Here is a 57,671-nt window from a genome sequence, read left to right as displayed (position 1 = left end):
CTGATCAAAGACACGCTCTACCTTGGCCTACAGGCTAAAGCCTCTCATAGTTTTGGCGACACCCCCTTCTACCGCCAGCCCTTCATCGGTTTACGTGGAGCTCCAGCCATGCGTTATTAAGGCGAAGCTGTGATCGAAGCCGAGACCGAACTTCGTTGGCAAGTCCACCCACGCTGGGGCATCCTAGGATTCGCTGGCATCGGCGCAGTTTCGAACGATTTTGGCAAGTGGAGCAGCTCTGAAACCATCGCCACCGGTGGTGTTGGGCTACGCTACCTAATCTCACGCCGTCACGGCATGCACGCTGGAATCGACCTAGCCTTCTCGGAAGAAAGTGAAGCGATTTACATCCAGTTCGGCAGCGCCTGGATGCGCCCTTAACCAACCGCTTTGAAGATGCTCTAAGTCCACCCAAAACGAGCATGCTAAAAAAGATTGAATAGATCTGGAGATGAGTGCGTCCAATCGGCTGAAATCAATAACTATCAGCATGAACAAACTCCAAATATTCAGTCTCGTCGCCGCCACCAGCCTTGTACTTCCTAGCTGCATGACCACCTATGATCGTAATGGTCAACCAGTCCAGTCTGTCGATCCAGGGCTCGCAGCCGTTGGCATTGTCGGCGCAGGCCTTTTAGGTGCAGCCATAGCTAGCAACAATACCAACGACAGAGGCTACCACGGCTCACGCCACGACTACTACCAACCTGCACCATGCCACTCTGGCCGTGGCCATGGCCATGGGGGACATAGACGCCACTAGTCGCTGCGCTCCAATGATGAATTAGCAATGAAGAATTAATAATTCCAGTGCTTTGGTACGGTCAGGACATAGGTGATACTTCACCGTGCTGGCTGACTTCCAATTTCTAGAAAATTCTGTTCATTCTGTGAATTCTGTCAAAAAAAGGTGCTCGCCTCGAATTCGGAGATCCGTTGCGTTGCTCCTAGATTGCTCGGCTATCTAGGTGGAATACTTGGCCAGAGGTCTGGTGCATTGTTTCATCCAGAAAGCGGATAAATTTTGCGACATTTTCAGCGGTGTTGAATGTGCCTAGGGTGTGCTTATCTAACGCGCTCTGGCGGGCCTCAGCGGACACTCCCTCGGTCATTTTAGTTTCTAAAAACCCAGGGGTGATGGCATTGACGCGCACCGAGCGGCTGCCCCATTCTTTTGCCAAGGACTTTCCCATCGCCACCAAACCGGCTTTTGCCGCGGCGTAGTTCGCCTGTCCCACTGGTGGATTGAACGCTGAGTGGCTAGAGAAGAAAATGACATGACCAGCCCGGCGACGCAGCATCTGCCGACTCACTGCCCGCGCGCAGCGGAAGGCTCCTGTGAGGTTCACATCGAGCACTTTATCCCAGCTCGTTTCGCTCATCCGACCTAACAGGCAATCCTCTGTCACTCCAGCGGCGCAGAGCAATAAATCAATCGGCCCGCAGTTGCTGATGAAAGTCTCGACGGACTCTGGATCACTCACGTCTAACTCCTGCCTAGACGGCGCAAGAACCTCCCAGCCATGCGACTGAAATTCCTCACGGCATGCCATAGCTAAGCCGCCTTCTCCACCAGTGATAAGCAATCGTTTCTGCATTCTTCACCGAATCTCTATCAGAGATCTCGGAATCATGCAAATTGGATGACTCGCCATCGCTGGCTTGGATGGTATTTTAGAAGCGCCAATCTAGCGGAATGAGAGATATCTAGCTTTGCACAATGGATGACTGCGGCTAATATCCGCCAACATGGCTCACCCATTTTCCATTCTACCCTATGGTCCAGACCACTGGCTTCTCCAGTTAGAGTCGAGCGATGACTATGCTGTGCTACTCACAATCCACCACCAGCACTCTGAGGTCATTTTGGAATCGATCATGGGCTACGATAGCCTACTGCTGCGCACCCGCCCAAACACCTCCGCTGAAGAGGTCCTCGCTGAGATTCAAAGCGCCAAGTCGTCTTCTGAGAGTTCGAAGCCCGAGCCGACTCTCCACAGCATTCCAGTGCACTACGATGGCCCTGATCTAGCGGAAGTCGCAGCACTGATAGGTCTGAGCGAAGAGCAAGTCATCCAACTGCACAGCGATGCGCTCTACACTGTTCGTTTCCTAGGATTCAGCCCAGGCTTCGCCTACCTTGATGGGCTAGCTCCCCAGCTTCATCTGCCACGGAGGAAAGTTCCTCGCACTAAGATGGCGACGGGAGCTGTGGCCATCGGCGGCTCTCACGCGGGCATTTACACCATCCCTAGCCCAGGCGGTTGGAATTGGTTAGGCCACACAGACCATCCACTTTTTGACCCCTCATGTAACGGAACAACCGCCTTCGCCCTCCAGCCAGGGGATCATCTAAAATTTATCCCAACAGCATGACAGCAAGTAGCGCAAAAGTGACGCAGTTGGGCGCGGGGATCAGCTACCAAGACCTAGGACGAACCGGCTGGCTCAACTACGGCGTTGCCCCCGCTGGAGTAATCGATCCCTTTGCCGCCTCTGCCGCAAACGCACTGGTCCACAACCTCGCCAGCGACACGGTTCTAGAACTGATGTTAGGTGGTGCTGAAATAGAAATCCTCCGTGGTTGCTGGCTCGCCCATGTGGGTGGACATCAATGCAAACAACTGCCTAGTTGGTCCGGCCGCTATGTGTATGCAGGCGAGACTCTACGCTTCACTCCCAGCGCCAAGGGCGTCTGGAGCTACCTCGCCATTGCTGGCGGCTGGGATGCTGGCAAAGTTTTTGGCTCCACCTCGCGCCATGATAGATCCGATCTAGGCGATCTTATCCAACAAGACAGCCCGCTCCACGCGCATTTGGCGCAGCCATCACCCCAGCACTTGATTGTTCGCCGCACACCTGCAGCAGCTCAACGCGACTACACCCAGCCACCCAATCTTCGTCTCTACCCTGGCCCTCACACCCAGTTGTTCACTGACGCGCAAATGCAGCGTATCACTCAGCAGACTTGGACGGTCTCCTCACGCTCGGATCGCACCGGGTACCGATTGCTCAGCGATGTTTCGTCACAGCTAGCGCACCAACACAGCATCCACAGCACTCCCACTCTCGTTGGCAGCCTCCAGCTTCCACCCTCTGGCGAACCAATCATCACACTCAACGACGGCCCAACCGTTGGCGGCTACCCGATCATTGGTCGAGTCGCAGCAGAAGGTTTGAGCTGGCTAGTCCAACAACACGCCCAGCGTCCCCTCTCATTTATTTGGGTATAAAGGTCGATGCTAGGAAAAGAAATCCGCATCGATTAGACTCGCCTGGGCAGTGGCTTGCACATAATCCCGCTATGCCAGAAATTTTTCTCAACTGCGACCTCGGTGAGTGGGAGTCTCCCGCTCAGACCGCCGCGCTTATGACCCACCTTCACATGGCAAACATCGCCTGCGGTGGCCACGCCGGCGACCGCCAGTCTATCCTAGACTGCGCCACTCTCGCAGAAAATCGAAAACCTATCGCAGTGAGCACTGGCGCCCACCCAGGTGTCCCATCAGCCGACCGTGGACGCAGCCTGCCCTATGACTTTTCTCCAGAGGATTTTAGAGCGCTGCTAGAGATTCAAATCCAGCGCTTCATCGGCGCTGCTGACCTCAACCACATCAAGCTCCACGGAGCTCTCTACCACCTAGTAGAAACCGACGAAATATACCGTAAGACCTACTTAGATTTCGTCCGTAGCCGATGCCTCATTTCCATCGTCTGTCTTGCCGGTGGAAAAATAGCTGAGGAGGCTGATGACCGCGGCATGCCAATTATCCCAGAAGTCTTTCTCGACCGCCACTACGCAGCCGACGGCAACCTACTCCCGCGCACTCACCCACACGCGACGATTAGCTCGGTCAGCGAGGTTCTTGAACGCTTAGAACTACTCACCGATAAGCATTCTCTCATCGCATTCGACGGCACAACGATAGAGCTACCTGCGCACTACGAATACATCACCGCGTGCGTGCACTCGGATTCACCTAACAGCCTAGAAATACTAAAGGCTGCAAAGGCTTATCTTGATAAGTTAAGTAACTAACAGGCAGACCGCCTGTTGGAATGACTACCCTCAGCAAGGAGGCTTGCTCACCGGCACTTTATAAAAGGCCAAGTAGAACAACCAACCCAGCACTGGAATAAAAAGAGTCAGCGACCAAAAGGCCTTTTTGCCAGTAGTCCCCTCGCGTTTCCATAGCCTAGTCATCAAAGCGAAACTCACACAAAGGTAGATCCCACTGAAACAGACCAGCGCAAGGATCGAGGCGATATCACCAGCGGCCGCCTCGCTTATCAGTTTTTGAATTTCCTGAGCGATCATAGATTCCCCTCGAAGTTTACTTCACGACCAAACGGATACCTTCGCCTTCAAAGACGATTTTCTTCTCTTTGTAGAGCTGGCTCAACGCGCGTTTGTAAGTTTTCTTACTCACGTTGAACATCGCTAGAATCTGGCTAGGGTCTGACTTGTCACCCACATCGATATAGCCATCGCTTTGCTGGAGACGATCAAGAATCTGCTTACTCAGAGTCATTGCCTTTTCTGGACCTGGCTTTTCTAAAATGAGATCTAACTTCCCGTCTGTACGGGTACTGAATACATACGCTTTCAAGCCCTGCCCCACGTGGAGAGCTTGGAAAATCTGATTATGATAGAGTAGACCCCAGTCCTCTTTTTCTACCACCACCCGGTAGCCTAGATCAGTGCGGTCCACGATCATCACGTTGACTTCTTCGTTCTCTAGATACTTTCGATCAGTTTTCCCGAGGTATCGGCCAAGTCTTGCAGTGGCTGCAATCCGGCGAGTTTCTTCGTCGACATAGACTCTGACCACGACATGCATGCCCTGGCTCACCTTACGTTTTTGCTCACCAAATGGCAGCATCAAATCCTTCATCAAGCCCCAGTCAAGGAAGGCTCCGTGCGGAGTCACCTGCATCACTTCTAACACTGCATAATCTCCGACCATTGCCATAGGCGTTTTAGTCGTAGCGATCAAGCGGTCCTCTGAATCGCGATAGATGAACACCTCTAGCATGTCCCCGATACGCGTCCCCTCGGCCACTTCTCTAACCGGGACCAATATTTCGCCATCAATCCCTGCTTCAAGGTAGATGCCATGGTCCTCTTCACGCACTACCTCTAGCGTGTTCATTTTACCGAGTTCGATCATGACCGATCAGTAAACGACTTTACTCGAAAAAACGATACTTTAAAAACGCCCGCTAGCCAAGGCCTAGCGACTAGGCTTCGTAATCTGGCCTTATAGCCTGAGCATCCATTCGGATCGGCTGAGGTAAAGTAGGCTGAGTCGTTGCCGCCTCGTAGGGAGGCAAATGCTTGATAGCATCCATCATCGATTTTGGTCGTTTGGCTGGATCTGGCTGGATCAGCCAATAGATCCACTGGCGGAATGGCTCGGGGAAGTCAGCCCTATACGATTTAAGATAAGGAATCTCACCGGCTTTATGTTTCGCATGTGCTAGCTCGAGAGAATAGCCAGCTAGCGGATGCCCGCCAGCAACCATCCAATAGAGCAACTGACCTAACATATATAATGTACTACGAATGCCTTGAGGCTTTCCTTCATATATTTCAGGAGCCATCAAAGCTGGGTCGAGGGTCTTGGATAGACCAAATTCTCCCTCAGTTGACACCAAGGGGATCAACTTACTGTGCCCTAGGTCCATCATAGTATAGTGGTAGCCTCCAGACGGTTTGGGAGTTGCTATCACCGAAGAAGGACAAAGAGCGTGGTGGAAATAACCAAATTCCTCTGCAGCCTGCAGCGCGTCTAAACACTGACAAGTCAATGAATAGAGTTCTTTAATTTCCATCTGACCGGAATGCTTAATCAGCTGACTCAAACTGAGTCCTTCCACGTGAGCTGTCACCAGATAGGGGCCATCGTCATCAATGCCAGCATCCAGCACACTCAGGATATTAGAATGATTGATCCGGGAAAGGTCACTCACCACATCAAAGAACTGCTTACGCCATTCCTCGTCATGAAAATTTTCTTCCGCTGTATCGAAACGCCGAAATGCCACCTGTCGGTTGAGATCAGTGTCGAATGCAGCATACACAACTCCCGCCCTCCCTGTGCCTAGTTCTTGTTCAATACGATATCGTTCTGCCATACATTTAACAACTTAGACAGATTGCCTAAAATTAGACAAGGAATTATCTCTCTATTGTAAATAAGTTGTGAACAATACGTGTAAACTATCACTGATCCGCGCTTGACGCTCTCTCATCCGCACAGTTACCTTGTAAGCCTTCACACTGACTCGGGCGTCGGTGATTTATTTAATTTAGCTAACATACTATCGTGGACCACAACGAAATCCGTAAAATCGTAGAGCTCATGGACGAGCACGATCTTTCCTACTTCCATATTGAGAAGGAAGACTTCAATCTCAAGCTTAAGAAAGGTCTCGATACCGAATCTATTCAGGCAGCTTTTGCCTCCATGCCAGCACCTCAGTATGCAACAGCACCTGCTCCAGTAGCACAAGCGGCTCCAGTAGCCGCCAGTGCACCTGCAGAAGCCGCAGCTGCTCCAGCAGGTAAGACAATTGACTCACCAATGGTGGGAACGTTCTACTGCAAGCCGTCACCAGATTCTCCAAACTTCGTAGAAGTCGGCGACACTATCAGTGAAGGTCAGACCATCTGCATCATCGAAGCAATGAAGGTGATGAACGAAATCAAAGCCGAGACATCTGGTACAGTCACATCCATCAACGTGGACGAGGCAACACCAGTCCAGTTCGGCGACGCGCTCTTCACTCTCAGCTAATCCCGGCAGCTGCCGAACCACCTCTTTTACCTGAGCTACCTAGGTAGATTTTTGTATCATGTTCAAAAAAGTCTTAGTCGCTAACCGTGGCGAAATCGCCCTCCGAGTCATCCGAGCCTGTCGTGAAATCGGCGTCCCATCTGTCGCTGTGTATTCAGAAGCCGATGTCGACTCCATGCACGTCCAGCTCGCTGACGAAGCAGTCTGTATTGGATCCGGCCCTTCCAAAGATTCCTATCTTATGCCCGACCGCATCATCGCGGCCGCCGAGATTACCGAAGCAGATGCTATTCACCCAGGATATGGCTTCCTCTCTGAGAATGCCCGCTTCGTAGAAATCTGCGAAAGCTGCGACATCAAATTCATCGGACCTCGCGCCGACACAATTCGTCAGATGGGCGACAAGAACACCGCTCGTGCCACAGCGCTAGAGAATGGCGTTCCAGTCACACCAGGTTCTGACGGCATTCTAGAATCTGCCGAGCACGGTCTTGAACTTGCGAAGGAAATTGGTTTCCCAGTGATGATCAAAGCCACTGCTGGTGGTGGTGGTCGCGGCATGCGCCCATCCTTCAGCGAAGACGACTTCATCGACCTTTACAACCAAGCGTCGCAAGAAGCGATTGCCTGCTTTGGCAACGGCGAATGCTACCTTGAGAAGTTAGTAATCAACCCGCACCATGTGGAGTTCCAAATCTTTGGTGACACCCACGGCAATGCGATCCAGCTCGGTGAGCGCGACTGCTCCATGCAGCGCCGCAACCAGAAGATCATCGAGGAATGTCCATCGCCCCTCATCACCCCAGAACTCCGTAAGCGCATGGCTGATGCCTCCGTTTCGCTGGTAAAGAACATCGGTTACGAGAATGCTGGAACTATCGAGTACTTGGTCAATGCCGAAGCCACTGATTTCTACTTCATGGAGATGAACACACGTATCCAGGTAGAGCACCCGGTTACCGAAGAGGTCATGGGCTGCGAGCTCATTAAGGAACAAATTCGTGTTGCTGCTGGCGAAGCACTTTCCCATCACGTGCTCGAAGCCACACCTCGCGGCTGGGCCATCGAGTGCCGCATCAATGCGGAAGACCCGTACAACAACTTCGCTCCTAGCCCAGGCAAGATCGATCTCTGGTATGCACCAGGCGGCAAAGGCGTCCGTGTAGACACCCACGTCTACTCAGGCTACTCGGTCCCACCGTACTACGACTCAATGATTGCTAAGCTCATTTGTACTGGAGCCACCCGTGAAATCACTATTGCCCGCATGAATCGCGCACTGCGTGAGTTCATGGTCACCGGCATCAAGACAACGATCCCATTCCAGATCGAAATCATCAACCACCCAGACTTCATTGCTGGCAAGTACGATATTGCTTGGGTTGGTAGATTCCTCGAAGAGAAAATCGCGGAAAAATCATAAGCTTTCCAAACTAGCATTTCATTTAAAAAAAGCGAGATCGTCACGGTCTCGCTTTTTTGTGCCTGTGAAGAAAGCGCCCGGCTCTCCTCTACAATCACGATCACGTGATGTATCCGGACTTGCGAGATTGAGACCTTCGGTTGCCCAATGGAAGCTTTTGACTGCAAGCAACCAGCGAGGATGTCTTGAGCCGATGTTGGTGAAATAATAAGGCGAGGAACCGAAGTCCTCGCCATATTGTGTGTGTCGTTTTGCTTTTATTACCTCAAGGTGGCGGAACCAATTTGGGTGGAATACCTTACCTTGTCTAGAGGTTTCTATGGACGTTGTGACATAATCGCAAATCAATCAGCCCTTTAAAACAGTTAGGAATCCTCTACTTCATTTGAAGAGTCTTGCTTTTTAGCGTCTTTCTCCGCTTTTTTCTTCGCTCTAGCCTCTCTAAAAAAACTTTGCAAAATAGCCAAACATTCATCCTTTAAAACCTCGGAAGTAACCTCACACTTGTGATTTAAAGGCGGATTCGAGTCTAATAAATTGATCCATCCACCAGCCGCCCCCCCTTTTGGGTCGGGAATTCCGAAGACTACTCTATCAGGTCTACAGTGCACCAAGGCACCCGCACACATCGGACATGGTTCTTTGGTCACGAAGACTGTGCAGCCCTCTAACCTCCAGTCACCTACAGAACTCATCGCTGAAGTTAGGGCCAGCATTTCAGCGTGAGCTGTAGCGTCCTTCAGAGTTTCCACCTGATTCCACGACCGAGCTATCACCCTATCGTCCTTCACGATCACCGCGCCAATAGGCACTTCTCCAGCATTGGCAGCCTTCACCGCCTCGCGCAGTGCCAGCTCCATGTAAAATTCATCACTCTTGCCTTCGATCAAGAAATTCTCGCTCATGCAGCTAGATGTAATCAGTCTATGGCTAACTGCCAACTTGAAACCTCTGAAATTTTTACTTAGCATTCATCACATGAAGAAATGGCACCACACAGATCGCATCCTCGCCCCCTCACTCCTCGCTGCAGATTGGGGCAGGGTCACTGAAGAAGTCACTAGAGCCATCAACTCGGGAGCTGACTGGCTGCACCTCGATGTGATGGACGGCCACTTTGTAGACAACATTTCATTTGGACCACAAATGATCCAGGCCATTCACGAGAGCACCGACATCTTTCTCGACGTCCACCTGATGATCTCACGCCCAGACCATTACCTGCCACGCTTCCTCGCCTGTGGGGCCAACATGATCACCGTCCATGTCGAGGCTGACCACAACGTAGCTCACACGCTTGCTGAGATCCGCAAAGCCGGTGTCCTCGCAGGCCTAGCACTCAACCCAGCGACGCCTTTTGAAGAAGTCGTCCCCCACCTTGCCCACATCGACCTCCTGCTACCGATGACCGTAATTCCAGGATTTGGTGGCCAAGCATTTATGGAAGACATGATGCGTAAAGTAGAAGCAGCAGCAGCCTACCGTGAAGCACATGGACTTGAGTTCCACATCGAAGTCGACGGCGGAGTCAACCCCACCACCGCAGCGATCGCAGCAAAAGCAGGAGCCAATGTCCTAGTCGCAGGCTCATCCGCCTTCGGAGCAACGGACATGAAGGCTGCCATCACCGCCATGCGCGAGGCGTAATAACGTCATGGAGATTTTAGGATATTTATTCCTCATGCTAGGCTTAACTTTGACCACTATTGGAGCACTATGGTTTCTCATCACTTGCTTCATGAAGAGCTTATGGTGGGTGCTCGCGTGCATATTCATTCCACTAGCCGAAATTTTATTCCTCTTCATTCACTGGAAAGAAGCCTCCAAACCGGCAGCCACAGTAGTTATTGGCGGCCTGCTCATTGGCGCAGCAATGCTCACCCTCCCGACTCCCATTTCTTGATTAGATAGTATTCTCATTTCTCTCATGAATATCACTTCTCGCTTTAGGGTTGAAATGTAGTCTTTTCACCCTACCTTGGCCGCGTTCGGGGCGTGTATTCAATGCCGCTCGGGAAATTTTCAACCTAAATAAAAATTATGTCATACGACCTCATTGTTATTGGCGGCGGCCCTGCCGGTTATGTTGGCGCTATCCGCGCAGCTCAACTCGGTAAAAAGGTAGCTTGTGTAGAAGTAGACCGCGCTGGCGGCACATGTCTCAACTGGGGTTGTATCCCAACAAAAGCACTTCTCAAGAATGCTGAACTCTACCAGACACTCACCAAGAAGGCTGGCGAGTTTGGTATTTCCTTCGACAACCTTGCGTTCGATTGGACCAAAGTAGTTGGACGATCACGTAAAGTTTCCTCACGTCTCGCTGGCGGCATCGAGTTCCTCTTCAAGAAGAACAAGGTCGACTACGTCAAAGGCTACGGCGCTGTGACTGGTGAGAACACTGTAGAAGTCACAGCAAAGGACGGCACTAAGCAAACTATCACTGGTGCTAACATCCTCATCACTACTGGTTGCAAGAGCCGCGAGCTCCCACCACTTCCATTCAACGGCACCTCCGTCATTTCTTCTAAAGAAGCAATGAACCTTGCTGAGCAACCTAAGTCCCTCGCCATCATCGGCGCTGGCGCTATCGGTGTTGAGTTTGCCTACATCTACAATGCATTTGGCACCAAGGTGACTCTCATCGAGATGCTTCCTAACATCCTTCCTGTCGAAGACGACGAGATAGGTGCTGAAATCGGCAAGTCCTTCAAGAAGCAAGGCATCAACTGCCTCACTGGCACTAAGGTGACTGGCACTAAGGACAACGGCGACTCCGTGACTCTCACAGTTGAAAATGCTAAGGGTTCACAGGAAATCACCGCTGATGTCTGCCTCGTGGCTATCGGTGTGGCTCCAGTACTTCCTGGTGGCCTCGAGCCCGAGCTCGACCGCGGCTTCATCAAAGTCGGTGATCGTTACGAGACATCAATCCCTAACGTTTACGCATGCGGTGATATCTCTGGCCCACCATGGCTCGCACACACCGCTTCATTCGAGGCTGTTCAGTGTGTTGAAGGTCTCTTCGTCGAAGGCAAGATTCCACGCAAGGTTGGCAACTTCCCAGGTTGTACTTACGCTCACCCACAGGTGGCATCAGTCGGTAAGACTGAGCGCGCACTCAAGGAAGAAGGCGTAGAATACAAAGTGGGTAAATTCCCATTCGCTGCGATCGGCAAAGCACAAGCTGCAGCTGACACTGAAGGCTTCGTTAAGCTCCTCTTCGGAAAAGAGCACGGCGAACTCCTCGGCGCTCACATCATCGGCGATAACGCCACTGAGCTTATCGCTGAAATGGGTCTCGCGCTCGAAATGGAATGTACTGCGGATGAAATCCACAGCACCATCCACGCCCACCCAACACTCGCAGAAGCAATCCACGAGGCCACTCTCGACGCAGACGGCCACGCAATCCACTTCTAAACCCTGGGAGCGCCGGGCCCCAGCTCGGCAGCAACATATTTCCCCAAAGGCGACTCGGCAACGAGTCGCCTTTTTCTTTGAGCTAGTCCTCTGGAGCTTCAAAGTCTCACGAAGTGACACCACATACTACCCCAAGCCCGAACCTAGTGAGGCCTCGGGTAATCCAGGCGCAGACGGCGGCTGCGAAAAAGCCGTCTGCTCAATTCGAACTTTACCCAGGCGAGCCATTGCTCTAAAATTCGCCAATTATAATGAAATTCATCGCGCTGGCACTATTCTTTTTCATATCACTAGGTCATGCTGATGAAGTTCGTGATTCTCCTGATGGTAAGTATGAGGTCATATATACGTCTAAGATACTATATGAAGATAACCTGACCATTAGGATGAAGTCAGGGGGGAAGGTTATATGTCGAACCATTGCCTCTACGTATGAACCGAATAGATTTATCGAGCTGATTTGGAGTCCCGATTCAACATTGTTGGCTGTAATTAGTGGTGGGACTAAAACCACATCCGAAGTCAGGATTATCCGATTTCATAATGATACCGCTGAAGAACTCAAATTACCTGATTATCACCAGAATATTTATGGGCGTCACAAGCGGTTGAAGGGAGGGAGGGATTCATTTGCCAAGCACCTAAGGTGGGAAAATAATGTCCTATCTTTCGATAGTGAAGGAAGTTGGACAGAGTGGGTAAGTAACCCATCAGATTTACCAGAGGATTGGTATGCGTATTCAATCAAGCTGACTATTGTTGACGCACGCGTGAGCTTAGCGGAAGTTAACTTAAAAAATAGGGTTAACAAGAGAAGGTGATGATAGCATCCTTGCTAAAGACTGCATATTCAGCTTGAAAATCAGCCCAACCAGAGCCAGCTTTCTTTCATGAGCAACCGCATCGATACCACTTTTCAAAAGTTGGCCGAAACTCACACTCCAGCCTTCATCGCGTACGTCGCTGCGGGTGATCCAAACTTGGAAAAGTCTCTCGAAATCATCCGTGGTCTTGCAGACGCGGGTGCCGACGTGATCGAGCTAGGCGTTCCTTTTTCCGATCCACTGGCCGACGGCGTAGTCAACCAACTGGCTGCTGAGCGCGCGCTCAAGGCCGGCACTACTTTCGTGAAAATTCTTCAATTGGTTCGCGACTTCCGCGAGACCCACGAGACTCCGATCGTGCTCTTCACTTACCTCAACCCGATTTACACATACGGTTTCGAGAAATTCCACAGCGACGCAGCAGCGGCTGGTGCGGATGGCGTGCTCTTGCTCGACCTTCCACCGGACGAAGTGAAGCACAACAAAGAGCTCGCGGCTCACGAAGGACTCAAGCACATCACTCTGATTGCTCCGACTTCTCCAGAAGAGCGTATCGCAGCACTGGCTCAGCAATCCGAAGGCTTTATTTACGCGCTTTCTCGCTCCGGCGTGACTGGTGCGCAGGCGGCACCATCTGCCGCGATCGGCGACACAGTGGCCCGCATTAAGAAGTACACTGACACGCCTGTTTGCATTGGCTTTGGAATCAACACACCTGAGCAAGCTGCTATGGTTGGATCCGTTTGTGATGGAGTTGTCGTAGGCTCATGCATCGTCAATCAGGTAGCAGAAAATGCTGACTGTGCTGACGTCGCGGCCAAAGTCGCAGCCTTCACCACCCCGCTCATCCAGGCGTCTAAAGGGCTCCTAACCACCTAGTTTTCAAATAATCTATAACACCTCACTGTTATGCTAAATTTCACTAAAATGAATGGCGCGGGCAACGACTTCGTTGTCATTGACAACCGCGATCTAAAAACAAATCTCACCACCGCACAAATCGAGCTGCTTTGCGACCGCCACCGCGGTGTTGGAGCCGATGGCCTGCTCGCAGTAGAGCCTGCCGAAAAGGGTGCTGACTACAAGTTCCGCTACTACAACGCGGACGGTGGAGAAGCTGAAATGTGTGGCAATGGTGCCCGCTGTTTTGGCGCCTACACCGCTCAACTTTCTTCGTCTCCAACAAAAGAGCTCGTTACTTTTGAAACCATTGCTGGAACACTCAGCGCCGAGCTTATCGGCAGCAATGTTCGAATCGCGATGTCTGATCCATTCGACCTCGAAATGAATACGGCAGTTGAACTCGAAGACCTCAATCAAGTGCATTTCGTCAACACTGGCGTGCCGCACGCTGTAGGCTTTGTCGATGACCTCCCGGCTCTCGATGTTCTGGAAAATGGTGCGGCTATCCGCTATCACAATCGCTTTGCGCCTAATGGCACGAACGCGAATTTTGCGGCAATCATCGCAGACGACCACATTGCTATCCGCACTTACGAGCGCGGGGTGGAAGGTGAAACCCTCGCTTGTGGCACAGGCATGTGTGCTTGCGCGTTGTTCCACCACATCCTCACCGGTGCTCAGTCGCCAGTGAAGGTCGACGTCGCTGGCGGCGACACGCTGGAGATCGGCTTCGAGCCAGTTGGCGATAACAAGTTCACCAATGTCACACTCACTGGCCCAGCAGACTTTGTCTTCAGCGGCAAGACTGACCTCGTTTAAAGTCTCACTAGATTTAAACCCTTTCAATGCCCAGTCTGTATTTCACAGCTGGGCATTCTTTTTTAGCTGAACTTGATTTTCACCCCACGCTTGCGCCAGCCCTTGGTGATATCAGCCTCTAGCTCCTCGAAACTACGTCCAGCGCGCAGCACCTCGATAGCTTCTTCGCCGGTCTTTCCAGCCTTCAAGGCACGCAGGAAGTTTTTGATGTTTTCTCCGTCCCCCTCGCCATCGTAGTGGTTGAAATAGGTCACTAACAGAGCACCAAGACCGTAGTTGAAATTGCCATTTGCTCCCGCAAACTGGCTGTAGCTCATCATCATAAATTGCTTCAAATCTGGAGCATTGATTTCTGTTCCTAAGTTTCTGCCACGGCCATCTTTCTTTGAAAAATTGGTCACGTATTGCTCGATTGCTGACTCCGCTTTATTCGCACTAAACTTGCCACTGCGATAGGGTGTCGCGGCGATGTATTCCGCCATCCCTTCGCTAAACCAGCCACGTGCTCCCTGCGCGTAGTATTCACGGTCCGTCACTTGGTGGGTGATTTCGTGTGGCAGTGTTTTATTTGTTTTATCGTAATCGAGTGCCCAGCTGCTCCTACGCTTGATCAAGCCCAAGCTAGCGCAAGGAACCATGATCACATCCTTCGAAGACACGTACACACCAGCGGAGCCCTCTGGCCCACCAGCACGATGATACGAGCTCATCGTGTCAAACAGCATGACCTTATAATTTGCACTCTTTTTATGGGATTTCAAGCTCGCGTAGGGCATTTGCTGCACATAGAGACGTGTGGCTTCAAACAACATGGCGAAACGCTTCACCACCACTTTACTCAGCTTGGTATTACTTACAAATTCATAGTTCTCACTACGATAAATAAACGTATTCTCTGGGCCCGCTTCCACCTCAATCTCCATTCCCACATCGGCAGAAACCAGTTCTGGCCACGGGATGTTAAAATAAGATTCGACCTCAGCATTGCTTGGCTTACCAGGATTTACCGTCTGCTTCTTATCCGTAGCAGCAGCCTTTGGCTCCCAGCCAGTCACGAAGTTGCGGTCCGCCTGAGAAAGCTTTTTTAGCGGTATCTCTACAGACTTCCCCTTCACATCCACCTTCACTTTCGTGATGTTTTTAGAGATAATCTCCCCATCGATCTTGCGGCCCTTCACATCTGTCCATGTCCGAGCTCCCACATAGAGAGCTGAGGATAAAAACAGGCTCGAGCCGATACAAATTGACGCAATTGGGAATTTCATAAAAAGGGTAAACTACTTAAAAAATAACTCATCTAGACATTTTGTAAACTGATAATGGTAAATACGACCAAAGAACGGAAGGCTGCTGGTTGACAGCAAAATCACCTCATGCCACTTGCACAAAAATTAAAGAAGTGTAGTCTAGAATGATCTATGAAAAAGCTACTTATCCTCGCTAGTGCAGCGCCGTTACTTTTCGCCTCCTGTGCTCAACAATCACTCACTGGCGACACCTATTCGCGCGGTGAAGCTGGACGCGCTCAATCTGTAAGCACTGGAAAAATCACTTCTATCCGCAATGTCGCGATCCAAGGTAACAGCGCAGCCGGAGCGATCATCGGTGGTATTGCTGGTGGTGTGCTCGGTAATGAAATCGGCAGCGGCAGCACAGCTAACACGCTCGGTGCTGTAGGTGGTGCAGCCGCAGGTGCCGCTCTAGGCTCACGACTCGAGCAGTCCATGGGCACCAAGCAGGGTCTCGAAATTACTGTGAAACTCGACAGCGGCCGCAGCATCTCTGCTGTTCAAGAAGTCAATAAGCGCGAATCCTTCAACGTCGGTGACCGCGTCCGCGTTCTCAGTAACGGCTCCACCACGCGCATCACCCGCTAAAAAAATCCTTCTCAAATTCATGCCCTGCACCAATCACTTGGTCAGGGCATTTTTTATGTCTACGCAGCAGTCTTGCGGAGTAAAAGTAGCAGTAGCGCAGCGGCAAAGAGAATGACTAACAGGCCGATCACATGGCCGGCTCCGTAATTGCTAGGGTGCTCTATTTCTAACTCCAGCACGAGTGGCATGTCTGGGTTGAGTTGGCTGGCACGGCTGAAGTGGAGTAACGCACCGGCTTGTGGCAAGGTGACTTCGATGGTTTGAGCAGCTGGTTGGGCGGCCAATTGTTGGCTCACCATACGGTCAGCAATACGCTGCATGGCATCTCGCTCTTCAGCGGAGTTACCCATCAGCAACTGCTCCACCTGCTCAGGCTGGTAGTTGTCTTTGCCTTGAAACAAGGGGTTATTATTCGCGGCTTCTTCAAAAGCGTCATTGAAGTCCACCATGTTGCCCACCGACTTATTTTCAAGATAGAGCTTCTGGCGGCGGGTATTGAGGCCCATCATTGCCTGCTGGTTGCGCAGGTTGCGGAGCTGCACTCGCGCATCTTCGTTAGAGGCAGCATCCACCGCACGGTTCTTAGATACTTGGCTGAGCACTTTCTCAGCCTTCTTATAGTCACCACTAGAAATCCAGCTATTCGCTTGATCAATCTGCACTTCTGCGAGTTCAGCGAGCTGTTGCTTCTGGCTAGTCATCGAAGTCTGATATTCCTTCATGCCGTATGCTACGCCATCACCTTGGCCGCCCATAAAGTCGAAGGCATCCCCTCTCCCCGTGAGACGATAGCCCTCGGGAAGGCTGACAAACCAATCAATCTTCTCCAGCGGCGCGCTAAAGCGTGGCCCTATCAGAGAAATCTGCTTACTTGCTTTGCCAGTGCCAAGCGTGCGGTACATCAGCTTCACTTCAGCACGCTCATCATCTTCCGCTCCAGCGGTGACGTAAAAGAGCTGCTCGCTCCCTTGGCTCACCACTTCCACGCTCTCGCCATTGACTGTCACGCTGAATAGCTGGGCTCCTTCGGGGAGAGTCGCACGCATCGTGTCCTTCTCGACCACTCGCACACTGAGCTCTGCCAGAGTTAGGGCGGATTGATCCGCGCTAAACAGGCTGGTGAGCTTGCTCTCTAACACACGGAGCTTTAGGGTTTTCGCAATTTCGTGACGTTTGACAGCGACAGCCAAAGGTGCTTCGGGTTCTGAGAGTAGGTAACAAAGTGCTGGCACGCTGCTGTCCGCCTTGTTGCGCAATTTTTTAGGAACTGCTGACCAATCACTGGCGCGCCATCCGAGCACATCGGTCGCACGGATGTCGAGTCGGCCACTCGAGCGAACAGTCACATAATGTTGGACCTGACGTACACCATCTAACAGCACTGGACGAAGAAGCTCTTTGCCGTCGCGTTGATCCACAGAGCGTTGGAATTCGACTTCTAAAGCAGTTTTACCGATAATTCCACGGCGCAAGCGCAGCTCCCATTTGTCGTCCTCTACTTGGACCATTTCCTTCACCGATCCACCGCTGGCACGCACGGTCTTAGCTTCATCCACAGTCAAACCAGGTAACCGAAGGTGCAGCACTTTGACAGCGGCATTTTCAATCACGTAGTCGAGGCTGAGTCGAGTGCGGGTTTGGCCTTCGCGCAGGCTCATTTCTTGCAAACAAGTAGCACGCACCCAAGGGTCGAGCTTCTCAATACCTAACTTTAAGCTCCAATCTGACTGGAGCAAACGGAAGGCCAAATCTCCCTTGCGGTGAGTGCCGCTCTGGCGGGCATCTTGCTGAGTCACATGCTGCCGTTTGACAACTCGCACCCGGATTCCTTGTTCCGGTACAACCAGAAGTTCGCCAGTCTGGCGCATGGCGTGGAGTAGCTCCACATGCGGCACCACCCAGTCGGTCACGCTGCCCTTCATCACTGGAGAAACCCCGGTAAAGCTGAGGTGAAATTGCTGCTTTCCTAAGGTCCGACCAGTCAATTGGAGCAGAGCATAGCGCTTTCCATCGGTTTCAATCTCAGTCCAATCGCGCAATGCTGAGCCGCTGATAGATTCTACTTCCATCCCGTCTGGGATCACGCAGCGAAGCTCAAATACACCCGCACGCACGATCTCTACATCTGTGGTCACAGCCAGCAACATACGCTCTTCACCGAGTGAGAGTCGTTGTTTAGAAATGACTCTAAGTTCGGCGGCAACTGGGTCAATTTGTAGATTGAGCTGAGCTTTGTCCTTACCGTATCGGTACACTTTTTGCAGAACTGCGTCACCATGCTGGCCCCTCGCTTGCTGCCACAGTCGAGCGTTAAAGTCAGACAAGTTTGCTGTCGCCAGAGCCTGTGGCTTGAGCGCGTCTGGCTGCGCATCATTTCCGAAGGCTAGAGCTAACACGCCTACTACAGAATCGGCCTCACGCACACGCAGTGGACTCAGGGCCAAAACCTGTGGCAATGTCTCCATACCGCGCTGAGTCTGCACTAACAACGAGAAGCGTTTCGATTGTGCTTCGGTCAATTGCACGCTGAGCACACGCGTCTTTGGATCAAATCGCCAATCTTCCAAGCGCTGCCCAAGTACGTCGCCCACCATCATACCCTCAGGTACCTCGATCGACAAATGATCTAACTCACCACTGACTGGCCGGATCGAAAGACTATGCCAGCCATCCACGACTCCTGGTGAAGGAATGTAGAGGTCGGCACTCTCGACGAAGAAGCGGGTTTCCTCAGTCTTCGGGTCGCGTCCCATCGGCTGGAACTTGAGCTGGATCGATTTGATCGGAGCAAAACGCATTTTAGCGGTGCTACTCTGGGCGTTTTCTACCACCTCGTGGAGAATCGCCTGATCTGAGGTGATTTCCCAGTTTGCACGGTCTACAGTCACCTGCATTTGGCGAAGCGCACTGCCACCAGTCGGCACGGTCCAGAGTCTATCAGCGAGTCCTTTGACTGGCATTTCATAGCGCATTTTAGCACTGATCAAGCCAGTACGCTCGGCCACTAAAACCCATTGTACTTTTCCTTTAGTTGTCAGCTTATTCACCCGAGTTCCCTCTGAAATAATCGAGGTGAGACTAGCAGGGGCCTCTACTAGTAGAATGCTCTCACCGGCATTCGCCTGCCACAGGACATCGGCCTCGGCGTAGACTCGCTCGCCGCGGACATCCCAGCGTTGCTCAATAGAGTCAGCCACCTCGGCGGCATCGGCTGAGCCTGGCATCATCGCCATTCCTAACACGATTAGTGCAGTCACAGCCATCTCACGCACCACCCGCGCGGCGCGGCGAATTTTGGCACCATTCATCCATTTCCAGCCAAGCTGAAGCATCAATAGTCCAGCGACTAGGGCTAGCACTAAGAAGAATGGAATGGCTCCTCCACGTTGACCTAATAAGCCTAAGCCAATAGCGGTCATCGCTATGCCACGGACCAAAGGAGGCTGTAGCGCACTCAGGAAAACGCTCGCTACCAAGGCGAGAGTTCCTGCTGCTGCCACGAGCGTCCATGTTGTGGAACGCATTGCTGATGACTTCGGTTGATTAGAAAGCTCTAACACCACTGCTTGGTCAGGTGAAACGACTGGAGCCACTACTTCAAATGTCTGGGAGTTGACTCGACGATGTTTTTTAGCATCCATCGAAGTATTCAGAGAGATCACCGCCGCAAGCACCAGCCAGAGCGCGCCGATCCATGGTTTCCAGCCGCCAGATCCAGCACGGCCACAGGCCCACGATCCAGCTAACAGCAGCAACAATGAGCCAACTAAAATGATCATTCTAGATTGAATCCACTCGAAGCCAGTTTCCGTGAGATTCGGTTCCACAGGCAAGACATTGCCGCCCACAACATCAAGAAGGTAACCGCGATCTGAGCGCACTTTCCATTCGCTGATGACCACTGGAGCCGAGAGCACAGGGACAGCAATCACTGGCCTGCTCGGGTTCTCAGAAGCACCACCGTAGCGGAGTTCCACTTGCACAGGAGCATTTGGATCCACTTTTGCTGGCAGTGGTAGTAGGTAGATTTCTCCATCCTTCCTCGCATTCAGCGCGTGGCCATCTGCACGCACTTCTAGTAATTTGGCATTCGCAGGGAGACGCATTTCTAGCGCTTTACGGCCACGAGTTTTCACAAAGAATTTGGCTTCCGTCACCACTTCACCATCGCGAGAGACCTGGGTGCTCAAGCTGGCAAAATCCACCACCTGCGCGACGGTATTGCTCGGAGCATACCACTCGATTTGCAATTGGAGATCGAAGCCACGTGTTGCGTACTGCCAAGAGGCCAGCGAAGGGGCCGAGCTCATCAATCGGTATTCGGCGGGTAATTCCGTGGCTCCGAGCTTGAGTAATCCACTAGAGACTTTGACGCTTTGTTTCACCTGGGTAGGGCTCACCACTTGGATGAAGCCGCTTTCGCTCTTCGCATCCAATGGTTGGACTTTTCCAAGATCTATCACGCCACCACGTGCGCTCATCGGCTTTTCAAAGGAAACTAACAATGTAGATCCGCCAAGGGTTGGCTGGTGCAGAGTCACCACCAAGACATCTCCCTCTTGTCTCCAACTCCGGACATTTTGCCCTTCCACCATCACATTGCCAATTTCCCCTTGCTCACCGAGCTTGGGAACTTTGATTTTCCATTCATGCATCGGTGCTCCCACTACGAAGTAATTCACTAACACACTGCCATAGGCCATTCCTTCCTTCAGCGAGTAGAGGTGGAAAACGTCAGCCTGGACACTTTGCTCCAGCGCCTCGATCTGCATCGTCGCACTCCAGTCCGCTTCGCGCAGGCGGAATGCTTGCTGTAAATTCGGGCTCTTGTTTGGGAAATACGCGAGTGGCATTTCCACCAATTTATCGACAGCGGAAGAAACAACCCTCCAGCCGAGCGCAGCTTCCACGCCGAGGTTGCCTCGGACAGTCTTCGCCTGAGGGTAGGACAACTTCACCAAACTCCATTCTCCCTCAGCTGTCGCCACGTTGCGCGCTAGGCGCACCTTGATCAACTGGCGGCCCATCACCGCTTTTTTAAAAGTCACTTTGAGCGAGCGTTGCCCATCGGTCACGGTACGACCCACCACCATTTGTCCCATGTCGGCACTGGTCACACTGGCGACCGCGTAGTCTGCCGGAATGCGCATTTCCCACTCGCGGAGAGGAGCCTCGCGGATGTCTAATTCCACATCGGCATGCAGTTCGCGGTCGGTTTCTGAAAGCTTGTAAATGAGGACTTCATTGACTGAAACTTCAGGTAAAATCTGGTCAGCCATCACCTCCCAGCTGCGCTCAGCTGCGGGAAATCTATAGACAAAAACTTGCTTACCTGCTGGAGCAGAAAAGCCAACTTCGGGAAATTGGGTCGGCGCTAGCTGCATCATCCATTGTGAGAAGACACCCCCAGTTTCACAGCCCCACGGTTACTCAGCCGCACATAGCCAGCATGGCGCATCGCTCCCACGGGAGTGATCTGTAGCGGCTTCACCTTCGCTGGGAAGTTACCGATCGGGTGTTGGGTGAGGATGGTGATTGAGCCCACATCGGTGCGCTCACCATTGAGGACGATTTCTAACAACCTCTTGTCCCCTTCCTTTTTCACCATCCAGCTTCCCACGTGTGGGCCTTGGAGATCGAGCACATCGCCCGCTCCATCTAGCTCCATTTGTAGTTTAAGCATTTTCCCTTGGAGCACTTTGGTGTCGATCTGAGTGCGCTCACGCAGCATTCCCGCGCCGACCTGCACATCGACTAATGCCTGAGTGGTGAAGAATAATTCTCCTGAGCTATCTTTACGCTGTGGTTTCCAACGCAGCAGACACTGACCACTTGCGGGCAGATAAGTCTGCCATTGAGTCACACCTGCAGCACCATCCACCTCAGTTTCACCGAGTAAGAATCTGCTTTTCTCCGGCACGCCCGAGAGGCTCACTGGCACCACTGGTGCATGGGGAATACGGAAACGAAGACCGGTCCAGCCACTAACTTGCTCAAGGCTCACTGCAAATTCTAGGTCGAGATCGTAGTTCCCGTTTTTTTCAAACTCTATTGTGTAGCGGGTGCTATTTTTTTCTTTCCCACCACTGGTTAGAGCAAAGCTATATCCATTCCCTAGTGGGGATTTTTGCAAAGCCATTGGTCCAGTGACGAGTTCGATCGAGCCACCATCTTCATCACGCACGACGGCATCTCCGGTGAGGTGAACGATGGCGCTCAGCCCGTCCTCAGATGCTTTTGCTTCCACGTTCAGATTGCGCAGTTCGACTTCAGAAAAGGCTGAACCCGCTTGATTGAACCTGGCTTCTACCCTGCTGGCTCCTGAAGAAACTAGAGATTTGCGAACACGCTGCTCGATTCTTGAGAGTGCTACTGGTTGGCAACCATCAGCCTTACTGAGCTCCACATGCGCTCCAGCATCCCATTTGATATCTAACTGGTGTTGGAACCCGCTAGCCTTCGCTGGCCCGAGTGTTAGTACTTTTACCAATGCGTCTTCACGCTTAAACACGCGCGCAATAACTACCTCCAACGATTTCGCTTTAGGGTTCTTTGGGATAAGGTCGAGGAAGACTTTATTGCCAGAAGGATTTTTCCGCACCGACCATGACTCTAACTGAGCACCTACGACTTGGAGATCTGAAATATTTCCGACTAACTCGAGGCTAAGGAGCTTTGGCTCACCCTGCACCACATTGAGGGTCACATTGATCGATTGCTCAATCTTGGAGTTGCCTAAGTGCACATTATTCTGAGCTTTAGCTGTGTAGAAGACTGGGGCTGCGGGAGGAATGCCTGTCACGGAAATCACCGTTTTCTTAGCATCTTCTGTACCGACTGAGACATTGTCCTGAGACAGCGCCGTCATAGAACTGAGTCCTATGACAGCGCCCACACAGTAACGACTCACACGAGCCACCTTGTTACTAACACACACGAAATTATTCATACTTCTTTTCATACCAAAAAATGGGGGTTCATATTGTAAAGGGTTTGTAATTTGTCAGCCGGAGACACACAACTTGGAGGATTATTGTTGGGCCTTGCGGACCATTTGAAGGAGTTCTTTGACTTTCTTGTTTCCTGAATACTGAGAGTTCAGGTCGCCTAACACATTACTTATCTGGCTAAAATCTACAGTGCCACCATCGCTCTGGTGCAGTTTCTCACCGAGTAGTCCTGCGACTGCGGCGAGCTGGATAGAAGGCTTCGATTCAGCGAGTGATTTGGCATTTCCCTGATAAGGGATCGTCCAGCTTCGTTCGACCATTTCGCCAGTTGCCATGTCCTGGAAGCGGACAAAGACGGTGCCTAGGGCGCCAGAACCATCTGCCAGCGTCTCGATCTGGTAGAGCGCGCTGCCGCTTTCCTCAGCAGCCATTTCAGCAGCATCCACCGCGTCATTGCGGAAGTCTTCTTTTTTAAGTCGATGTTTCTCAAACCCTAGCAACTTATATTTACCCACTCTGTCGGGGTTAAAGACCAACTGGACTTTTACATTTTTTGCAGCAGGTCGCAGTGCGCCGGCGATCTGTTTACCAAAGCTTTCGTCGGCGTCTTCTGGTTTATCGAGCACGTAGTAGCGCCCGTCACCTTTGCGTGTGAGCGCTTCCAGGATTCCGTCATCCAGCCCGTCAAAGCCGATTCCACAAGCATCAAAGGCAATTCCAGCATCACGCATTTTCTCGACCATCGCGGTCATATTCTCTGGATTCGCATCGCCGAGGTTTGCCGCACCATCAGTGAGTACCACGATTCGGCTCTGCACGCCCCTCTTCTGTCGTGCTAGCAAATGCTGCTGTGCGACCTGCACCGCTTGCTCAAGATTGGTTCCTCCCTCGCTGGGGCGGTTCTTCATTACTTTGACTAACTCGCCAGCACGATCGCCGCTGAGGCCATCGACTAACAGCCGAGTATCGCGGGCAAAGCTCATCAGGCTCACACGGTCATTTGGACCGAGCTGTTTGCCGAGCTCCTCCATCGCACGCAAAGCCGTGGCTGCGCGGTCAGGACGCTCCATCGATCCTGACTGATCGAGCAATACCAAGAGGTTGAGCGGAGTCGAGCGCCCTTGGGCTGCAGTGCTCATTGAGACTCGAAGTAAATTCCGTTGTTGTACGAATGGGTGCACCGCTTGCTCCTGCACACAGGCCACTTTCTGAGCCATGCTCGGCTTTGGATCGCCGTAGTCAAAGGCATTGATGAATTCTTCCGTTCTTACTGATTCGGCAACAGGCCACTCGCCACGCTCTAACAAAGCTGCCTTAGCGAGCTTGTACGAAGCATCACTGACATTCAGCGAGAAAGTTGAGTGGGTCTGATCAGTCGCCGATATTTCGTCGACTACAGGGATTTCTTCCTGCTCTTCTAATTCCTTAAGCCTTCCATTGAGATTGGCATTTTTCTCATCCTTCTCTAGGGCCCACTTGAGGACAACCTTAGCGTCCGCCAGCTTGCCTGCACTCTTCAAATCATCTGCTAACGCGATCGAACCATCAACAAGGTGGCCTGTGTAGCCGCGTCGACGGTCTACCACTGCTGGACCAGAAGGGAGCATGTTTAGAGCTTTTTCATAGGACTTTACAGCAGACTTGTAGTTGCCTTCGGCGTAGAGCTTGCGACCTCTGAGTAAAACCGCATCGCTCTCTTGCACACCGGCAGCACGACGCGCCATTTCTTTCTGAACAAGGCTCCGTGATCCAGTTGAGTTTGCTAGTGATTCATCCTCTTCATTGAGCTCCACCTCAGAAAGCATTTGCTGTCGAGCTGCTTCGAGTCGCTTATTCTTGGCTAGCGGGGCATCCGTAGAACCTTTTTGCTTTGAATCGAAATCCACGGTTGGAGGCACAGCAATCTCCCACGCCCTATCTACTTCCATCAGCAACTCGGCGCGTGTTTGGTCGTAGGCGGCGCGGTAGTAGTCAGACTTGGAATTAGGAATTTTTTCCAAACCACGACGAGCCGCTTTGTTATAGCGGTCTTTTCTTAAGACCTCTTTGAATTCCTCTTGAGCTTCGTCGTATTTTCCGAGGTTTATATAGCCCTCACCTCGGTAGAGGTTCTTCCTGACTGCTTCTGACTTTGATTTTTTAAACTCTGACCCATCACTGGGAGCATCTTTCAAACTCTGAATCCTCACTGCGTCAGTGTCAGATGTACTACCGAGAGACAGCAATATCGGCCTATTTAACTTTGGGCTTTCAAGCCTCTCTGAAGCTTTCAAGGCGTCAAAGGTTAGTTCGTCGACCGCAGCTTCTTGGCATAGACAGATCCTTCTATCACAATCTGGCGACTTTCTTGATCTGCACTTTTCAAGCCGCTGTCACCTGCGATGGCATAATCGCCTGAGCGCTTGCCGACAGAGATAATATTAGCCACATTCGGAGAGGTATCTCCATGAGTGGTTCCAAATCCTCCGCCACCAGAACCATCACCGTCGCCCCAGCCACCTCCGAAATCGTCTCCATTGCCAAAATCTAGAGAAGGTTCTGCCACTGCAAAATCTGGGACTGGGACCGCTGTTGAGCTACTGAACCGAGAACCAACGGCCTTCGCCATGCTTGAGCTAGGAGCCGACGGCTTGCGCTCTATTCCTTGAGCCATTTCTGGCCTATCAACAGATTTTTCATCAGCGAAGAATCCATTACTTGCCTCAGCCTTCTTACTAGGCATCTTGGCCTTTTTCCCTACTACGCGTCTCCTCTCCTCCGTGACGACGGGGCCACTCTCCTCAGCAAACGCATCATACTCCGTAGGGTTGATGAAACCTTTTTTATCCTCTAACTTGTCGATCAGTGTCGCTGGATTTTTTGGAAAAACCGCGCCATCAGAAGCAAATGGGTCATCTTTGTATTTTATTTTAGGGAGAACCCTTTTTACCATCTCTATCTCGCCTTCTAATTCACTCTGCTCATCGGATTTATAAGCAGCACTGTACGTAATGATCTCGAGTGGAGATTTAACATTCTTCATCATTCTCACAGGGAACATCACAGCCATGATGAACAAAGTAATCAGTAAGCAGGCGGCGATGCTCATGATGCTGCGCCATTGGTAACGGCTTGTGTTAGATTCCTTCTGGGCTGCTGCAGGAACCACGAGCTCCGTCGGCTGGCCGAGCTTTCCGAGCACGCTATTGCGGCGCTCGGTAGAGAGTTTCCAGCCGGCGTCATCATCTTTCTGTACCGCCGAGTGAATACCACCATGGAGTTCACTCATCTCTAGGTAAAATTGTTTCAAGCCCGAGTCCTCGGCGATCATCCGCTCGAGCTCGGCTTTTTCGAAGTCACTGGCTTCGCCTAACACCATGGCCACAATGCGCACTTCTACCTCTGGGTCGCGCCACACACCTATTGTTTCATCTTTCATGGTCGTTGTTTCCTTTCTAAAATTATTCTGCGCTATCTACTCCCACACGCTTGAGCCCGTCGCCGAGCGATTTGAGCAGGTGGTGGAGCCGGTAGCCGACATTCCCTACGCCGATGCCCAGCTTCTCGGCGATGTTTGCGTAGGATTGATCTTCTTCATACTTCAGCCGGATCAATTCACGATCCGGCTCCGACATTTCGGCCATCAAGGCCCGCAACTGAGCGGCCACTTCTAACCGGCGGGTTTGTTGGTCTGGTAGAACTTGCGATTCCTGATGGGGTTCCTCCTCGCTCAGCGACTCGCGTTTGTGTTTACGCAGGTGGTTGAGTGCTAGATTCCGCACCGCTCGGTAGAGCCACGCTTTCGGTTGTTCGACATCGTTCCAATGTTGGTGGGCCCGCATGAAGGCCTCTTGCACCAGCTCCTCGGCGACCTCGCGTCGGCGTACAAAAGAATACGCATAGCGGAGTAGCGGCGACTCTTCATCGCGAAAGCAGCCTTCTATAGACTCTTTCGGGGCGCAGGCTTCGGCTTGTTCGGGAGTTCCCATCAACTAACTGTATTGGCACGGGGGTCATTGTTTTGTGACATCGCGTTCTATTAAGTACGACACACCAACGAGGATATCCTTAGAACATTTTTGTTCTTTTTTCAGCAATAGAATATTTCGCCACCAAAAATGGTAGACACCTTAACCAAACCACTCTTTGCTTTATCCATTCCCACCATGCGCAAAGAACTCACAGCCTACCACGAAGCCGGCCACGCCGTCATGGCTCTGCTGATGGGGCGTTCAGTGCAGAAGGTTAGCATCATTCCCTCGCAGAATAGGCTCGGGGCTGTGACGATCCAGAAAGGGCGCAGCAAGCAGGTGCAAGACAAGCTCGAGGCTGAGATGCTGATCCTGCTCGCGGGCATGGCGGCGGAGGGCCGGATCTCTGGTCAATACAACCTGCAAGGGGCAGCGCAAGACCTACGGATGACCGAAAAGCTCGCGATGTCGCGCGCTGGCAATGCTAGACAGGCGACTAAGTTGATTCACAAAATGCTCGATAAAACCCAGCACCTGCTTTCCAGCAAAGGCACATGGGCGGCAGTCAAAGCGATTGCCAAAGAGTTACTAGAACACGAATCCATCAGCGGCCGCGCCGCCAAGCATCACCTAGAATTAGCGCAGTCTAAGTCTTAGTGCTGACCTCACACAGTTTTAAGCGCTCGGCTTGAGTGCTTTTTCGAGGTCCTCTTTCGACCACTCAGGAAGCTTGGGCGAGTCTTCTTCACGTTCAGGTGCAGATCTGACAAAGCTGGTGAAACTATCCTTCATGGTGACGTAGACAAACATCGTAAGCAGGAGCGCGACGAAGGTTGATTGGACTACTTCGAGCACCTTGGTGTTGAGTGGCTTTTTGCGGATCCATTCCATTGTCGCCATGGTGATGTGACCACCATCAAGCACTGGGAAAGGTAGCAAATTGAAGATCGCTAAGTTTACATTGAACAGCACCCAAAAGTAGAGCATGTGGCGGAATGGGTACTCACCATGAAAGATGTGGTATTTTACTTTACCAATGCCTACTGGACCTGAGAGATGCTGTACGCCGATGCTAGAGTCGCTCGAGGTCAAAGCCCCAATCGTCACCGCCATCATCCGGCTGGTCGCTGTGATTTGCTCCCATGGGCCAGGGTAAATCAATTCAGTCTTCTTCATTGATCCCTTGAAGCCCATGCCAATCATTGGTAATGCGTCTTTTTCAGGATCAAGTTTATAGTCATTGGACGGCAGCAAAGCCATCGTTTGAAGAGTGAGTTCTTTGCCGTCTCTTAGCACTGATACATTGAGGAGCTTGTTTGGGTTCTCCTGCAGGATGCTGGAAAACTGACTGCTACTCCAAATCTTCTGACCTTCAATACTGAGCACCTTATCTTCGACCTCAAAGCCGCTGAACTCCGCTGGCCCGCCTTTAAATAGACTTCCTACGATGACATCTGAAATGGGCCCAATACCGATCTGACGCACACCATCACGCTTGGTGAAGTTGCTCGCCTGTTCCACATAATATCCAGTCACAATCTCCATCTCGCCGACTCCTGGTCGTTCGATCGTGAGAGTAATTTGTTCTCCGGTACTAAAAACGATTCGCTCAGCAATCGAGTCAAGGCTCCCGCCGAAGCCTTTCACTTCCTCGCCATTGATCTTGATAATTTTATCACCCTCTTTGAGACCGGCCTTGGCAGCAGGCATCTCTGCTGCGACGTAGCCGACTGTCTGGGTTTCTAGCATGTCCTTTGGCTTGCCCACTTGCCAGATGACCACAGCAGCAGCGATAGCGAGTAAGAAGCTGAACAGTGGCCCGGCAAAGGCGACGATGATTTTATCCAATGGTGAGATCGGTGGCAGCGGATTCTTTCGGTCGCTGTTGCCACCTTCGATCGACTCCATCGGTGCCATTTGTGGTAGAGCAACGAATCCACCAGCGGGGATTGACCCCAATCCGTATTGAACGCCATTGATGGTTTTTTTCCAGATTGGCTTACCGAACCAGATCTGGAAACGCTCGACTTCAAGCCCACGCCAGCGTGCGGCCATGAAGTGCCCGAGTTCGTGGACGAAGATGATAACATTGAAGCTGAAAACAACAGCGAGAATGATTCCGATGTTCTTAAGGATTGTCAGAAAGGTTTCCATAAATATTGATGGAGAATCTACGCCTAAAAGTGCCAATGACAAGAGGATACCTCAATTTCCTTCATCGACCTATTGACTCACCAGATATTTAAGCCATCATGTAAGTATGGCATTCCGTATTGATAAGGCGATAGTGAAGGGCTGGATTGACAATACCACACCCGGTATTACTCGAGGCGGCCTTGAAATCAAGGGGATGGAGCGACCTGTGAAGATCCTGCTCCGAGGAAATTGTTGGCGAGATTTGGCCGGCACGCGGATCGATTTCACCAATCCGCACCCAGAACTACAAGAGGAACTCATCGATCAACTTCACAACCTCCAACGCGGAGTGATCGGTGATATGACAGCTTCCAAAAAAATCAAAATTCCACTCATCACCCCAGAAGAAATTGAGGAATTTGGTCTCGAAGAAAAAGACATCTCATTCGGCTGGAAAAATGCCCTCAGTCTCGAGTGGTTCAGCTTAGTCAATGGTCGAGTCATGCTCGAAACCACTGGATACGACGTGCGTATTTCGACCCACCAATGGGAGCTCGATCAGGCCGGTGAAAAAAAGCAGCGGCGCGACAATGCCATGGCCATGGAGCACTTTATGGAACTCATGCTCACCGCCTCGGAAGCCCAGTCAGAGGTCAAAGAAATCGAAGGCGAAGTCGACGAATTTGAATGGGAAAAGCGCCTCAGAGTGCGCGACACCCTTGAAGAGGCAGCCTGGTTCCTCGGTGAAGGGCCTCGCCCAGAAATTGATGCGGACGACTATGAGATCGAAGAGGTCAGTCTCAATGGACGTGAACCCGTCGTCCAACATGCCATTCTAGTTCAGTCCCAAGCGCTCGATCTACTAGGCGACGCTATGCTTGATCAAGGCCCAAGGAGCGAACTAGCACTCTCGACCGCCTATATTTTCGATACCCTCGATGAAACCTGGCCCGAGAAACCACTAGAACTTGAAGATGGCTACATCGTCGCGGTACTCAAACGCGCGCTCGAGGCGTGTAATAGCGCCGTCGCAGCCTGTAACACCTTGACCATGGAAGACGATAAATTCGAAGACCTCCGCGTCCACGTGTTCCACCTCAGGAACCTCATCATCGACAAATCTCATGAACTGCGCGGCCCAGAAGACGAGTAAACCAAAGTAGGTGGTTTTTGACCGTAAATTAGACAGATTACTTTACTCGTCTGATTCCGGAGCAAAGAATCAGAACTACTCCAATGGCTAGTGCAAAAAAGCCAACGCATGGACTGCGTTGGCTTTAGAATTTTTAAGCCCGCAGCTTACTTGCTGAGGTGCTCACAAAGCTGCAGGATATCTTTATTGAGTTCCACCTTGGTGCTATTCACTGTCTCAATATCCACAGAGCCCATGGTTCCATCCTTGTAGATCATGATCTTGTTGGTGTTACCTGCTATGAGTGAGTCCACAGCACTCACGGCAAACTTGTAAGCCATGATACGGTCACGCACTGTTGGCGAACCACCACGCTGGACGTGTCCGAGGACGGTAAGTCGAGCGTCCATGTTGAGGTTCACTTTGATCCAACGTGTCAGGTACTCAGCCATGTTGGTGCCTTCAGCTACGATAGCTAAGATGTAGCCACGGCCATCTTTCACATCCTTGCGGAGGCGCTCGCCCATGGCGTCGAGGTCGTACTCTAGCTCTGGAACGATACAGATCTCGGCTCCGCTAGAAAGCGCACTGACCATAGCGAGATAACCACAATGGCGACCCATGGTTTCGATCACGAACGCTCGGCTAAAGGAAGTAGCCGTGTCACGGATAGAGTCGATACTATCGCGGATCATGTTCAGGGCTGTATCGACACCGAGACAATAATCAGTGCCCGGAATGTCGTTGTCGATGGTTGCTGGGATACCTGCAAATGGCACGCCGAAGTCAGCATAAAATTGGTTGAGAGCGGCAAATGAGCCGTCGCCACCGATGACGATCAGCTTGTTGATGCCGTGTTTTTGGAGGTTTTCATACGCTGTCTTACGGTGCTCGTATTCAAAAAATCGCTTGGATCGTGAAGAACGTAGTACTGTGCCTCCACGGTGGAGGATGCCCGAGACATCCTCTCGCTTTGCTTGTGCAATATCTCCATCGATCATACCACGAAGGCCGTTGCGAATAAGAAATGGCGTGAGGCCTTTTTTACGTGCGTAATCCACGGCACTTTTTACTGCAGGGTTCATTCCGGCGGCATCTCCGCCGGATGTCATAATTGCGATACCTTCCATGTGTCTAAAAAAATTGTTTGTGGTGAATTCTGAGACGCTTACACGGCCCGCGGGGATACCTATAGCGGTTTATCGATAATTGCAAGCAGTCCAACTATCGAAATCTCTTCTACTACAGCTTGATTAATTTAGTCCAATCATCCCAATCAATTGTTAGGGTGAGAAGCTAAGCCTGAGTTACTTGCCGTAGCGATAATGGCCTACTATATCGTGGTCTAATAATGTATTTTCCCATTTGGTGCCGTCCCCTTGCTTATGCACGACCCAGCGCTCATCACGTCGAGATCCAGGTCCGGGCACAACCACCGCGATGTGGGTCTCACCATCAGGTAAACGCCAAGCCACAATGTCACCAAAGCTATAATCTGAAGGCACTCGAGATGCTGGAATCTCCAGCCCATTGCGTACTAGAAAGCGCTGTAGGTTAGGAACCCTACGGTGATCAATGTTTGTATCTGGTTGTTTCTGCCCCCAGAGCTGCGGGTAGAGTCGGAAGTTATCGCGTATATCTTCGTGCACTTGCTGCTGCAGGTCGATACCTACTGCTCGGTAGCTGCGGACTAGCACATCAGCCCCACTCCTTTGCCCTCGGGCACATCGCCCATTGGGTAGGCAATCGAATAATACGAGCCATCGTAAACACTCGGAGTTTGTGTTCGCTTCAATGCTGCTCCAGCCAAGCGTTCACCAAAATTCTCGCTCTCAATCAAATAATCAATCGCCAAGCTCGCCTTATCAACTGTTGCGACATCTTGCTGGGTCTTCACGTAGTCCGCAAAGGTCGGCCAAGCGAAGTAAGACACAAATAGCCCAGACATAAGTAGAATAACCCAACCGCCTAGTACCGGTTTGCGTTTCTTTTTTTGGGGGATCGGGCCAATGTATTCGATCGCGGTCATTGAATGACTTTTGTAGGTCGTTGAACCTGTTTAACTACCCTCTCGGGAGAGGTAATCTACTTATAGTCATACGTGACTAAGTTTCAATCTTTTTCATCTAACTTAATTTATTTTTTAAATATGCTCAATGCTTCAATCTTCCACTTTGCTAAGGTCCATAGAATAAACTATTTTATTATCGGCCACTGAAAAATACTTCAATCGCTTCATGCTATCCATCAGCAAGCTGGCTAGTTCAGCATCAATCGCTAAGCTACTTTCCAACCAATGTAAAAGTGAGCTTTCTTTCGTTGGCCAATTTTTTTCTGGAGATTTCTTGAAAGCCTTCAAAGCAGAAATCCGAGCCTCCATCAAATTTTGGGCATTTCCTTTGATTTGGATCTCTCCTCCTTCATTGGTTTTCTCCGTTACTTTTTTATCTACCTCTTTTGACGTCGCTTTCTTCACCGCTTTTTTAGATGCCTTCTTTGTTGTCGTTTTTTTCGTTGCCGCTTTGACGGCCTTCTTCACAGATTTTTTAGCCGCTTTCTTAGCCTGTTGGGCAGCCTGCTTCACCTTCTTACACTTTCGCCCGAGTGTTTTCATGTGGCCTATGATTCCATCAAACCCCGTGTCATTGGAAAAAACCACGAATTCTACATTTTCGTCCACAAGCTCGTGATACCTCCCTAGATACAAGGCTAGGTGGAAATCGAGATTGTCTTTAGCGCTCTTATCGATTCGGACGATTTCTATTTTGGGCACCTTACCTACAGCAATACTCGCTAGATCGATATTGACCTTCTTATCTTTCGGTCCACAAAACAAAATCACCCATTCGTAATCGCTCAATTTTAGAGCATCCAATGAGTTCACATTTTCATAATCAACAAATACCCATTTCATATGTCAGTTACTCTACATTTCCCGTTAGAACTCTACCATTATAAAATCCCTCAGATTTTAACCTTCCCCAGCCACAGTGGTGGACTCTAACGTGTACTTTCTATGAAGATACTTTCCTTTGGAGCCTCTACCAGCTCATCGTCGATCAACCGCCAACTCGCTAAATACGCAGCGGGTAAAGTAACTGGAGCCGAGATCACCGACCTCGATTTACGAAACTTGAGCTTACCGATCTATTCTTCTGATGAAGAAGAAGCCAACGGGATTCCAGCGGGTGCTCAACGCTTTCTCGATACGATACGCGCGCACGATGCGATCGTCGTTTCACTCGCCGAGCACAATGGCTCGTACAGTGCTGCTTTTAAAAACCTCTACGACTGGACCTCGCGACTTGAGCAAAAGCTCTGGTCCGACAAGCCGATGTTACTACTTTCCACCTCCCCAGGTCCACGTGGAGGAGCCACAGTGATGGAAGCTGCCAAAGCCACATTCCCTCGCATGGGGGCGGAGCTCAAAGCCAGTCTTTCGGTCCCCTCATTCTATGATAACTTCTCTAACGGAGAAATCACTAATGAAGCTTTGGCTTGTGAACTACAATCTGCTATCGACTCACTCTAAGATGAAATTACTACCACTTCTCAGCGTTTGCGCACTTGGCGCAGCCACACTCACTCTCAGCACAAGCTGTCGCGGCACAGTAGGAATAGGCTCAAGCTCAAATGCCTTTGCCTCCACTGAGATTCACAACTCATCACGCAGCAGCGTTGACTCAGCCATTCGTTCTGTTTTCCGCGAAGATGGTTTCTCGCTCGTTTCACAAAGCGGCAACACCTACCAATTCCAGAAATGGGGAGGACGCTCCACTGAAATTGTCTACGGCACATGGTTCACCGAAGGTGTCGCCGTCGAGCCTGAAGTCGAACTCGTCGTCCTCGGCAATGGCAACTACGCGGTGCTTTGCGATGTTTATATGCGCGAACATGGCTCCTCACTCATGAAGGCCAATCACCGTCTAGTCGCCAGCGGAAAGCTCGCCTACAACGGCATGATGAAAAAGGTGAAAAAGCGCGCTGAAGGAAAATAATCTAGAGCAAGAAAGAATGCCGAGCTTTAGCTCGGCATTCAAATTTTATGCTAATCCCGCACGTTCAAGCAATGGTGTGAGCTCTGGGTCGCGGCCCATGAAGGCGCGATAGGATTCATCCACCGGACGCGAGTTGCCACGTGCCAGAACTTCCGTGCGGAAGCTCATCCCTGTCTCAGTATTCAGGATGCCTTCTTCTTGGAAGCGAGTGAATGCATCGGCATCTAACACCTCTGCCCATTTATAGGAATAATAGCCCGAAGCGTATGCTACTGGACCTGAGAACAAATGCGAGAATCGGCGAGCCATAGTTGGCGATTCTGTCGCCATTGGCGCTCTGTAGTCAGCCAATATCTGAGCATCCACTGCATCGAGGTCTCCGCCTTTATACTGGCCAAAATTTTGATGTAACTCTAGATCGAGCTTTCCTAGTGCAAGCTGGCGCATGAAAACTGAAGCATTCATGTAGTTTCTAGCTGCCAACATCTTCTGGAATAGTTCCTCAGGAATCGTCTCACCGGTCTCATAGTGCCTCGCAAACATATCGAGCGACTCGCGATCCCAACAGTAATTTTCCATGATCTGCGAAGGAAGCTCTACGAAGTCCCAAGGGACATTCGTGCCTGAAAGCGACTTCACCTCCACATCACCTAACAAATGATGCAGCAAGTGACCAAATTCGTGGAAGATGGTCTCAACTTCTCGGTGATCTACCAAAGCAGGCTTATCGCCCACAGGCTTGGTCATATTTCCGATCATCAATCCTAGATGAGGCTCACGTGCTCCACCATCAGCAGCGGGTCCACCAGTTTTGAGCGAGTTCATCCACGCGCCACCACGCTTAGTCGGGCGGGGATGCCAGTCGGCGTAGAACGAGCCGAGCAACTCACCAGTCGCAGTGTCCTTAATATCGTAAAATTTACATTCTTCATGCCAGACCTGAATCTTGCCCTCTTCATCTTTACCAAAGACTGCTTCTCTCTCAGCGATCTCGATACCGAAAAGTTTAGAGGTGATGGTGAACATTCCTTCCATCACGCTATCCACCGGGAAATAGGGACGCAGTGCTTCGTCGTCGAATGCGTATTGCTCTTTACGGCGTTTTTCAGCCAGGTAGCCAGTCTCCCATGGTTCCAGTGGTGCTGAAGCTCCACCCGTTTTCCCCGCTTTAAAGTCTTGAAGCTCCTGAGTTTCCTTAAGAAATTTTTGTTGGATTTTACCGTGGAGGTCTTCAGTGAAGTCGAGCGCAGCCTTGCCAGTCTTGGCCATACGGCGCTGGAGGATGAGATCTGGGAAGGATTTATGTCCCAAGATTTCAGCTTTTCGCTGGCGAAGCTCAAGAATTTCCCAAATCAAGTCGGTGTTATCGTACTCGCCATCACGGCCAACTGTGCAGTTCGCCTGCCAAATTTCTTTGCGCAAGGAATCATCCTCACCGTGTTGCATCACAGGTCCCATTGATGGGTGCTGTAATGTGAAGCGCCACTTCGGCTCGTCTTCAGAACCATGGCTATTTTCCAGCGCATCTAAGCGAGCCGATTCCTTTGCCATCTCAGGTAACCCAGCGAGGCGCGCTTCATCATGAATCACGATCTCCCACGCGTTAGTAGAATCCAATACATTCTCGGAGAATTTCTTTGTCTTTTGTGAAAGCTCAGCATCAATCTCTGCAACTTCAGTCTTCTGACTCTGGTCGAGGTCTGCTCCAGATTGGATAAAGTCTGCACACGTCTCCTCGATGAAGCGCTGCTTCACGGAACTCAGAGCTTCCGCGGCGGCACTCTCAGAAAATGCCTTCAGCGATGCCCAGATCTTAGCATCTAAAGCAATCTGTGAATAGAACGCCGAAACCTGAGAAAGCATCGCATTCATCGCAACCCGTTGCTCAGGGTTATCATCGACACTATCTAGGTGGCTCAACCTCCCCCAACCGCGCTCCAGCTCTTCGGCCGCTTTTTCCAAAGCGCCGAAAGTAGTAGCGTAACTCACTTTTCCCGCAGGAAGATTGCGGATAGCGTCTAGCCTTTGCTCAGCGAGCTCAAGTGCTTGTTTGATGTCGGCCTCGATGTGCTCTGGGGTCAAAGTTGACCAGCGAATATGGTAGTCGTCAGATAGAAATGGGTGCTGCATAAAATCTCGTTTTTTGATATATTCCACTAAAGCTGCTTTATCCCATTTGTCACCTAGGAAGATGACAAAAATAAGGATTCCCCATTCCCCTCATAAACCATGCCGCCATTGAGATTCCTTTTACTTATTTCACATGGATAAACGTGACAGAGACTGCCAGTGGTTCTTCCTTTTATTCTCGTGAAAATTTTCTACCCGTATATCTATCACTCCGCTGAAAAAAAATCTGACTTTCAAACGACTCTTTATTTGAATCCTCCGCACGTATTTGTTACGTATCACAGCAGACCATGAGTAAGCCACACCCTAACAACAAGCCCCCGGAATCTAACAAAAGTAAAACCCGCATTCTTGTTGTTACACCGGAAATTACTTACCTACCGGACGGCATGGGAAATTTAGCCCAGCGTATGCACGCCAAAGCTGGTGGCATGGCTGACGTTTCAGCGTCGCTAGTGAAAGCACTCTACGATCAAGGGGCAGACGTCCACGTTGCCATCCCTAACTACCGTAAGATGTTTCACATGGACATGAAGGAAATCTTTGACGGCGAAGTGGAGCGTTGCGTTTCAAAAGTGATTCCAGAAAAGCGCATTCATCTAGCAGAAGACCGCATTTTCTACCGCCGTAGTACCGTGTACGACGCCATGGAGAATCAGAACACAGCGCTCGCCTTCCAGCGCGAAGTCATCAACAATATCATCCCGCGCGTACAGCCAGACCTCATTCACTGTAACGATTGGATGACAGGCCTCATCCCAGCAGCGGCCAAGCGTCTAGGAATCCCGTGCCTCTTCACCTGCCATAACATCCACTCCGAGCGTCTCACCATGGCGCATATTGAAGATAAAGGGATAGATGCTGCAGATTTCTGGCACAATCTCTACTTCACTGACAACCCTGAAAGCTACGATGAAGCGCGAGAGAGCAAGCCTGTCGACCTACTCGCCACTGGAATTTTCGCCTCAGATCACGTCAACTCAGTCAGTCCTACCTTCCTCTATGAAGTCGTAGAAGGTCGCCACGATTTCGTCCCAGATGCCATTCGTAAGGAGCTGGCGAACAAACTCTATGCAGGTCGCGCCAGCGGGATTCTCAACGCGCCAGACGAGGCACTAAATCCAAACTCAGATTCCGAGCTCGACCACCACTATAACTCGAAAAATTTTGTCAAGGGAAAGGCGCTCAATAAAGCGCAACTCCAAGAAAAAACTGGGCTAAATATCGACCCTGATGCACCTATTCTCTTCTGGCCATCCCGACTCGACCCCATGCAAAAAGGCTGCCAACTCCTTGCGGACATCATGTATCAAACGGTCTCAGACTATTCCCATATTGGTCTACAAATTGTCATTGTCGCCAGTGGATCATTTTCCCAACATTTTCATGATATCATCGCCCTCCACAACCTAGGCGGAAAGGTCGTCATGTGTGACTTCGATGAATCACTGTCTCGCCTAGCCTACGCTGGCTCTGACTTTATGCTCATGCCATCGCTCTTTGAGCCATGTGGACTTCCGCAAATGGTTGCCCCCAAATACGGCTGTATCCCCATTGTCCATGATACAGGCGGAATCCACGACACCATCCACCACCTCCACTACGACGGGAAACTAGGAAATGGCTTCCGCTTCGAACATTACAGCGCCAACGGACTGCGCTGGGCTATCGATGAAGCCATCCAGTTTTACCAATGGGAGCCAGCCAGGAAAAATAAGACCATCCGCCGGATCATGAAAGAGAGCGCAGAACTCTTTAACCACCAGGCCACTGCTGCAGCTTACATAGAACGTTATGAGCAAATCCTCGGTCGCGACGTCGTAGACACTCTATATAACGTCTAGCTCAAAGCCCACGTAGCGTGACCGTCTCGGTCGCAAAACTACCGTATACGCCAAATGGTGACATGATGGCTCTGTACTGCTAGATAGCCTCCTCATAAAGCAGAAGCGGGTCTACCGACTTCTTCTCCATGCAAACGCGGTCGACGAGCCGCTCCCAGACATCTTGTCCGCTGAGTATATCCACTTCGATCCGCAGGAAATACACCTCCACATCCATCTCAGCAGGTTTGGGGAAGCGCACCGCGTCTTTTTCAGTGGTCACTATGATATCGGCATCTCGGCGCACACAGCGGCGCATGAATCCGTCCACATCTTTTTGGGAAAAGGAATGATGATCGGCGAAAGTCCGGTGGAATAGCACGTTTGAACCATAGTCAGTGAGCTTTTCTTCAAAACTCTCCGGTACTGCAATACCACTGATCGCGGCCACAAACTTTCCCTCCAAAAACTCTAGCGGTAAAATCTCGCCAGTGAAAACATTCTCAATGTGCTGAGGGCCGTGAGTACACTCGATGATCTCAGCCACAGCATTGTGCTTTCTTATTTTTTCTATCAGCTCTGTATTCCCCGCTTTGTAGCACTTTGTGATGAAAATGTAATCCGCCCGGCACAGATTCTTCGGCGGCTCACGCAATGTCCCGCGCGGTAAAATCGAGCCCGTCCCAAAGGGGGAATTGAAATCAACCAACACAATATCTAATGAATGGGCAATTTTTAAAAATTGCATTCCATCATCTAACAAAAGTAAATCTGAGCCTAATTCTTCAATCGCAAACTTCCCACCTTTGACTCGGTTCTTGTCCACAACCACCGCCACTCCATCCAGATTTTTAGCCAGCATGTAGGGCTCGTCACCAGCGTGATGGACATCGAGAAGGAGGCCATTTCCAGCACTCACCAGCTTAGGCATCTCATCTTCCTCTACTAGTTCACCAGTAGACTTCCGACGCCATTCCTGTGGTTCATCTAACTTTTTAGATTTATAACCACGCGAGAGGATCGCCACTTTGCGTCCACGGTCACGTAAGGTTTTAGAGAACAGCTCGACCACTGGAGTCTTACCCGTACCACCCACCGTGATATTACCAATACTAATCACCATGGTTCCCAGATACGCTTGATCCTTCCAGCCCTTGCGGAAAAGCCTCAAGCGTTGCAGCACGGCGGCGCGATAGAGCCAAGAAAATCCACGCAGGACGCAGCGCATCAATGCCGCACGAAATCCCTTCACGCGTCCAAAAATGACGTCCTCACCCCACTGTTCCAGATCTTCTAAATTCTCACTCATCGGCCAACATCGCCACCTTCAACTATACCCACAGCTACAACAAGTCTCATTTCATCAATCCCCAACATCCATCGCTCAAATAAATAATCAAATCACACATCTCACTCTACATAAATCACTTCGTTACAAAATATTCACACATTTCTGACATTTACCCATTGATTCCACAGGAGTAATTGGTGTATTATTTTAGATAAGTGTAATTCTTATATGTCTATGAAAATGAATCCTGTGCACGAAAAATGCGTCTTGGTACTCAATCGCCAATGGCAAGCAATCTCCATTGTCTCGCCAGCGGACGCTTTCTCACACATGTCCACCGACAATGCCGATGGTCTCGACATCGAGGGCGGTGATACAATGAACCCCACCCGTTTGAGCGACTGGATGAAGCTTCCCGTGAGAGCGCAGGACAGAACCATTGGCACCGCCCACGGTGCCATTCGTGTTCCCACAGTGATCGTTCTCAAGGATTTTGCCAAAGTTCCCATTTTTATTCCTAAATTTTCACTCAAGAATGTTTGGGTGCGCGACCGCGGCCAATGCCAGTACTCAGGACGTATGCTCAAAGCCAACGAAGCTAGTATCGATCACATCATCCCTCAGTCCAGAGGTGGAGCAACCACTTGGGAAAACTGCGTCCTAGCAGAACGTCTCCTCAACTCTAACAAAGGTGCGCGAACACCCGCCGAAGCGGGCCTCAAGCTGATCAAACGTCCCGCCGCGCCCAAACCTGTCCCGATCACACTCACCCTCAAAAACCTCCTCGCCATCGCCGACTGGGATCATTTCCTCATCTCGTCTGCAGCCTAATCATCCATGGTTCCCAGATTCGTAGCCAAAGGAGTGGTAGAACAGCTTCCTCGTACTTATTTGTCGAAATTCCCGCGTATTTAGCGGTTCAATATAGGCATAGCATTGATCAAACTTGGCGCTTGAAAAGTTGGTAGGGCAGCACGACACTGCGCCCATGAAATTCAGCGCTCTACTACTCGCATCTGCAGCAGCTCTCACACTCAATTCCTGTAACACTTTCGTCGGTGTTGGCCGCGACTTCAAGAGCCTCGGCAGTGGCGTAGAGAATACAGCCTATGGCAAGACCTGGAAGGGCGAGCCACGTACCCAGAATTCCAAGCCACAGCAACAACCAGCACAGGTGCCACAAACCACCGTAACTCAATAGTCGGTTCCTAACTCACGTCACACTTTTTTCTATCACTTTCCCACCATGAGAATTCTCACAGGACTCCAGCCGAGCGGCAAACTCCACATCGGCAACTACTTCGGCGCGGTGCAGCCAGCCGTCGAGCTACAGGACCAGGGCGACGCCTTCTACTTTCTCGCGGACTACCACGCGATGACCTCGATGACTGATGCCGTGACTCTCCGAGCAAACGTCCAAGACCTAGCCATTGATTTCCTCGCATGTGGGCTCGATCCAGAAAAGGCCACGATCTTCCGCCAGAGCGACATCCCTGAGGTCAACGAGCTCGCTTGGATTCTCTCTACCGTCTGCCCGATGGGCTTGCTGGAGCGCTGCACCTCTTACAAAGACAAAGTAGCTAAAGGCATTTCAGCCAACCACGCACTCTTCGCCTACCCCGCATTGATGGCAGCGGACATCTTGCTGTACGATGCAAACATCGTCCCAGTAGGCAAGGACCAGAAGCAACACGTGGAGGTCACCCGCGACCTAGCGCAGAAAATCAACGACAAGTTTGGCGAAGGCACCCTCACTGTCCCCGAGGTTCAAATCCGGGAAAACACCGCTGTCGTTCCTGGTATCGATGGCCAGAAAATGAGTAAAAGCTACGGCAACACCATCCCACTCTCTGGTGGTAAAAAAGCGATTCGCAAGACCATCATGCGCATCGTCACCGACTCCACTGCTGTGGAAGACCCTAAAGCAACAGAAGGGTCTAACATCATAGCTCTCTACAAACTTTTCGCCGATGAAGCTGCGCTCAACCAGATGATTGCCGAGCACGAAGCTGGCGGGTTTGGCTACGGCCACTTTAAACAAACTCTCTTCGATGCCTACTGGGAGCATTTCTCAGCAATCCGCGAAAAGCGTGAGGAGCTGGAAAACAACCTCGACTACGTCAATGGCGTGATCGCAAAAGGTGCCGAGCGTGCCCGCGCAGAATCCACCAAGGTTCTCGACCGCGTCCGCAAGGCCGTAGGTCTTCGCTAAACATCACTTTAAAGCATGGCTACCATCCGATTCCGAAGCTCCAACAAAGGCCGTGGAGCTCATGGTTCCAACAAGGGTGGTAAATTTTCTCTGATCATCTTTGGCCTCATTTGGACCGCTTTCAGTAGCATTTTTGTGGTCCTTGGGGTCAAATCCAGCCTCTCTGATGCTGAACGATCCTCGTGGCCGACAGCTCCCTGCGAGGTGGAGCACTTTAAAATCAATTCCAATAGTGGGTTAGACCCAGCTTTTCAGCCAGTCATCAAATACAGCTACCGCTGGGAGGGCTCTGAACACACTGGCACCAAAATATGGCAGGACAAAAAGGGCGAGGACGACTACCACGAACTCGCCGAGCTGATAGACCTCCAGCACCAAGGTGAGATCACCGAGTGCTACATCAATCCAGAAGACCCTTCAGAGGCGGTGATCTACCCCACCAGCGATTCCAGCTGAAGCGGCATCGGCTTTGCTATCTTTGGTGGTTTCTTCGTATTGATAGGGCTTGGCGTGTTGACCATGGGATTCAAATCTTTCCGAAAGAAGGACAAGGCGCTCTCTTCCAAGAAAAAAGAAAAAGTCGGTAACCTGATTATGATCCCCTTCTTCGGCATATTTGGTTTAGCTGGATTTGCTGTGCTGATCTTCTTTGTCATCCCTATGTGGACGAAGTACTTCGATGCGCAATCTTGGCAGTCTAAAACCGCCACAGTGGTCTGGAGTAAAGTGCGTACCCACGATGGCGATGATGGCGACACCTACAGCGCTGATATTTTCTATAAATACAATTACGGTGAGCGAGTCTATAAGTCCAACAACGTCGACCTGATGGGTGGTAGCTCAAGCGGTAGAGGCGGCAAGCAAGATAAAGTAAAGGCCCACCCACCAGGCAAACAGATCACCTGCTTTGTCAATCCAGACAACCCACACGATGCCTTGTTAGAACGTGAAATGGGCTGGTGGGCAGCCTTCTCACTGTTCCCCCTTCCCTTCATAGTAGTCGGAGTCGGCGGCCTCATTTGGGGACTCAAAAAGAAAAAGAAAGCACTCAGCGCGAGAGCCAAACTACGCAAGTCAAAATCACGCCCAGATACCTCGGCGTATCGCTCCAGTCATCGCAAGGAATTTAGCCCGCGCGGAAAGCGCATCGGCTGGATCTTCGGAGTACTCTTCATCGCAGCATTTTGGAATGGCATCGTCTCGGTGTTTCTTTGCCAGCTGATCCCAACATGGCAAAAAGGTGAGCCAGATTGGTTCCTCACCCTTTTTCTCACTCCCTTCGTGGCCGTTGGCATCGGAATGATTCTCCATGTCTTTTACCGCATCCTCGCGTGCTTCAATGCAGCTCCAATACTCACGCTAGCTCCTGCAGAGATCACACTGGGACAAGCCACACAGCTGAAGTGGAAAACCCTCAGCGGCGAACACAAACTCAGCCACTTCGCCATTTACCTAGTCGGCGAAGAAGAAGCCAGATACCGCCGTGGAACCGACACCGTCACCGACACATCCATCTTCTACGAGCAAGCATTGATCGATACCAAAGACCCGCGAAAGGTGAGACGTGGCGAGGCCGAAATCGTTTTACCTTCAGACACCATGCCAAGCTGGAAGAGCTCAAACAACGCGATCAAGTGGTCACTGCGCGTGCGCGGTGAAATCTCCTTCTGGCCCGACATTAAGGACAACTACGAAGTAACCGTCCTTCCAACAGATACTCAAAACTAAGCACATGACTGACTCCATCTCCATCCAGCTCGACCAAACGAGCTCCGAGTTCCAAACGGGGACCACCATTTCCGGTAAAGTCATTTGGTCGGCTGCTGCTACAACCAAAAAAATAGAGCTTCGCCTCTTCTGGTTCACCGAGGGCCGTGGCACCCAGGACATCGAGCTGATAGAAGAACGCAATTGGGATGCCCAAGCGCAAGGCGAGCAATCATTCGAGTTCACCCTACCGACCGAGCCCTAGAGCTTTTCTGGCCGACTCATCTCGCTCCAATGAGCACTGGAGGCCGTGACTCTGCACAAGGAAAACGCGACCACGAGAAAGGTATTCACCCTCAGCCCAAATGGCAAAGAGCTGGTACTCAGCTCGGTGGAGAACCCCCAGACAACTGATAAGAAAAAATGGGGAAAGAAACACTAAGTACCATCCAGTGTGGTTTTTAGACAAAATTAATAGAATTTCATCCATGGATTCACAGCTCGGATTTGCCAATCTAGACCTGGGTGTCTCAAGTCTCACCACGTGACACCACGTTATAGCCGAACACAACCGTCCAACGTCAGCAGCACCCTGCTTTTCTTTGATCACTTGAAGGTGTAGCCTAGTTCTTTGGCCTGTTTACGCACTGTCTCGATTACGACTTTATCGAGCGTCTGGGCACCATTTTCACTTTTCTCCTGGCTGATTTTTGCGATATACCTCTGCCTTTGTTGGCTCGTATTTTGGATCTTTAATTGAATCTCCGTACGTTTTTTCGCATTGTTAGCTACATAGGCTTGGAGCGCTTTATCGCTCAGCTTCTGCAGAGGTTTGGGAAGGTCTTTTTTCTCGACCGAGCCCCAGTCAAATTGCTTTTTTTTCGCCGCATCCACAAGGTCCCAGCTCTCATTAGAATAATTGTGAGACGATTTACAGATCGCACGTTGCACATTCGCTCCTGAACTCTTTTTCTGCAGCGCATTGTTGTCCTGCACCTCTTGGCGCACCTTATTCTTCACACCCGATTTCCCGTAAGGGACATAGGTTTTGTTGAGTTCGATATTTAGCTGGATGATCACTTTGTCCTGAGGTGCATCAATATGAGCGACCTGTGCATTATGATCTATCGTGAGCAGGCTTCCGCCAGCCACCACCGGCCCTATATTCCAACCTCTCTGGACTCCCACTTGTTGATTTCCACAGTGGATCGTATTGACAACGATGCCCTTTTTCTTCGCTGACTGGCAACTCTGAGTCACATTGATGGGCCCTTGGGTGAATGGCTCATTGCCTGCGATGAAGATGGCTTTATAAGTCCCCGCTGCTTCATCCCACTTCATGTCAGCGACTGCGCGCTCGATCACCGCGCCGCAATACTCGTCGCCCCCATTCGTCTTTAGCTTGAAAAGCGTCTCGCTGATCAAGTCTAGATCATTGCTAAATGGGACAATGCATTGCTGCCAATTACTCTCAGCATTGAGTGACTGCTTGCCATATTCATAGAGCGCCACCTCTAACCGAGGAGCCTTTCCATCCTTATTCGCGCTATTGAAGCTGTTGACGATACTCCAGAGCTCCGACTTCGCCTGCTCGATAAGCCCATCCATGCTCCCAGAAGTATCTAGTAAAATGGCTATCTGCACTTTCGGCTGAGCCGCCCGCTTCGCTGGTGCAATGATTTTTTAGTAGCAGGAATTGCATCCACCCCCTTTGATTGCAGTGATGTCACACTCAACAACCCCAGAGCACAGAGCATGAGAGTGGATTTTGTGACTTGAACAACGGAGATATTACTGGATTTTGATGGTTTCATGATGGTTTGATTTTGTATTTTTTAACACCATCATTCTCCCACACAGATTCAGCTTCGTGTGTAAATCCTCTGTAAATTCTCAGCCAAATCGCTGAAATTATACTACTTTTAAAGAATATCTATCAGCTGCTGAAAACTAGGTATTTTTAGTTTTCCAGATGGATCTACGACTTCAAAGACCGCACGTGAGGTTGTCCCACTCGCGACCAACATTAGCTAGATCGCGCCCCGGCTTGAGCAATTTCATCTCTCCATCGTCGCTGTTAGTTTAACGACACAACGACCAGCGGCAACTTTTCCAGAGCCTGAGCGTCAATTCCAAAGATAAACAATATTTCTAGGTTTCATTCGGAGCAGATTGAGTTAGTATCCGGAAAATCGCGCTCGAAACAGTTCAATAACTGAACCAAATCCATCTCAAGAAGCCAACTCCAATGAATAAAGTCATCACCATCGACGGCCATCCGGTCTCATTTTCACCGCGCTTACTGCTCGGTGTGCCACTTGCCCTAGTCGTACTCTACGGCATATTCACCTCATTCTACACCGTCAGCCCCGAATCAGTAGCCGTAGTCCAACGCTTTGGCAAATACACACACATCGAAGATCCCGGGCTTCGGTTCAAAATCCCCTTCGGCGTGGATAAGGCGACCATCGTTCCCATCGACCGCCAACTCAAACTCGAGTTTGGCTTTGGCAGACAAGGAGATGTTACCAATCCTCATCAAGTAGGCACAGAGCCCGATAAAGAGCGCGACATGGTCACCGGTGACCTCAACGCCGCTCAAGTCGAGTGGATCCTCCAATACAGCATCACCGACCCCTATCAATACCTCTTCCAACTTCGCAACCCAGGATCAACCCTGCGCGACCTAACGGAAAGCGTCGTCTGTGAAGTCATCGGCGACCGCACCGTGGATGAGGTTCTGACCATTGGCCGCACAGAAATTGGCGTCGAGTCTCTTTCTCGCTTATCAGAAATTGTGGCCACTCTCAACATGGGCATCACAGCAGAGCGCATCGAGTTGATCAACGTCAACCCTCCCGGCCCCGTCCAGAGATCGTTCGGCGAAGTCAACCGAGCCCAGCAAGAACGGGAACGGATGATCAACGAAGCCAATGGCGAATACAACCGAGTCATCCCGAAAGCCAAAGGCACCGCCCAACAACGCATTTCCGGTGCTGAAGGTTATGCCTTCCAACGTGTCAACGAAGCCGAGGGCGATGTCACCCGATTCCGCGACCTCCTCGCTCAATACGAAAAAGCCCCCGCTATCACCAAGCAACGACTTTACCTAGAAACCATGAGCGAAGTGCTACCGAAGCTAGGCAAAAAAGTCATCCTCGACGAAGACGCCAAACAGTTTCTTCCACTCATGAACCTCGGAAAATAATTTCTAGCCTCTATATCACCCATGAAATCCATACTCTCTATCGTCCTATTGGTGGTTGCCTCCATCATCATTAGCAACAGCGCCTACACCGTAAAACAAACCGAACAGGTCTTCATCACCCAGTTTGGTATGTTTGTCGGTGATGCCATCAACGCCGATCCTGAAAAAAACGAAGCCGGCCTCCACTGGAAGACTCCATTCATCCAAAAGGTCAACAGCATCGAAAAGCGTATCCTCGAATGGGATGGCCCAGCCACCGATATGCCGACTCGCGACAAACTTTACATCAACGTAGACACCTTCGCTCGCTGGCGCATCTCTGACCCCAAGACCTACTACGAGAAACTACGTGATGAACGCAGCGCATTGTCACGACTCGATGACATCATCGGCAGCGCCACAAGAGACTCCATTGCTGCCAATGACCTGATTGAAGTCGTCCGCAGTGAAAAAGACCGCAAGCCTGCAGTCGACGAGTCACTCATCGCAGCAAACTCCAACATCGGAATACTCCCAGCCATCAAACACGGACGCAAAGTCCTCACTGAGCAAATCCTCAGCGCCGCTCAACCCAAAGTCCAAGCATGGGGCATTGAACTCATCGACGTCCGATTCAAACGCATCAATTACAAATCCGACGTCATCGGCGAAATCTACAGCCGAATGGCCTCCGAACGGTTGCAAATCGCCGATCGCTTCCGCTCAGAAGGTGCGGGTGAAGCGGCTATAATCATCGGCCGCAAGGATCGCGACCTATTGCAGATCAAATCAGAGGCTTACCGCAAAGAACGCGAAATCCAGGGTAAAGCAGATGCTGAAGCGACTAGTATCTACGCAGATGCCTATAGCTCAAGCCCCGTGGCCGCTGACTTCTATCTGTTCATCAAAACACTCGAGACCTACCAGCGCACCCTCGGTAAAGACACCACCGCCATCTTCACCACCGACAGCGACCTCTTCAGCCTCTTCAAGAGCATTGATGGAAAGAAAAAGGGGGAACAGTAAGTTACCCTTCATCAGTTTCTCATCTTACATTGTTCGATACTCTTTATATAAACTTGTTAGAAACAATTGATAGCTAATGCCCTGCGCCCCAATGAACAATTTGTAATTCCGAAGAGTAGGTCAAAACGTAGGTGATCCTATGCGTGAAATTAGTGTGGATTGGTGGTAGAAGTCGCTTTACTCCAATTAGGAATTAGGAGTGTTTGGTTTTGCTTTCGTCTTTTTCGCGGTTAGACAACTTCCTCGTGCTGATTTTTCGAAACTCTCGCATCTTTTACGGTTGAGGAATTCACTGCAATCCTTCGGCAGCGACAAAACCCTTGAAACTCAGCCCTTCAGCGCTTACTCCATCAGCCATCAATCGTACTGCTCACCAGAGCAGCACATACCCATTCTCTATTAACTACTAACGGATCACCAACATCCATGACCGCCAACGAAATTCGCCAATCTTTCTTCGACTTCTTCAAGGAACGCCAGCACACCATCGTGCCCTCTGCTTCCTTGCTCCCTCAGTCCCCTGGCCTACTTTTCACCAACGCGGGAATGAACCAGTTTGTGCCATTCTTCCTCGGCACTGAGAAAGCTCCTTACAGCCCACCACGTGCAGCTGATACCCAAAAGTGCATCCGAGCTGGTGGCAAGCACAACGACCTCGATGATGTCGGCTACGACAGCTACCACCACACCATGTTCGAGATGCTCGGCAACTGGTCGTTTGGCGATTACTTCAAACCTGAAGCAATCCAGTGGGGTTGGGATCTGATCGTCGAGCGCTGGGGCTTCCCGGCCGAACGCCTTTACGCATCTGTTTACCGTCCAGACAAATCGCTCGGCGACCCGTCCGAATTCGACCAGGAAGCGTACGACCTATGGGCCAAGCTTTTCAAATCCAAAGGGCTCGATCCTGTGAAGCACGTTGTCGATGGCAACAAGGCGGACAATTTCTGGATGATGGGTGAGACTGGCCCCTGTGGTCCTTGCTCAGAGCTCCACGTCGATCTCACACCGAATGGCGACACTGGCGGCAAGCTAGTCAACATGGACTCCGACCTCTGTATCGAGATCTGGAACCTGGTTTTCATTCAATACAATGCAGAGGCTGACGGATCGTTCCGCGATCTTCCAGCCAAGCACGTCGACACTGGCTTGGGCTTCGAGCGCGTTTGCTCGATCTACCAAGGCACCAATGGCTTCAAGGACTTCTCAAAAAAGCCAACTAACTACGCGACCGACGTCTTCACTCCACTCTTCGCCAAGCTCGAAGAAATTTCAGGTAAAAAGTACCAGGACATCTACCCAGAGTCCGTCGAAGTCGACAAATCCACCCTCTCAGCTGAGATGAAAGAGGCTGTCGCCTTCCGCGTCATTGCCGACCACATCCGCACACTTTCCTTCTCGATCGCCGATGGCATCCTGCCGGGTAACACCGGCCGCAACTACGTGCTCCGCCGGATTCTCCGCCGCGCAGTCCGCTACGGTCGCACGCTCGGATTCACGGGTGACTCGCTCTTTCTCACCCAGCTAGTCGACACATTGGTCGACCAGATGAAGCACATCTTCCCAGAAATGGGAACCCGCCGCGAAGCAATCAAAGAGACACTCACCCGCGAAGAACAATCCTTCAACCGCACACTCGACCGCGGACTAGGTATGTTCGACAAAGAAGCTGAAAAAGGTCAGATCACTGGCGACTTCGCCTTCGACCTCTACGACACCTTCGGCTTCCCGATCGACCTCACTGAGCTGCTCTGCCAAGAACGGAAACTGGAGCTCGATAAGAAAGGCTTTGAAAAGCGCATGGACGAAGCGCGGACACTTTCCCAAGCAGCACAAAAGAAGACTATCGTTCGCGCACTCGACATTTCCTCCGATGTGGAGACCGAGTTCACCGGCTTTGACGAAGACTCTAGCGAAGCAAAGATTCTAGAAATTCATGAGAGTGGAGACTCATTGTTAGTCATCACCGATCGTTCACCATTCTACGTGGAAATGGGTGGCCAGCTCGGTGACCTCGGAATTCTAACATTCTATAAGGATGGTGAGTTCGGTGAAGCAATCGAAGTTTCCTCGGTCCAGAAAATCGGCCAAGCAGTCGCTCACGAAGTTTCAAAATCAGCAACTCTTGCTGTAGGCGACACTGTCGCTCTAACCATCGACGTCAAACGCCGTCGTAGAATAGAGTCGCACCACACTGCGACTCACCTACTCCACTGGGCGCTGCACGAAGTCGTTTCTACTGATGCTACCCAACAAGGTTCCTTAGTCACCACTGACCGCCTCCGCTTCGACTTCACATCCGGCGCTCTCACAGCCCAGCAGATCGCTGACATCGAGATCAAGGTGAACGAGAAGATCGAATCTGGCGATGGCGTCTTCTACAACGAAGTCCCACATGCCGACGTCAAGAACCGCAAGGACATCATGCAGTTCTTCGGCGACAAGTACGGCGAGATGGTACGCGTGGTTCAGATCGGCGGCAACGAGCTAGGGCTCGACGGCTACGCCATGGAACTCTGCGGAGGAACCCACATCGATACTACTTCCGACATCGGCATCTTTAAGATCAAATCCGAAGGAGCCATCGCATCTGGCGTACGCCGAATCGAAGCCGCTTGCGGAGTCGCTGCCTACGACTGGGCTCGCGGAGTCGCGGAGAAAAATGCGAAGGAAGAAGATGAACTCAGAGCAAGACTCGAGACCATCAATGCTGGCTTCAAAGCTGTAGGTGCAGAGGAAGTCCACTACCCAGAGGAAGCGCGCATCATGGCAGCCATGCTAGCCCAAGGTACTTTCGACCAAGTAAATACCGTCTTCAACAACTCGCTCAAGCACATCCAAGGCCTGCGTGACACGGTCACAGCTGCCGACAAGAAACTCAAGAAGGCTCAAGCCGGAGCTGCTGCTGCAATGGCTGACACGGCTCTCGTAGAACTTCTCGAAAACGGTGGCAACATCGCTGAGATCTTCGAAGGACCAGCCAACCTGCTGCAAGAGCTACTCAACGGTCTGAAGAAAAAGCAATTCTCTGGTGCTGCTTTTGTCATCGTCGATGATGGCAATCGCCTCCACCTCGGTGCTTTCTGTGGCCCTGACTCGATCGCTGCTGGTCTCCAGGCTGGCAAGCTGATCCAAGAGCTCGGCCCAATCGCTGGCGGCAAAGGCGGCGGCAAGCCTGACCAAGCACGCGGCGCAGCACCCCAGCGCGACAAAGCCGCTGACCTCCTCGCTGCTGCGAAGGAAAAGCTTGGTTAGTCTAACTGGGACCGCTGAGACCCAGCCCGTCCACCAACAACACACTCCACATTTAAACGGAAAAGGGCTGCTGGAGATTAGCCAGTTTTAAGGTATTGGATGGACTCATCATTCCCTCAATAGGTCTACCTACTGCTATTTAGTAACCACTGTTGCTAATAAATCTTTATTTGTTATTACTTAAATGTTAACGGATTATATTCCCTCTGTCCTCCACCAATCCAAATACCCAAAAACCTCACAACAATGGACGACCGCTACCAAGTAGGCCAGCTCATAGAAGAACTCGCTTTCGGTAATATTTACGAAGCTGAAGACACGCTGATTCAGCGGAAAGTGCAAATCTTCCGCTATTTCGTCCCTACTTCTAGCAATGAAGCTGAGTGGAAAGAAGCCTTCCACGCTACATCTGCAGAACTAGCAACTGCATCGCACCCCGGGCTCCCGATTATCTATACCCACGGTATAGACGACGATGGCCCCTACACCATTCGTCAATTGCTAGATAGTACAGTCCTTAACACCCGCTTGGCAGAGTCTGGTCCACTGAGCGAGTTTGAAGCCTGGGAGCTCGCCTACCAAATGCTTGAGATCCATGATGCGGCCAAGCCATCAGGAAACTTCCATGGCGCTTTAGATGCCAACCACATCGGTCTCATCACCCGCCCAAGTGGCAAGAAACTTTACTCCATTACTGACTACGGTCTCGCTGAAGTCTCCAAACGGATGCACGACAATACTGACTACGTGGGAGCCCCCTACCTCATTTCTCCGGAACAAGCCAAGGGCGAACCTGCCAGCGAACTCTCGCAGATTTACGCCATTGGTCAGCTCATTTTTCACGCCCTCGCGGGTGGACACCCATGGATCCAGACTCCACTCGATGAAATAATCGAACTCCAAAAGACCGATCCCCTTGGACCCATCACCGAATACAGCTCGGAAGTGCCCGAGGCGATGGCCCAATGGATAAGCAAATTGGTGGCTCTGGAGCCGAAAGACCGCTTCCAGAGCTACGAGGAAGCAATCACGCACCTTCCAGAGCCAATCCAATCGGCCCCCGTGCCAATCCAAGCTACATCGGCGATCTACACAGTGCCAGCCACCCACACGACGGCGGCCCAAACTGTCCCTGCAGACGGTACTGGCCCAGTTTCAGCAGCAGATGCCTTCGCTGCTCAACAGAAAGAAGCCAACGCGGAGAAAGTAACAATACTTAAAAATCCTCTAGTGCTAGCTGGTATTGGAATTATCGTTCTCCTCATTACATTCATCATCTTCTTTACAGGTGGAAGTGATGACGATGCCTACGAATCCAACTATGTGAGCAGTGAGGGTATTAAGAAGACTAAAACGGCCAAGCCTCCGCGTGTTGAACCCCTCTCTACAGGTGAAGATAAAGACGAACCCAACGAACCCGACTATGTGAGCAGTAAGGAAGCTGATAACGCGGAAATCGCCAGCCTGCCGCGTGACGGACTATTCGCTTACATTAGTTTCAACGATGCTAAAGTCGCTGCAATAAATGATAAGCTTATTCAGCTAGAACCCCTCAAAAATGAACCCACTTTCGATACAAATGGCCGCAACGGTAAAGGACTCATTCTCGATAAAACCCATTACTTCCGCCTCTCTTTGAAGGGCAGTTCAATAGCAAATTCTTCAACCGACTTTACCATCTCATTCTGGATCAGGCCTCGTAAATCAGCGGATCAAGACCTCGGCGCTACCAGTAATCAACCATGGATGGATGGTGAAACCAAGAATGACTTAGGAAATCACATCTGGACACCAGAAAAAGCCGTCATCATCGGCAGAGCATGGAATATGGTCACCATGGCCAGCTCTCGGTCTTCCGAGGAAATCACAATCTATCTTGATGGTGAAAAAGTAGAAACTTCATCCAATGGGGAGATCAATGAGATCAGCAAAAACCCATTCATCTATATTGGCTGTGACTCTAGCGAGAAGTCCCAACACGCTTCACCCGTCATAATTGACAATATTGCAATTTGGGAAAGAAAACTCAGCGACTTCGAGATCAAAGACCTCTATAGAAATTAGGCTAAGGCATTATTCGCTTGTGTGATTGACACACCTCTGGTCTTTGCAACATATTAGTAAATAGTCTAACTACTAAATTCTTTAGCCTGCTCATAAAATCATGCTCAAAGCCCTACTCACCAGCCTTGCGACTGCATCTATCACCAGCTCGTCACTAGTCGCTGGATCTATCACTGATCTAACCACTACAGAATCTAGTCCAGCACCCGAAGGTCTCTCTTTTGGAGCTCCGCACTTAGAGTTCTTCACCCGCTCCCAGAGTACTACGACCAACCTCCCAGGTTACGCTGTCGGGTTTGCTTCATACCAAAAGCAGTTTTCTGCGGATTTTGATTCACTCGACGGTGATATTGAGTCTGACGAGTTCTCCCTCTTTGGCCCGGTTTTAGCCCTCAATTACAATGACTGGCACCTACTCAGTTTCTTTTACTACACTCAGACAAAATTTGAAACCAGCTCAGCCACATCATTAGTACCAGACAGCACACTACATTCATTCAGCCTGCCTATAGCTATCCTCAAGGAACACGGTGATGACTGGATTTCTGGCGCCTTTGTCATGCCTAGTTGGAATGGTGACTTTGACGCTAGCAACAACGATGCCATCGCAGCTGGAGCTGGTGTTGGTTATGTCTTTAATCCTGATTTTCGCTTCCTCGTCGGCGCTTATTATTCACACAACTACGGCAAAGATTTTTTTATTCCGGCTATCCAGTTGATCTATCGCCCTTGCACTGATGTAGAGGCCTATATCCTAGGACCAATTGCAGGAGTTTCCTACAGTATCAATGACGATTGGTTTGTCGGCACCAGCGTTCGCTTCTCCTCACCTACATGGAAAGTTGAGGCTGACGACGCAGGACCTGAGCGCACAGTCAATGTCAGCCGAATCAACCTCGCACTGCGCACTGAACATCGAATCTATAAAAACATCTGGGGAACTCTCGACATAGGTTATTCCTTCGGTCGTGAGCTAGAAGTTGAAGACATGGGTAATCATGAACTCCAAAAATCTGATATCAATGCGGGTCCCTTTGCTGGTATCGGAGTCAGCTATCGATTCTAAAAGAATTTGATCCCTCACCCAGAACAGTCTGGATAAGTCTACATTATGTCCTACCTCGATTCCTTATTTAACCTCAAAAACAAAGTCGCGGTCGTCATTGGCGGGACGGGTGAACTCTGCGGTCAACTTGCTGTCGGACTCGCTAAAGCTGGCTGTGAAATCGTCATCTCTGGACGCGATGAAGCCAAAGCTGAAGAAAAGTTAGATGCTATCGAGGCTGCTGGTGGAAAAGGATACTTCGTAGAAGTGGAAGTCACAGAACGCGGGTCGATAGAAGCTCTCGTGGATATTGTCAGCGAGCGCTCTGGCCGCATCGACATCCTTATCAATGGGGCTGGGATAAACAATGACACGCCAATTGAAAATATAGGAGAAACCGAACTCCACGCCATCTTCGAAGTCAATTTCAATGGCGCTTTCCGTACTTGTCAGATTTTTGCCGACTACTTTAAGCAGCGCGATCGCCCCACAAGCATCATCAACATTGGCGCTATCTCAGGTCTCACACCTCTATCTAACCGATATGTTCATTCTGCCAGCAAAGCAGCATTGCACAACCTCACACGCAACCTTGCAAGAGAATGGGCAGAATACGACATTCGCGTAAACACCCTCATTCCTGGATTTTTCCCAGCATCCCAGAGCGACACCATGCTCGATGATGCTCGCGTGCTAGAAATCCTGCGGAAGACGCCAAGCTCACGCTTTGGAAACCCAGAAGAACTCATTGGAGCCACACTTTTGCTTGCCTCTCACGGAGCTGGAAGCTTCATCACTGGCTCTGAAATAGTGGTCGACGGTGGATTTAATGCCACTTCAATTTGATTTACATTGACTTACCTCAGTAGAAAATTGGAGAATCTCTCCATTCTCAAGGGGAGGATAAAACACATATAATATAAGGAGGCTAGAATGCAGAATAATAACAACGACCTGTTACACACAGAAAAAATCATTGCTGATCGTAAGACATTTTACATAGACCTTAAAAAGAATGCGCGCGGCAAGGTAGTCAAAATCACAGAAGATGTCGGCGGCAATCGAGACACCATCATGGTCCCTGCCGATATTTTAGCAGATTTCATCGCAGCTCTCACGGACATCCAAGAGACTTCCGATAACGATTCAGACAACAGCTAGTCTGGAAAACTTTTTCAAACGCTCCGCACTCACTCTGCGGAGCGTCTTTCTTTCCCCAGTCATCAATCTCGCATTCGGCCAATTTTTCAGCAGAGCATGAGAAATCGGTAAAAGGTCACATTTCGTATTCCCTCATGGCGGCTATGGGGTTTGACTGAGCCATGTCGATCACCACAGTCTCACACCGCCACACTGCCTACCGTAATTTTAAAGGTATGTCACTGTGTGACCATTACTTTGAAGTCCCACTCGATTACACAGTAACAGACTCCCCCACCATCAAGGTCTTTGCCCGGGAAGTAGTAGACATCAAACAAGCAGATAACGCTGAGCTGCCGTGGGTGGTTTACTTCCAGGGGGGCCTGGTTTCCAGTCAACCGACCAATCACCCATGGGGGCTGGATAGGCGAAATTTTAAAAACGCACAGACTGCTTTTACTCGACCACCGTGGCACTGGCCTGAGCTCCCGTATTCTTCCACAATCGCTCGCACAGTTTGCCACACCACAACAACAAGCCGACTACCTCACTCACTTCCGCGCTGACAACATCGTGAAAGATGCCGAGGCCATGCGCCACACTTTGTTAGGTGACGGTAAGAAATGGAAAGGTATGGGTCAATCTTACGGTGGATTCTGCCTTCTCACCTACCTATCATTCTTCCCTGACTCTCTCGATGGCGTCATCATCACCGGCGGTGTTGCCTGTGTCAAAAGACATATTGAAGACAACTACCGTCTCACCTACCAGAAAGTGTTAGAAAAAAATAATGCTTACTACCGTCATTACCCAGAAGACGAAAAACGCGTCCAAGACATCGTCAAACATCTCCTCGACAACGAAGTCATACTCCCGAGCGGAGTGCGTCTCAGCCCACGTCGCTTCCAAGCGCTAGGCCTCAGCTTTGGAGCAGAGGGTGGATTCGAGCGCATCCACTACCTCGTAGAGAAAGCATTCATCGACGGCCCCAACGGCCCAGAAATCGCCTACGACTTCCTCTCAGAAGTCGAACAAATGCACTCTTTCGACACCAACCCAATTTTCTGCATCCTCCATGAGTCCATCTACGCTGAAGGCTACGCTACCCAGTGGGCTGCCGAACGACTCCGCCGCGAATTCCCGTGGGTAGAAGTTGACTCTAACCAGCGCTTCCATTTCACCGGAGAAATGATTTCACCCACGATGCTCGATGACTTCGCCCATCTCGCTCCACTCAAGCAGTGTGCAGAAATTCTCGCGCAAAAATCCGATTGGGGCCCGCTCTACGATCTCGAACAACTCTCTAGGAACAAAGTTCCAATCTCAGCAATATCCTACTACGAGGACATGTACGTACCCATCGAGCTCTCACGCGAAACCGCCCTGCATATCCCAAATTTCTATCAATGGGTCACCAACGAGTGGGAACATGATGGCATTGGTCATGACGGAGCCAAAATCCTCAAACGCCTACTCGATAAGCTATCAGCGCCACGTCTTTAAGATGTCCCAAATTAAGACGTAACTCACTTATTAGAATTTACTTGCAATCTTTTGAACGATTATACATATTCATAGATACCAAGGTGGCCGACTACTTAATCCCCCGTAAAATAAGAAGCTGACAAGGTAGAAAATACCCCCCGAAAAGAAAAATCCCCCCCAATCAAGCCCACCTTAAAACGGCGGGCTTTTTTCTTTGCCTAATTTCTGCCGATCGAGCGCACTTTTGATTGCATCCGCACGCGCAATTCTCCAAGCTGCGCGAGCCTTATGTCAGACTCATTCGTTCACCTTCACGTCCACACAGAATACTCCATCAAAGACTCCATCGTCCGTATCAAGGAGCTCGCTGGTGCAGTCAAAGATAACGGCATGAGCACGGTCGCTATGACCGACCACGGTAACCTCTTTGGTACCGTTGAGTTTTACCAGAAAATGACGGGTGAAGGAATCAAACCGATTCTTGGCTGTGAGGTCTATCTCGCGCCCGCCGCCCTTTCGTCAAAGAAGGATATCCCTGGTCGCAAGCGCTCGACTCACCTCACCCTGCTCGCCAAGAATAAAATCGGCTGGGATAACCTGACCAAACTCGTCTCTGCTGGCCACCTCGATGGGGATTACTTCGGCGAACCACGAGTCGACCGCGACACTCTACGTGAATTTTCAGAAGGGATCATCTGCCTCTCTGGCGATGATGATGGCCCAATCCAGGAATGGTTAGTGAAGAATGACATGGAGCAAGCCCGAGCCCAAGTGGCTGAGCTGAAAGAAATTTTCGGAGCTGAGGATTTCTATATTGAGCTGATGGACCATGCCCTCGAGACCCAGCCAGCAACCATAGCCTCACTGCGCCAGCTCGCTGACGAATTTGATCTCAAGGTGGTCGCCACCAACGACGTCCACTTTCTTAAGCAAGATGAACACGAAGCGCACGACGTTCTGATCTGTATCGGTGAGAGTTGCTTGATTCTCGATGAGAACCGCAAAAGCTACTCAGACCAAGTTTACTTCAAGTCTCCTGCTGAAATGCGCGAGCTTTTCAAAGACGTACCCGGC

Annotated in this window: 51 protein-coding genes and 1 pseudogene (2 of these 52 only partly in view); 35 read left to right on the top strand and 17 right to left on the bottom strand. The window is 50.8% G+C overall.

Annotated elements, in window-relative coordinates; genetic code table 11:
• The 3 genes from BSZ32_RS08060 to BSZ32_RS08050 form a co-directional block, all read left to right on the top strand.
• Window positions 1-120 carry the 3' end of a BamA/TamA family outer membrane protein gene (locus BSZ32_RS08060; RefSeq protein ID WP_105042969.1) on the top strand. It extends 783 nt beyond the left edge of the window, so 120 of the gene's 903 nt are visible here — the last part of the coding sequence; the start codon falls outside the window, past its left edge; it ends in the stop codon at window positions 118-120.
• A 9-nt stretch (window positions 121-129) separates the two neighbouring features.
• Window positions 130-381, top strand: coding sequence for a hypothetical protein (locus tag BSZ32_RS08055; RefSeq protein ID WP_105042968.1), 252 nt, complete (start codon window positions 130-132; stop codon window positions 379-381).
• 109 nt (window positions 382-490) lie between these two features.
• Window positions 491-763, top strand: coding sequence for a hypothetical protein (locus tag BSZ32_RS08050; protein ID WP_105042967.1), 273 nt, complete (start codon window positions 491-493; stop codon window positions 761-763).
• A 184-nt stretch (window positions 764-947) separates the two neighbouring features.
• Here the strand turns inward: BSZ32_RS08050 and BSZ32_RS08045 are convergent, their stop codons facing one another.
• A complete protein-coding gene (locus tag BSZ32_RS08045; protein ID WP_105042966.1) occupies window positions 948-1,598 on the bottom strand; it encodes an SDR family NAD(P)-dependent oxidoreductase in 651 nt (216 codons plus the stop codon).
• Window positions 1,599-1,749: 151 nt separating this feature from the next.
• Between BSZ32_RS08045 and pxpB the strand changes: the two genes are divergently transcribed.
• The 3 genes from pxpB to BSZ32_RS08030 all read left to right on the top strand — a co-directional run bounded on the left by pxpB (window position 1,750) and on the right by BSZ32_RS08030 (window position 4,039).
• Entirely contained in the window at window positions 1,750-2,376 is a 627-nt protein-coding gene (gene pxpB / locus BSZ32_RS08040) for a 5-oxoprolinase subunit PxpB (RefSeq protein ID WP_105042965.1), read from the top strand.
• Window positions 2,373-3,233 (top strand): 5-oxoprolinase subunit C family protein, encoded by an 861-nt coding sequence (locus BSZ32_RS08035; RefSeq protein ID WP_105042964.1) that lies wholly within the window; start codon window positions 2,373-2,375, stop codon window positions 3,231-3,233. Before pxpB ends, BSZ32_RS08035 begins: the two co-directional genes overlap by 4 nt.
• 71 nt (window positions 3,234-3,304) lie before the next feature.
• Window positions 3,305-4,039, top strand: a complete 735-nt coding sequence (locus BSZ32_RS08030; RefSeq protein ID WP_105042963.1) for a LamB/YcsF family protein — start codon at window positions 3,305-3,307, stop codon at window positions 4,037-4,039.
• A gap of 295 nt (window positions 4,040-4,334) precedes the next feature.
• Here BSZ32_RS08030 and BSZ32_RS08020 read toward each other — a convergent pair whose 3' ends face one another.
• Window positions 4,335-5,171 carry a CvfB family protein gene (locus BSZ32_RS08020; RefSeq protein WP_105042961.1) on the bottom strand — a complete coding sequence of 279 codons (837 nt, stop codon included), beginning with the start codon at window positions 5,169-5,171 and terminating at the stop codon, window positions 4,335-4,337.
• Window positions 5,172-5,241: 70 nt separating this feature from the next.
• A complete protein-coding gene (locus tag BSZ32_RS08015; RefSeq protein WP_105042960.1) occupies window positions 5,242-6,138 on the bottom strand; it encodes a serine/threonine protein kinase in 897 nt (298 codons plus the stop codon).
• Between the two features lie 191 nt (window positions 6,139-6,329).
• Between BSZ32_RS08015 and accB the strand changes: the two genes are divergently transcribed.
• Both accB and accC read left to right on the top strand, forming a co-directional pair.
• A complete protein-coding gene (accB, locus tag BSZ32_RS08010; RefSeq protein WP_105042959.1) occupies window positions 6,330-6,800 on the top strand; it encodes an acetyl-CoA carboxylase biotin carboxyl carrier protein in 471 nt (156 codons plus the stop codon).
• Window positions 6,801-6,858: 58 nt separating this feature from the next.
• Window positions 6,859-8,223: an acetyl-CoA carboxylase biotin carboxylase subunit gene (gene accC / locus BSZ32_RS08005; protein ID WP_105042958.1), complete on the top strand. Its 1,365-nt coding sequence runs from the start codon at window positions 6,859-6,861 to the stop codon at window positions 8,221-8,223.
• A 365-nt stretch (window positions 8,224-8,588) separates the two neighbouring features.
• On the opposite strand, the gene tadA is transcribed toward accC, so the two are convergent.
• Window positions 8,589-9,128: a tRNA adenosine(34) deaminase TadA gene (tadA, locus tag BSZ32_RS08000; protein ID WP_105042957.1), complete on the bottom strand. Its 540-nt coding sequence runs from the start codon at window positions 9,126-9,128 to the stop codon at window positions 8,589-8,591.
• Window positions 9,129-9,201: 73 nt separating this feature from the next.
• Here tadA and rpe point away from each other — a divergent pair, with 73 nt between their 5' ends.
• The 6 genes from rpe to dapF all read left to right on the top strand — a co-directional run bounded on the left by rpe (window position 9,202) and on the right by dapF (window position 14,189).
• Entirely contained in the window at window positions 9,202-9,870 is a 669-nt protein-coding gene (rpe, locus tag BSZ32_RS07995) for a ribulose-phosphate 3-epimerase (RefSeq protein WP_165788728.1), read from the top strand.
• Between the two features lie 7 nt (window positions 9,871-9,877).
• Complete coding sequence (locus tag BSZ32_RS07990; protein ID WP_105042955.1) at window positions 9,878-10,126, top strand: hypothetical protein; 249 nt, start codon at window positions 9,878-9,880, stop codon at window positions 10,124-10,126.
• Window positions 10,127-10,263: 137 nt separating this feature from the next.
• Window positions 10,264-11,643 carry a dihydrolipoyl dehydrogenase gene (gene lpdA / locus BSZ32_RS07985; protein WP_105042954.1) on the top strand — a complete coding sequence of 460 codons (1,380 nt, stop codon included), beginning with the start codon at window positions 10,264-10,266 and terminating at the stop codon, window positions 11,641-11,643.
• Between the two features lie 251 nt (window positions 11,644-11,894).
• Entirely contained in the window at window positions 11,895-12,464 is a 570-nt protein-coding gene (locus BSZ32_RS07980) for a hypothetical protein (RefSeq protein WP_105042953.1), read from the top strand.
• 69 nt (window positions 12,465-12,533) lie between these two features.
• Window positions 12,534-13,346, top strand: a complete 813-nt coding sequence (gene trpA / locus BSZ32_RS07975) for a tryptophan synthase subunit alpha (protein WP_105042952.1) — start codon at window positions 12,534-12,536, stop codon at window positions 13,344-13,346.
• A gap of 30 nt (window positions 13,347-13,376) precedes the next feature.
• Window positions 13,377-14,189, top strand: a complete 813-nt coding sequence (gene dapF / locus BSZ32_RS07970) for a diaminopimelate epimerase (protein ID WP_105042951.1) — start codon at window positions 13,377-13,379, stop codon at window positions 14,187-14,189.
• Window positions 14,190-14,251: 62 nt separating this feature from the next.
• On the opposite strand, the gene BSZ32_RS07965 is transcribed toward dapF, so the two are convergent.
• Complete coding sequence (locus BSZ32_RS07965; protein WP_105042950.1) at window positions 14,252-15,454, bottom strand: hypothetical protein; 1,203 nt, start codon at window positions 15,452-15,454, stop codon at window positions 14,252-14,254.
• A gap of 153 nt (window positions 15,455-15,607) precedes the next feature.
• Between BSZ32_RS07965 and BSZ32_RS07960 the strand changes: the two genes are divergently transcribed.
• Window positions 15,608-16,066: an outer membrane lipoprotein gene (locus BSZ32_RS07960; protein WP_105042949.1), complete on the top strand. Its 459-nt coding sequence runs from the start codon at window positions 15,608-15,610 to the stop codon at window positions 16,064-16,066.
• 59 nt (window positions 16,067-16,125) lie between these two features.
• Here the strand turns inward: BSZ32_RS07960 and BSZ32_RS07955 are convergent, their stop codons facing one another.
• The 5 genes from BSZ32_RS07955 to BSZ32_RS07935 form a co-directional block, all read right to left on the bottom strand.
• Entirely contained in the window at window positions 16,126-21,453 is a 5,328-nt protein-coding gene (locus BSZ32_RS07955; protein WP_129589657.1) for a hypothetical protein, read from the bottom strand.
• Entirely contained in the window at window positions 21,450-23,015 is a 1,566-nt protein-coding gene (locus BSZ32_RS07950) for a hypothetical protein (protein WP_129589656.1), read from the bottom strand. The genes BSZ32_RS07955 and BSZ32_RS07950 overlap by 4 nt, the downstream gene beginning before the upstream one ends.
• 81 nt (window positions 23,016-23,096) lie before the next feature.
• Window positions 23,097-25,190 carry a YfbK domain-containing protein gene (locus BSZ32_RS07945; protein ID WP_105042946.1) on the bottom strand — a complete coding sequence of 698 codons (2,094 nt, stop codon included), beginning with the start codon at window positions 25,188-25,190 and terminating at the stop codon, window positions 23,097-23,099.
• A 110-nt stretch (window positions 25,191-25,300) separates the two neighbouring features.
• On the bottom strand, window positions 25,301-26,434 hold the full coding sequence (locus BSZ32_RS07940) for a hypothetical protein (protein ID WP_105042945.1): 1,134 nt from the start codon (window positions 26,432-26,434) through the stop codon (window positions 25,301-25,303).
• 22 nt (window positions 26,435-26,456) lie between these two features.
• The gene (locus BSZ32_RS07935) at window positions 26,457-26,984 is read right to left on the bottom strand and encodes an RNA polymerase sigma factor (RefSeq protein ID WP_105042944.1); all 528 of its coding nucleotides are present in this window, start codon (window positions 26,982-26,984) and stop codon (window positions 26,457-26,459) included.
• Between the two features lie 129 nt (window positions 26,985-27,113).
• Between BSZ32_RS07935 and BSZ32_RS07930 the strand changes: the two genes are divergently transcribed.
• Window positions 27,114-27,623, top strand: coding sequence for a M50 family metallopeptidase (locus tag BSZ32_RS07930; RefSeq protein ID WP_105042943.1), 510 nt, complete (start codon window positions 27,114-27,116; stop codon window positions 27,621-27,623).
• 18 nt (window positions 27,624-27,641) lie between these two features.
• Here the strand turns inward: BSZ32_RS07930 and rseP are convergent, their stop codons facing one another.
• A complete protein-coding gene (gene rseP, locus BSZ32_RS07925; protein WP_105042942.1) occupies window positions 27,642-29,120 on the bottom strand; it encodes an RIP metalloprotease RseP in 1,479 nt (492 codons plus the stop codon).
• A gap of 106 nt (window positions 29,121-29,226) precedes the next feature.
• Here rseP and BSZ32_RS07920 point away from each other — a divergent pair, with 106 nt between their 5' ends.
• Window positions 29,227-30,255 (top strand): hypothetical protein, encoded by a 1,029-nt coding sequence (locus tag BSZ32_RS07920; protein ID WP_105042941.1) that lies wholly within the window; start codon window positions 29,227-29,229, stop codon window positions 30,253-30,255.
• Window positions 30,256-30,401: 146 nt separating this feature from the next.
• Here the strand turns inward: BSZ32_RS07920 and BSZ32_RS07915 are convergent, their stop codons facing one another.
• From BSZ32_RS07915 to BSZ32_RS07905, 3 genes and pseudogenes are all read right to left on the bottom strand, one after another.
• A complete protein-coding gene (locus BSZ32_RS07915) occupies window positions 30,402-31,364 on the bottom strand; it encodes a 6-phosphofructokinase (RefSeq protein WP_105042940.1) in 963 nt (320 codons plus the stop codon).
• A 177-nt stretch (window positions 31,365-31,541) separates the two neighbouring features.
• Window positions 31,542-32,182: pseudogene (locus BSZ32_RS07910) on the bottom strand (DUF1287 domain-containing protein).
• 213 nt (window positions 32,183-32,395) lie between these two features.
• Window positions 32,396-33,148 (bottom strand): PIN domain-containing protein, encoded by a 753-nt coding sequence (locus BSZ32_RS07905; RefSeq protein WP_105042939.1) that lies wholly within the window; start codon window positions 33,146-33,148, stop codon window positions 32,396-32,398.
• A gap of 102 nt (window positions 33,149-33,250) precedes the next feature.
• Between BSZ32_RS07905 and BSZ32_RS07900 the strand changes: the two genes are divergently transcribed.
• Together BSZ32_RS07900 and BSZ32_RS07895 are read left to right on the top strand one after the other, a co-directional pair.
• Complete coding sequence (locus tag BSZ32_RS07900) at window positions 33,251-33,766, top strand: NADPH-dependent FMN reductase (protein ID WP_105042938.1); 516 nt, start codon at window positions 33,251-33,253, stop codon at window positions 33,764-33,766.
• A gap of 1 nt (window position 33,767) precedes the next feature.
• A complete protein-coding gene (locus BSZ32_RS07895; protein ID WP_105042937.1) occupies window positions 33,768-34,232 on the top strand; it encodes a hypothetical protein in 465 nt (154 codons plus the stop codon).
• 45 nt (window positions 34,233-34,277) lie between these two features.
• Here the strand turns inward: BSZ32_RS07895 and BSZ32_RS07890 are convergent, their stop codons facing one another.
• On the bottom strand, window positions 34,278-36,362 hold the full coding sequence (locus tag BSZ32_RS07890) for a M3 family metallopeptidase (RefSeq protein ID WP_105042936.1): 2,085 nt from the start codon (window positions 36,360-36,362) through the stop codon (window positions 34,278-34,280).
• A gap of 290 nt (window positions 36,363-36,652) precedes the next feature.
• Between BSZ32_RS07890 and BSZ32_RS07885 the strand changes: the two genes are divergently transcribed.
• Window positions 36,653-38,206, top strand: a complete 1,554-nt coding sequence (locus BSZ32_RS07885; RefSeq protein ID WP_105042935.1) for a glycogen synthase — start codon at window positions 36,653-36,655, stop codon at window positions 38,204-38,206.
• Between the two features lie 79 nt (window positions 38,207-38,285).
• Here the strand turns inward: BSZ32_RS07885 and lpxK are convergent, their stop codons facing one another.
• A complete protein-coding gene (gene lpxK, locus BSZ32_RS07880; protein ID WP_105042934.1) occupies window positions 38,286-39,494 on the bottom strand; it encodes a tetraacyldisaccharide 4'-kinase in 1,209 nt (402 codons plus the stop codon).
• 216 nt (window positions 39,495-39,710) lie between these two features.
• On the opposite strand from lpxK, the gene BSZ32_RS07875 reads away from it, so the two are divergent.
• The 6 genes from BSZ32_RS07875 (at window position 39,711) to BSZ32_RS07850 (ending at window position 43,660) form a co-directional block, all read left to right on the top strand.
• Window positions 39,711-40,307, top strand: coding sequence for an HNH endonuclease (locus BSZ32_RS07875; protein WP_240610586.1), 597 nt, complete (start codon window positions 39,711-39,713; stop codon window positions 40,305-40,307).
• A 157-nt stretch (window positions 40,308-40,464) separates the two neighbouring features.
• The gene (locus BSZ32_RS19215) at window positions 40,465-40,677 is read left to right on the top strand and encodes a hypothetical protein (RefSeq protein WP_206018765.1); all 213 of its coding nucleotides are present in this window, start codon (window positions 40,465-40,467) and stop codon (window positions 40,675-40,677) included.
• 45 nt (window positions 40,678-40,722) lie between these two features.
• Window positions 40,723-41,688: a tryptophan--tRNA ligase gene (gene trpS / locus BSZ32_RS07865; RefSeq protein ID WP_105042933.1), complete on the top strand. Its 966-nt coding sequence runs from the start codon at window positions 40,723-40,725 to the stop codon at window positions 41,686-41,688.
• A 15-nt stretch (window positions 41,689-41,703) separates the two neighbouring features.
• Window positions 41,704-42,144: a DUF3592 domain-containing protein gene (locus BSZ32_RS07860; RefSeq protein WP_105042932.1), complete on the top strand. Its 441-nt coding sequence runs from the start codon at window positions 41,704-41,706 to the stop codon at window positions 42,142-42,144.
• Between the two features lie 63 nt (window positions 42,145-42,207).
• Window positions 42,208-43,416, top strand: coding sequence for a DUF3592 domain-containing protein (locus BSZ32_RS07855; RefSeq protein ID WP_105042931.1), 1,209 nt, complete (start codon window positions 42,208-42,210; stop codon window positions 43,414-43,416).
• 4 nt (window positions 43,417-43,420) lie between these two features.
• A complete protein-coding gene (locus tag BSZ32_RS07850; RefSeq protein WP_105042930.1) occupies window positions 43,421-43,660 on the top strand; it encodes a hypothetical protein in 240 nt (79 codons plus the stop codon).
• Window positions 43,661-44,001: 341 nt separating this feature from the next.
• Here the strand turns inward: BSZ32_RS07850 and BSZ32_RS07845 are convergent, their stop codons facing one another.
• Window positions 44,002-45,039 (bottom strand): vWA domain-containing protein, encoded by a 1,038-nt coding sequence (locus BSZ32_RS07845; RefSeq protein WP_165788727.1) that lies wholly within the window; start codon window positions 45,037-45,039, stop codon window positions 44,002-44,004.
• A 604-nt stretch (window positions 45,040-45,643) separates the two neighbouring features.
• Here BSZ32_RS07845 and hflK point away from each other — a divergent pair.
• The 9 genes from hflK to dnaE all read left to right on the top strand — a co-directional run.
• A complete protein-coding gene (gene hflK, locus BSZ32_RS07840; RefSeq protein ID WP_105042928.1) occupies window positions 45,644-46,603 on the top strand; it encodes an FtsH protease activity modulator HflK in 960 nt (319 codons plus the stop codon).
• Window positions 46,604-46,624: 21 nt separating this feature from the next.
• A complete protein-coding gene (hflC, locus tag BSZ32_RS07835; protein WP_105042927.1) occupies window positions 46,625-47,608 on the top strand; it encodes a protease modulator HflC in 984 nt (327 codons plus the stop codon).
• A 426-nt stretch (window positions 47,609-48,034) separates the two neighbouring features.
• Window positions 48,035-50,863 (top strand): alanine--tRNA ligase, encoded by a 2,829-nt coding sequence (gene alaS / locus BSZ32_RS07830; RefSeq protein ID WP_105042926.1) that lies wholly within the window; start codon window positions 48,035-48,037, stop codon window positions 50,861-50,863.
• A gap of 246 nt (window positions 50,864-51,109) precedes the next feature.
• Entirely contained in the window at window positions 51,110-52,927 is a 1,818-nt protein-coding gene (locus BSZ32_RS07825; protein WP_105042925.1) for a LamG-like jellyroll fold domain-containing protein, read from the top strand.
• A gap of 100 nt (window positions 52,928-53,027) precedes the next feature.
• A complete protein-coding gene (locus BSZ32_RS07820; RefSeq protein WP_105042924.1) occupies window positions 53,028-53,993 on the top strand; it encodes a DUF6268 family outer membrane beta-barrel protein in 966 nt (321 codons plus the stop codon).
• Between the two features lie 45 nt (window positions 53,994-54,038).
• The gene (locus BSZ32_RS07815) at window positions 54,039-54,818 is read left to right on the top strand and encodes an SDR family NAD(P)-dependent oxidoreductase (protein ID WP_105042923.1); all 780 of its coding nucleotides are present in this window, start codon (window positions 54,039-54,041) and stop codon (window positions 54,816-54,818) included.
• Between the two features lie 87 nt (window positions 54,819-54,905).
• On the top strand, window positions 54,906-55,133 hold the full coding sequence (locus BSZ32_RS07810) for an RNA-binding protein (protein ID WP_105042922.1): 228 nt from the start codon (window positions 54,906-54,908) through the stop codon (window positions 55,131-55,133).
• A 321-nt stretch (window positions 55,134-55,454) separates the two neighbouring features.
• A complete protein-coding gene (locus tag BSZ32_RS07805; RefSeq protein WP_105042921.1) occupies window positions 55,455-56,615 on the top strand; it encodes an alpha/beta fold hydrolase in 1,161 nt (386 codons plus the stop codon).
• 270 nt (window positions 56,616-56,885) lie between these two features.
• Window positions 56,886-57,671, top strand: partial view of a DNA polymerase III subunit alpha gene (dnaE, locus tag BSZ32_RS07800; RefSeq protein WP_105042920.1) — the 5' end (the start) only. 2,721 nt of this gene lie beyond the right edge of the window; the window shows 786 of its 3,507 coding nt (coding positions 1-786); the start codon lies at window positions 56,886-56,888; its stop codon lies off the right edge, out of view.

This window comes from Rubritalea profundi (genome assembly GCF_002954445.1).
Taxonomy (GTDB): Bacteria; Verrucomicrobiota; Verrucomicrobiia; order Verrucomicrobiales; family Akkermansiaceae; genus Rubritalea; species Rubritalea profundi.
Note: the sequence above shows the minus strand (reverse complement) of the source record. Positions and strands in the feature narration are given on the sequence as shown.

Excerpts from the sequence above, each read along its gene's own strand:
- rpe (WP_165788728.1), top strand. The coding sequence starts at position 9,202 with ATGAAGAAATGGCACCACACAGATCGCATCCTCGCCCCCTCACTCCTC.
- BSZ32_RS07825 (WP_105042925.1), top strand. The coding sequence starts at position 51,110 with ATGGACGACCGCTACCAAGTAGGCCAGCTCATAGAAGAACTCGCTTTC.
- BSZ32_RS08030 (WP_105042963.1), top strand. The coding sequence starts at position 3,305 with ATGCCAGAAATTTTTCTCAACTGCGACCTCGGTGAGTGGGAGTCTCCC.
- BSZ32_RS08015 (WP_105042960.1), bottom strand. The coding sequence starts at position 6,138 with ATGGCAGAACGATATCGTATTGAACAAGAACTAGGCACAGGGAGGGCG.
- accC (WP_105042958.1), top strand. The coding sequence starts at position 6,859 with ATGTTCAAAAAAGTCTTAGTCGCTAACCGTGGCGAAATCGCCCTCCGA.
- dapF (WP_105042951.1), top strand. The coding sequence starts at position 13,377 with ATGCTAAATTTCACTAAAATGAATGGCGCGGGCAACGACTTCGTTGTC.
- BSZ32_RS07955 (WP_129589657.1), bottom strand. The coding sequence starts at position 21,453 with ATGATGCAGCTAGCGCCGACCCAATTTCCCGAAGTTGGCTTTTCTGCT.
- BSZ32_RS07855 (WP_105042931.1), top strand. The coding sequence starts at position 42,208 with ATGGGATTCAAATCTTTCCGAAAGAAGGACAAGGCGCTCTCTTCCAAG.
- BSZ32_RS07810 (WP_105042922.1), top strand. The coding sequence starts at position 54,906 with ATGCAGAATAATAACAACGACCTGTTACACACAGAAAAAATCATTGCT.
- BSZ32_RS07890 (WP_105042936.1), bottom strand. The coding sequence starts at position 36,362 with ATGCAGCACCCATTTCTATCTGACGACTACCATATTCGCTGGTCAACT.
- BSZ32_RS08035 (WP_105042964.1), top strand. The coding sequence starts at position 2,373 with ATGACAGCAAGTAGCGCAAAAGTGACGCAGTTGGGCGCGGGGATCAGC.
- BSZ32_RS07820 (WP_105042924.1), top strand. The coding sequence starts at position 53,028 with ATGCTCAAAGCCCTACTCACCAGCCTTGCGACTGCATCTATCACCAGC.
- BSZ32_RS19215 (WP_206018765.1), top strand. The coding sequence starts at position 40,465 with ATGAAATTCAGCGCTCTACTACTCGCATCTGCAGCAGCTCTCACACTC.
- BSZ32_RS07940 (WP_105042945.1), bottom strand. The coding sequence starts at position 26,434 with ATGAAAGATGAAACAATAGGTGTGTGGCGCGACCCAGAGGTAGAAGTG.
- hflK (WP_105042928.1), top strand. The coding sequence starts at position 45,644 with ATGAATAAAGTCATCACCATCGACGGCCATCCGGTCTCATTTTCACCG.
- rseP (WP_105042942.1), bottom strand. The coding sequence starts at position 29,120 with ATGGAAACCTTTCTGACAATCCTTAAGAACATCGGAATCATTCTCGCT.
- BSZ32_RS07965 (WP_105042950.1), bottom strand. The coding sequence starts at position 15,454 with ATGAAATTCCCAATTGCGTCAATTTGTATCGGCTCGAGCCTGTTTTTA.
- tadA (WP_105042957.1), bottom strand. The coding sequence starts at position 9,128 with ATGAGCGAGAATTTCTTGATCGAAGGCAAGAGTGATGAATTTTACATG.
- BSZ32_RS07915 (WP_105042940.1), bottom strand. The coding sequence starts at position 31,364 with ATGGAAGGTATCGCAATTATGACATCCGGCGGAGATGCCGCCGGAATG.
- BSZ32_RS08050 (WP_105042967.1), top strand. The coding sequence starts at position 491 with ATGAACAAACTCCAAATATTCAGTCTCGTCGCCGCCACCAGCCTTGTA.
- BSZ32_RS07980 (WP_105042953.1), top strand. The coding sequence starts at position 11,895 with ATGAAATTCATCGCGCTGGCACTATTCTTTTTCATATCACTAGGTCAT.
- BSZ32_RS07885 (WP_105042935.1), top strand. The coding sequence starts at position 36,653 with ATGAGTAAGCCACACCCTAACAACAAGCCCCCGGAATCTAACAAAAGT.
- BSZ32_RS08045 (WP_105042966.1), bottom strand. The coding sequence starts at position 1,598 with ATGCAGAAACGATTGCTTATCACTGGTGGAGAAGGCGGCTTAGCTATG.
- trpS (WP_105042933.1), top strand. The coding sequence starts at position 40,723 with ATGAGAATTCTCACAGGACTCCAGCCGAGCGGCAAACTCCACATCGGC.
- BSZ32_RS07905 (WP_105042939.1), bottom strand. The coding sequence starts at position 33,148 with ATGAAATGGGTATTTGTTGATTATGAAAATGTGAACTCATTGGATGCT.
- BSZ32_RS07990 (WP_105042955.1), top strand. The coding sequence starts at position 9,878 with ATGGAGATTTTAGGATATTTATTCCTCATGCTAGGCTTAACTTTGACC.
- trpA (WP_105042952.1), top strand. The coding sequence starts at position 12,534 with ATGAGCAACCGCATCGATACCACTTTTCAAAAGTTGGCCGAAACTCAC.
- BSZ32_RS07930 (WP_105042943.1), top strand. The coding sequence starts at position 27,114 with ATGGTAGACACCTTAACCAAACCACTCTTTGCTTTATCCATTCCCACC.
- hflC (WP_105042927.1), top strand. The coding sequence starts at position 46,625 with ATGAAATCCATACTCTCTATCGTCCTATTGGTGGTTGCCTCCATCATC.
- lpdA (WP_105042954.1), top strand. The coding sequence starts at position 10,264 with ATGTCATACGACCTCATTGTTATTGGCGGCGGCCCTGCCGGTTATGTT.
- BSZ32_RS07815 (WP_105042923.1), top strand. The coding sequence starts at position 54,039 with ATGTCCTACCTCGATTCCTTATTTAACCTCAAAAACAAAGTCGCGGTC.
- BSZ32_RS07860 (WP_105042932.1), top strand. The coding sequence starts at position 41,704 with ATGGCTACCATCCGATTCCGAAGCTCCAACAAAGGCCGTGGAGCTCAT.
- lpxK (WP_105042934.1), bottom strand. The coding sequence starts at position 39,494 with ATGAGTGAGAATTTAGAAGATCTGGAACAGTGGGGTGAGGACGTCATT.
- pxpB (WP_105042965.1), top strand. The coding sequence starts at position 1,750 with ATGGCTCACCCATTTTCCATTCTACCCTATGGTCCAGACCACTGGCTT.
- BSZ32_RS07950 (WP_129589656.1), bottom strand. The coding sequence starts at position 23,015 with ATGAATAATTTCGTGTGTGTTAGTAACAAGGTGGCTCGTGTGAGTCGT.
- BSZ32_RS07920 (WP_105042941.1), top strand. The coding sequence starts at position 29,227 with ATGGCATTCCGTATTGATAAGGCGATAGTGAAGGGCTGGATTGACAAT.
- BSZ32_RS07935 (WP_105042944.1), bottom strand. The coding sequence starts at position 26,984 with ATGGGAACTCCCGAACAAGCCGAAGCCTGCGCCCCGAAAGAGTCTATA.
- BSZ32_RS07895 (WP_105042937.1), top strand. The coding sequence starts at position 33,768 with ATGAAATTACTACCACTTCTCAGCGTTTGCGCACTTGGCGCAGCCACA.
- BSZ32_RS08020 (WP_105042961.1), bottom strand. The coding sequence starts at position 5,171 with ATGATCGAACTCGGTAAAATGAACACGCTAGAGGTAGTGCGTGAAGAG.
- BSZ32_RS07960 (WP_105042949.1), top strand. The coding sequence starts at position 15,608 with ATGAAAAAGCTACTTATCCTCGCTAGTGCAGCGCCGTTACTTTTCGCC.
- alaS (WP_105042926.1), top strand. The coding sequence starts at position 48,035 with ATGACCGCCAACGAAATTCGCCAATCTTTCTTCGACTTCTTCAAGGAA.
- BSZ32_RS07850 (WP_105042930.1), top strand. The coding sequence starts at position 43,421 with ATGACTGACTCCATCTCCATCCAGCTCGACCAAACGAGCTCCGAGTTC.
- BSZ32_RS07900 (WP_105042938.1), top strand. The coding sequence starts at position 33,251 with ATGAAGATACTTTCCTTTGGAGCCTCTACCAGCTCATCGTCGATCAAC.
- BSZ32_RS07875 (WP_240610586.1), top strand. The coding sequence starts at position 39,711 with ATGAAAATGAATCCTGTGCACGAAAAATGCGTCTTGGTACTCAATCGC.